This window comes from Anaeromusa sp. (genome assembly GCF_028691475.1).
Classification (GTDB): domain Bacteria; phylum Bacillota; class Negativicutes; order Anaeromusales; family Anaeromusaceae; genus Anaeromusa.
On sequence record NZ_JAQUZF010000009.1, the window covers coordinates 1 to 47,904 of the forward strand.

Genomic DNA, 47,904 nt, shown 5'->3' on the forward strand with positions numbered 1-47,904 from the left:
CTGCGGAGCAATTGGCGCCGCTTTTAATGCATGATAAAAAAGTGGCTGAAGGGACGCTGCACTGGGTGTTGCTGCAGGAAGCTGGAACGGCTTTAGTGACTAAGCAAGTAACTGAGGCGGATGTACTGGCGGCATTATGTTATATTTGCGGTAAATGAAAAACAAAAATACTCTTGGTTGGAGAATTTTCCAAACAAGAGTATTTTTTTATTGCTATTGTGGGAGGAATTTTTCTTTATAAGTGGAATCATTTTAAATGTTCGTAATTATAGTTGTATAAACAACATAGATAAGAAATGGGAGTTGAAGCAAGGGTGACACGGAAGAAAAAGATACTTACAGTCACGGTTCTAGTTGTAGTCGTATTGTCCGCGATCATTGGCTTTCGTATCTACAGCAATATTTCAGCGAATAAAGAGCGCGCGGCCCGCATGGCCCAGGGGAAAATACCCAATGTTACGACTGCTGTAGTTGGACGCCAAAATTTGCAGCCGGTACTGATTTTTTCGGGCAGTTTGGAGCCTGTCTGGAATGCAGACGTATCCGCGAAGGTGGATGGCCGTCTTGATCGCGTGCTCGTAGAAGAAGGCGATCTGGTAGCCGCGGGAACCTTGCTGGCGCAAATGGATACGGCGGAGCTGGAAGCGCAGGTTATTCAGGCGGAAGGAAACCTGTTGTCGAAGAAAGCGGATTTAGAACAGGCGAGGCTGGATTTGCAGCGCATGGAATCTTTGTCGGAACAAGGCGCTGTGTCAGTTTCCTCTTTGGATACGGCTAGGACGAAGCGCGACTTGGCTATCGGCCAGGTACGTTCTTATGAGGGAAGTTTGGCTTTAGCCAAGGCTAAACTGGATCATACTCAGGTCCGGTCTCCTAAGGGCGGTGTAATTACCAAGCGTTTTTTGCAGTCTGGGGGCTATACCAAACTGGGTACAGCTATTGTAACGGTGGCCGATTTAACGTCTCTGCTGGCAAAGGTAACCGTCGGTGAAGCGCAGGTAAGCGATGTTGCAGTGGGGAAGAAAGTGTCTGTGCGGATAGAGGCTTTGGGGAATCAAATCTTTGAGGGAGTTATTGTGCGTGTATCGCCCTCGGCGGCGACGGCTTCCCGGGCCTTTATGGCGGAAATTGAGATTTCGAATCCTACAGGGATCTTGAAGCCGGGCATGTTCGCTAAGGCGGAAGTGACAGGCGCGGCGCACCCCAATGCCTTGGTTGTGCCTGAAAGCGCTTTAGTTATGAGGGAAGACCAAAAAACGGTATATGTGGTTAATGCTGAAAGAAGGGTGCAGCAGCGCTTGTTGAAAACCGGTTATATTGGCGGCGGCTGGGCTGAAATTTTGGAAGGCTTGCAAGAGGGAGAACAAATTGTGGTTTCCGGTCAGAATAAACTGCGTGACGGAGCGAAAATTGACGCAGGCGATAGTGAAGCGGAGGCCGCAAAATGATCGAAACATTTATCAGGCGGCCGGTTTTTACTACCATGCTGGTGTTGTTGCTGGTGGTATTTGGCCTGAGCTCCTATTCCGGCATTGGTTTGGACTTGTACCCGGATGTGGAATTTCCTATTGTTAATGTGACGGTAACCTATACCGGCGCTTCACCGGAGGAAATGGAAACTTTAGTTACCAAGCCAATTGAGGATGCGGTTAGCTCGGTATCCGGCATAAAGACTTTATCTTCTATTTCTAAAACAGGCTCTTCGCAAATCACCTTGGAATTTGAATTTGGCACTGACCCCAAAATGGCGGCCAATGAAGTGCGGGAAAAAGTTGCAGGGGTGCGCAAAAAGCTGCCGGATCAGATTGATGAACCGGTAGTGCAGCGCTTTGACATTAGTGCGCAATCCATTATTTATTTCAGCTTGGCCTCGGATGAACGGCCGCGCCAGGAAATTCGTAAATTGGCGGTAGACATTGTTAAAGACGAGCTGCAGCGGCTGGATGGCGTGGGCGATGTCAATGTATTTGGGTCGACCTTGCGGGAGATTCAACTGCGTATCGATCCGGCCAAAATGGAAGCCTACAATATTACGTATCAGCACCTAGATGAAGCAGTAAATGCGCAAAACATAGACACTCCGGGCGGGCAGGTCAGCGCCAAAAGTTTGGAACTGACCGTGCGTACCCTGGGGAAATACACGTCGGTAGAAGAATTGCGCAATTTGGTGCTGGCTAACCGCGACGGACGTCTCATTCGTGTCGGTGACGTTGTAGAAGTCGTAGACAGCTATGCGGAGGAACGGGGCTTTGCCCATACTAACGGCAAACCTAGCGTCATGGTAGCGGTGCAGAAGCAGTCCGGCTCCAATACGGTTAATGTGGCCGAACGTGCCAAAAAAGCGATGCAAAGCATGCAGGAGCGGGTTCTTCCTAAGGATATTACTGTCACCATTGTACGTGACAGTTCCACCTATATTCGGGACAATGTGGAAGACGTTATGGTCTCGCTTCTTTTTGGCGGCTTTCTGGCGGTTATCATTACCTTTTTGTTTTTGCAGAATGTGCGGGCTACGCTTATTTCGGCCATTGCCATTCCGACGTCCATTATTGCCACCTTCTTTTTGATGAAAGTGATGAATTTTACCCTTAACAATATGTCTTTGATGGGGTTGAGTTTGGCCGTAGGTATTTTGATTGACGATGCCATTGTGGTTATTGAGAACATCTTCCGCCATATGGAAGAAGGTAAGCCTCCCTTGCAGGCGGCCAAAGAAGGAACGCAGGAAATCTCCCTGGCTGTATTGGCGACGACGCTGTCTATTTTAGCTGTGTTCGTGCCTGTGGGCAGCATGGGGGAAGTCGTCGGACAATTTTTTAAGCAGTTTGGTCTGACTGTTGCCTTTGCGGTTACCTTTTCTCTCTTTGTGGCATTTACCCTGACGCCGATGCTCTCCGCGTATTGGCTGAAAGGCCATGGCGGCCGAGAATCGCTGCCTTTTATTCAAAAGGCGCTGGATCTGTGGGAGCAGTCTTTTTTGTGGCTGCGCGACATCTATCGGGAAGTGCTGCGCTGGGCGCTGCAGCGTCCTAAAAAGCTAGTGGCAATCGCCTTTCTATCTTTGTTTATTAACGGTTTGCTGCTGCCTTTTGTAGGCGTTGAGTTTCAACCAAGCTATGATTCGGGCGAGTTTTCCATTAACTTTTCCGCTCCTGCCGGTACGTCTCAGGATCAAATGATTCAGTTGGCGCAGCCCTTGGAGAAAGTGGTGCTGGAGCTGCCAGAATTGCAATCGGCGTTTGTTGTGACTGGGGCTAGGCGCGATCCTATTTATAAGGGTACTATAGGGGTTCGTTTGATACCTGGTTCAGAACGCAACCGTACGATGGATGACATTATGAACGATCTGCGGGTGCAAACCAGAAAAATTAAAGGCCTCAAAGTAGCGGTGGTGACCAATCAGGGGATTGGCCGCGGCGACAGCCGCCCGGTGCAGCTGGGCTTACGCGGACCGGAGCTGGAAGTGCTGAATCAAAAGGCTCAGGAACTGGCCGACATGATCCGGCAACTGCCGGGAACGGCGGATGTTGACATTTCCAGCGAGCAGTACGAACCGCAGATCCATGTAAAACTGGATCCTGCTAAGGCAGGAAGCGTGGGAATTACTGCCGCCACAGCCGGCGATATTATTCAATTGGCTTTTTTGGGAGTTGTAACTAAAAATCAGTATAATGTAGGCGGTAATGATTATGATATCCGTCTGCGGCTGCAGGAAGGACGGCGCGTTAGCTATGATGATGTAGCCAACTTGCGTGTCAGTACAACGGCTAACGGCTCTTTTGTACGCTTGGCGGATATTGCTGACGTAAAAGTCAGCGCAGGACCGACGCAGATTGACCGCGAGTCAAGGCAACGGCAAGTTATTGTGTACGCCAACGCTGTAGGCGTTTCCGCCGGCGAGATTCTCAACCAAGTCAAGGCGTTGATTCCAGATTTGAACCTGCCTTTAGGCTATACCTATAAATTTGTTGGCCAGGCTGACAGTATGAACAGCGCATTTGGACAAATCAGTAAAGCCATTCTCTTAGCTGTTATTTTGATCTACATGGTGCTGGCGGCGGAGTTTGAAAGCTTTGTGCATCCCATGACCATTATGCTGTCCTTGCCGTTTTCGCTGGTAGGCGCCATTTTATCGTTGATGATGACAGGCAAGACGATCAATATGATTTCCTTAATTGGCGCTATCATGCTTATGGGCCTGGTAACGAAGAACGCCATTTTGCTCATTGACTACACGAATCAGCTGCGCCGAGAAGGCTGGGAGATTCGGGAGGCCTTGGTTGAGGCGGGATCGGTGCGTTTGCGCCCGATTCTAATGACCACGATGGCTATGATTTTTGGTATGCTCCCTGTAGCCATGGGAATTGGGGCCGGTGCGGAGATGCGTTCTTCCATGGGGGTTGTTCTTGTTGGCGGTTTGATTACTTCGACGGTGCTGACTTTAGTGGTGGTTCCTTTGGTGTATTTGCTTTTGGAAAGCATGCGTTCCAAGAAACATCAAATGTGATTTCGGAAATTCTTTGTAAAAATTCGACGCCCTTGGCAGGAATGTCTCCAAGGGCGTCGAATTTTTTCTCAACAATGTTATAAGACTATAGCATTTTTAATTTCTCCATACGCCCGAAGAATAATCGTAGAACGTAGGAGATGTGCTTGTGAGAATCAAAGAAATTACGGTTGAATCCTTACAGTCTTCCATGGTGGCGGCTAAGGATGTGTTGGATCCAAACGGGAGGGTGCTTTTAGCGGCTGGTCGTCTGATTACGCCGGATTTGCGTTTGGCGCTGCAGCGATACGGCATTGCCAAAGTGTATGTGCAGCAGCAAGGCCGGGAGAACCAGCGTCTGGCTAGGGTGGAGCCGTTGGTCTCCGGGGCGGCGCGCATACGTCTAATGCGCAAGGTGCGCAGAGTGTTCCGGGCTTTTGCAGCAGAGAGCTCTGAGCTCGATATGAAACAGCTCCAAGAGCTGTCGTATGCCGTGGCGGATGAATTGGTCAGGCGCTCCCACTTATTGTTGGTCTTGGATGATTTGTCTTATGTGACAAATTATCTTTATGCGCATAGTGTGCAAGTAGGCTTGATTTCTATGGCGCTGGGGCTGGCGTTGGGCCTTTCGCGGCAGGAAATGGCTATTTTGGGCATGGGCGGATTTTTGCATGATTTGGGAAAGTTGACGGTTCCAGTCCATGTTTTAAACAAAGAGGGAAAGTTCAACCGGGAAGAATTTCTTCAAATACAGGGGCATGCTGCAGCAGGCTACCGGCTGTTGCGCAAGGAGCAGGAGTTGGATACCCGCGTGATGCTGATCGCGCTGCAGCATCATGAGCGTTATGACGGCAGCGGTTATCCTTGGGCCATTACCGGAGAAAATATGCATCGCTTGTCTGCGATTGTGGCTGTGGCCGATGTCTATGATGCTTTAACGACCGACAGAATTTACCGGAAACGCCTGAGCATTCGTGAGGCTATGGCGATTATTGGCAGCGGCGAAGGCAGACTTTTTGCTCCAGAGGCGGTGCAGGCGCTGAAGAAGCTGGTTATTCCCTACGGATTGGGGGAAACCGTGAACTTGAGTGATGGTCGTCGAGGCGTGGTGGCTATGCTCAACAGCACGAACTGGGCGCTGCCTGTAGTGCGTATAGCTGACGGCTGGCTGGACTTGCTGGAGGAAACGCAGGTGCGTATTGTACATACGGAGCAGGGTAGTTGATAGAAAATCACGCAGAGCTAAAACATAAGCTCTGCGTTTTTTGCTAGGTGTAGACAGGATTTTATCAGTATGTGTACAATATAATACATATTAGCCTTTTTCGGAAGCTGCTGGTTTTCGTGAAAGGCCAACTAGCGGGATATAGGAGAAGGAACATGGAGAAGCAGCAAAATTTGGAAGAAACATTGCAGGCGTTTCGTCAGGGAGACGTGTCCCTGGAAGAAATGTTGACGGTGTGCCGTCAGCTTCCGTATGAGGACTTGGGATTTGCTAAATTGGATCATCATCGCGCGGTTCGTCAAGGATTTCCAGAAGTGGTTTTTTGCGAAGGAAAGACGGTGGCGCAGGTGCGGCGCATCATGGAGCGGCTGGCTGCTAAAAACGCCAATATTCTTGGTACCCGGGCCAATTGGGAGATGTATGAGGCCGTTAGGGAGGTTTTGCCGCAAGCGGCGTATCATGAAGAACCTCGGCTTATTTGCTTGGAACGGGCGGCTCTGCCTAAGGATGAGAAACGGCGTATTGCAGTTCTCAGCGCCGGTACCAGTGATATCCCTGTGGCGGAGGAAGCGGCTTTGACGGCTGAAATTATGGGGAATCGCGTCGAACGGATTTTTGATGTCGGCGTAGCCGGCATTCATCGGCTTTTGGCGCAGCAGCAGATATTGCAGGAGGCCAATGTGTTGGTAGTCGTGGCCGGCATGGAAGGGGCCTTAGCCAGTGTAGTGGGGGGCTTAGTGAACAAACCGGTTGTTGCTGTGCCTACAAGCGTAGGCTATGGCGCCAATTTTGGCGGCTTGTCGGCTTTGTTGTGCATGCTGAACAGCTGCGCCGCCGGCGTGGCTGTTGTCAATATTGATAATGGTTTTGGCGCAGGTCGCCTGGCCAGCATGATCAATCATATGCGATGAATACAATAGGCATACGCAGTGCGGGAGGAATAGGCATGAAAGTTTTATATTTGGATTGTTTTTCCGGAATTAGCGGGAATATGTTTCTCGGGGGATTAGTGGCGTTGGGGTTGCCGGAAACGGAGCTGCGCAGCATGCTGGCTTCGTTGAAGGTAGAGGGATTTTCTTTGGATGTGGAGGCGGTGCAAAAAAAGGGGATTGCGGCTACTCATTTGGATGTGCGCCTGCATCACCATGATCACGAGCACCATCACCACCAGCAAGAGCAGCCCCATGGACATGCAGGCGGACATAGCCAGCATGGTCATGCTGCGGCAGAAGATAAAGCATTGGAGCCGCATCACCATCATCATGAACATCGGCATCTGCCAGAAATTGCGGCATTGCTGCAAGCAGCGCCTTTGCCGCCGGCAGTGCGAGAACGCAGTTTGGCGGTATTTCATCGTTTAGCCGAGGTGGAAGCCAAGGTGCATGGCACAACGCCGGATAAGGTTCATTTTCACGAAGTAGGGGCGGTGGATGCCATTGTCGACATTGTCGGCACGGTATATGGCTTATATTATTTGGGGATCGAAAAGATATACGCGTCAAAGGTTTACACAGGCAGTGGTTTTGTAGAGTGCGCCCATGGACGCATGCCGGTGCCGGCGCCGGCGACGGCGGAATTGCTTTGCGGTATTCCACAGGCGCAAGGAGAAATAGCGCGAGAGTTGACAACCCCTACCGGCGCGGCCTTGCTGGCGGAACTGAGTGCTGGCTTTGGCGCGCAGCCGGAGGGCTTTCTTTGCGAGCGTATAGCCTATGGCGCCGGCGGCTGGGATTTACCGCAGCCGAATGTATTGCGTCTTTGTCTGGGAACGTTGGCGGAGGAAACTGGCAGGGAGGACGTTGTTTTACTGGAAGCCAATCTTGACGATTTAAGCCCCCAAATTACGGCCTACAGTGCGGAGATGCTGCTAAAAAGCGGTGCCTTAGATGTATGGACGACGCCGGTCATTATGAAAAAAGGCCGCAGCGGCGTGGTGCTGTCGGCGCTCTGCTTGCCGGATAAGCAAGCGGAGCTGGAAGCTGTTTTCTTTCAAGAAACTTCTACCTTAGGCGTGCGGGCGACACAGCTGAAACGGCGCATTCAGGCAAGAGTCTTTCGGGAAGTAGAAACTCCTTGGGGGAAGGTGCGTATGAAACTGGGCGAAGACAATGCTATGCCTGAGTATGAAGATTGCAAGAAACTGGCGCAAGAGCAGGGGATTTCCCTGAAAAAAGTGCAAATGGCGGCTTGGCGGGCGTTTGGCTTGCTGGAATGTTGAAAAAAACTTTCTTTTGCAGTCTGCGGAGGCGGAGAAGGTTTTGGGAGAGCAGGATTGTAAGGTAGGTGCAACGAACTTTAGTATATAGTGTAGTGCTAAGGAAGGCATAAGGCGCACAATATGATACGCAGCACTTTGGATGAGTGTTTTGCAGAAGGGGAAGAAAGATGGCTTCGAAAAATAGCCGGTATTATGTGCTGGAAGATTTACGGCCAGGAATGGTTGTTGCCAAAGAGGTGCTGAGTCCGACGGATCAGGTTATTTTATCGGAAGGAACGGAACTGACGGATAAATTAATTGCGGGCCTGCGCTTCTGGGAGATAAAGATGGTGGCGATTCGGATGTCATCTGAATCGCTTTCTCGCGAAAAAACAGCTCAGCCTAAAGGGGCGGCGCAAAAGCAATTTTTTGGCGAATATGAAGCCGTATCAGAAGAAGTAGCGCAGCAATTTGACCAGATTCGGCAGACACAGGAAGTGCCGTTGCCGGAATTGAAGGCGTTTGTACAAAACCATTTGTTGCAGATGGTTAATGCCGTTGGCGTCGTGAATCATCTACATATGTTGCAGCAAGCAGGAGGACCGCTTTTTCAGCATGCTATGAATGTGGCCATGATCTGCGGCGTAATCGGGCGCTGGCTTGACTTAGGGCACAAGGAGCTGCAGGAACTGGTGCTGGCTGGCTTGTTGCATGATATCGGCAAGGTGCAACTGCCGGAAGAATATCAGGACATGGCGGAGCCAAGCGATCCGGCGCAGGCGGCGTTATATCGGCGTCATACTTTTTATGGCTACCAACTGTTAAAAAAATGTCCGGGAATTCCTGAAAATGTAAAATTTGCTGTTTTTCAACATCACGAGAAAATGGATGGGTCCGGCTATCCCTTGGGTTTGTACGGCCCGCAAATTCACCCGGTGGCGCGTATTGTTTCGGTGGCCAATCTTTACGATCGGCGTACGGCTGGACAGGATGAAACAAGCCGTATGTCGCCGTTTGCGGTGGCGGAAATGATGCTGGAGGAGATGTTTGGAACCTTGGATCCGGCAACTTGCTTAGTATTCTTGAATAATGTTAGAGACTATTTTACCGGCAATGTGGTGGAGCTGAGTGATGGCAGGGTGGCGGAAGTGGTTCATCCAGGACGGTTTATGGCTACAAGGCCTATGGTGAGAACCATGGACGGTTTGTTTATTGATCTGGAAAAGGAGCGCGGCTTGCGGATTTTGAATTTCGTACAAGCCTAGGAAGTGATCTTGTCAGCATTTGCCGATGATGGTAAGATTAGATAACATTAATCATTGGAGAGTTAGATTATGCGAACTATGTATCGGCGCGTTGGGCTGCTACTGTTTTTAGTAGCAGCCATATCTGCGTTTGTGCTCTATTGGACTGTAGATGCCAACACGCTGCAGTCTTTGGGGCAGTTCCGTCCAGCTTCGCTTTTGTTGGTAGCGGCTCTTTCTGTCGGTGGACTTTATTTTGATGCAGCTCGGTTGGTGCGGCTGACGGCTATTGCCGGAGGCAGAACCGTGACCATGCGTGAAGCCTATCAAGTCGTTTTTGGGAATTATTTCTTGGCTATGCTGACGCCAGGCGCTGCAGGCGGGGCTTTTGCCCAGGTATTGTTTTTGCGACGCGCCGGCGTGCCTACCGGTAAGGCTACTATTTTGGTTTTAGTGCGGACCTTGCTGTCAATTTTGGTATTGTTTTTATTTGCACCCCTTGTTTTTTTGTTTGACGGCGATGTGCTGCCAGGACTTTCGCAAGGAGTGCTGCTGGCTGGTTCGCTTGCTTTACTGCTAAGCATGCTGGCGATGCCTGTTTTCTTTCGCACGTCCCTGCCAGATATGCTGGTGTTGCTGTTGGTCCGGCGGTTGCGCCGCGCTAGACGCAGGCGTCTGGTGAATTTGTACAAGGATGTGCGCAACGCTGTGCAGCTGCTGGGCGCGGCTCCAGGGCAGATGCTGCTGGTGCTGCTGCAGTCGGCAGCCAGCTTGTTTTTGCTGTACGCTTTGGTTCCTGCTTTGCTTTGGGGGCTGGGCGGAAGCGGCGATTTTTTAACGATTATGGGCCGTATGGTTTTGCTTAATATTTTGCTTTATGTGGCGCCGACTCCGGGAGGGGCCGGCATTGCCGAAGGCGGTTTCGTACTGCTGCTCCAGTCCTTGGCTGCGCCGGGAACGGTGGGGGTGGCGGCTTTGGTTTGGCGCGTGGCGGCTGAATATATACCCTTTGGGTTGGGCGCAATAGCGGTGGTTCAGACGTTTGGACGCGATTTTATGCGAAAGATTCAATCCGCCTGAAAAGGCAGATTGCTTAGCATTACACACCCGGGAGGTTGAAGATGAAACAGATATTAGTGACCGGCGGAGCCGGTTTTATTGGGTCGCATTTGACGCCGCAACTGCTGGCGGCCGGTTGGAAGGTTACCGTGCTGGATGATTTATCCAGCGGCAATCGTGCGTATGTGCCGATGGAAGCTGATTTTATAGAGCAGGATGTGCGCGATCCAGGTGCGCTGGCGCAAGTGTTTGCGTCTAATGATTTTGAGGCGGTAGTTCATTTTGCCGCGCAGACCATGGTGCCTGTTTCCTTGGCAAAGCCTGTGTATGATTGTGAATTGAATGTGGTGGCAACGGTGGAATTATTGGAGCAGTGCCGTGTTCATGGTGTGCGTAAAGTAGTATTTGCCTCTTCGGCGGCAGTGTACGGAGATAATCAAAATCTGCCTCTTCGCGAAACAGAACAGACGGCGCCCATGTCTTTTTATGGACTTAGCAAGCATACGGTGGAACGCTATTTGGAATTGTACCATCAACTGCACGGCCTGGAATATGCGGCGCTGCGTTTTGCCAACGTTTATGGCGAACGCCAGGGAGACGGCGGCGAAGGCGGCGTTGTCAGCATTTTTACCCGTTTACTGCGCCAAGGATGTTCGTTGCAGCTATTCGGCGATGGCAAGCAGACGAGAGATTTTGTTTACGCCGGAGATGTGGCGGCTGCAGTGGCTGCTTCTTTGGCCTCGCAAGTACCTTCCGGCACGTATAATGTCAGTACTGGAAAACAAACGTCCCTGTTGGAATTGATTGAAACGATGAGTCGTATTTCCGGCGCAAAGCCCCAAGTGGTACTGGATCAACCTAGAGCCGGGGATATATTGCATTCAGCACTGGATTCCAGTCGTTTGCAACAGTATTCTGGCTGGCGGCCGCAGATGCCGCTGGAAGAAGGTTTGAGACGAACCTATGGAGCCGTTGGCTGAAGAAAGATTGCAGTAGGAGGATGAAATAGTTGCAACAGCGTTGGATAATAGTTACGTTGCTGTGTTTGATTTTATTCTTTTTCCAGCTAGGCTCGCTGCCTTTGATGGATCCAGATGAACCGGTATACGCGCAAACAGCGAAGGAAATGCTGGCGGCGGGAGATTGGCTTTCCCCCCGCATTTTTGGCGAAGTCTGGTTTGATAAGCCGCCTATGTACTATTGGTTGGTGGCGGGAGTCACGATGCTATTGGGACCTACGGAATGGGCGGCGCGCTTGCCTGCGGCGGCTATGGCGCTGGGGACGGTTTGGCTTGTGTACGCCTTTATGAAGAATCGCTTCGGAAGCGCTAGCGCGGCAGCTTCCGCGGTGGTGCTGGCGACGAGCTTGGAATTCTTTTATTTGGCTAAAGGCGCTGTAACCGATAGTACGCTGACGTTTTTTCTGACGGCATGCTTATTGGCTTATTGGGAAAAACGAATCATGCTGGCCTATGTGCTGGCGGCGCTGGCTACCTTAACCAAGGGGCCAGTGGGTCTGTTGTTTCCTGGTGCAATTTTGCTGTTGGAGCTACTAAGCCGAGGCGATTGGCGAGGCTTTATCAAGTTGCAGCTGCCTAAAGGTTTGCTGGTATATGCGGCAGTCGCTTTGCCTTGGTATATAGCCATGTATGCAGTTCATGGACAAGTGTTTGTTGATACTTTTTTGGGCATGCATAATGTGACGCGCTTTACTTCTGCGGAACATGATGTGTCTAACGTGTGGACGTATTTTGTGCCTGTTTTGATTCTGGGCTTTTTTCCTTGGGTTACCCTGCTGCCGCAGACGGTATGGCTTGCGTGGAAAGAGGCGCAGTATGAGCGCCGGACGTTAAGGTTTTTGCTCCTTTGGGCGGCTTTTATCTTCATCTTTTTTACAATTGCCAAAACGAAATTGGTATCCTATATTTTGCCCATGTTCCCGCCTTTAGCCATGCTGGTGGGGTGGCGCTTAAGCCGTCTGTGGGTGCGGCCAGTGAAGCAGCGGGCCTGGGCGATTGCTTGCGGCGCTTTGCATGGCTTGTTGGGGGCAGGACTGATCTATGGTCAGACGTTGATGCCGGCATTGGCTTGGGGAGCGTTCCTTGCAGCCGGAATTTTACTTGTTACCGGGGCTGGAGCTTCTTGGCAGATTTGGCGAGGCGGATACCAAAGAGCTTGGGTGACCTTGGCTGCTGGCGCCAGCGCCTTTTTGCTGACTTTGGTGTTGGTGCTGCTGCCTTTGGCGGCGCCGCAGTTTACCGCCAAGGAAATCGCCGAAGATTTTAAGGCGAACTATGATGGTGCGTCTTCTGTTTATGTTATTAAATTTTTGCGTCCAGGTTTTGTGTATTATACCGATGCTTCTACCGAGGAGGTCGGCACTACTTTGTTCCACAACAAGGTGGATACGCGGGCGGTTTTGCAGCAAATGGTGTCTCGCCAGGAGCGAGCTTATTTTGTGCTGCGCCTTTCCGACTATCGGTTGTTATCGGAAGCGGAGCAAAAAAAATTGACTGTATTATCGACTCGTTATGAGGTGCTGCTGCTTTTGAAAGAGGGAGCGTTATGATGAACCGGAACTGGCTGGCTGTCCTTACGGCAGTGTTGGCGCTGGTCTTCTTTTTGCTATACAACCAGGTGCTGCCTGTAACCGACCCGGTAGAGGCCAATTATGCGCTGACCGCAAGAGAGATGCTGGAAAGCGGGGATTGGCTTTCGCCGCGTATTTATGGCGCATATTGGTTTGATAAGCCGGTTATGACGTATTGGCTTCTGGCTTCTTCTTTTGCTGCTTTTGGGTTGAATGAATGGGCGGCCCGGCTGCCTGGCGCTGTTTTTGCGGCGCTGGGGGTCGGTTATGCCTGCTGGCTTTCTTTAGAGACTGGCGCGAATAAGAAACGGGCGCTTTTGACAGCCTTGGTGCTGGCAACTTCACTGGAATATTGGGTTTTGGCGCGATTGGTCTTGACAGATGCTGTTCTTTTTTTCTTTTCCGCCGTTACCATGGGCCAGGCGTATTTGGGTCTAAGCCGTGATCAAAGCCACTATTGGCTGACGGCGTATGCCGCGTCGGCGCTGGCAGTTTTGACTAAAGGTCCTGTCGGCTTAGTGCTGCCCGGCTTATTGCTTCTTGCCTATGTGCTGGCGTGCCGGGATTGGCGCCTCTTGAAGCGTTTTCGCTGGGGCTGGGGCCTGGTTGCTTTTTTGCTGCTTGTCGGTCCTTGGTATGTCTGGATGCTGATGCAGCATGGAGAACAGTTTGTTACTACTTTTCTGGGCTTGCACAACGTGACGCGGGCAACGGTGTCCGAGCATCCTGATGACAATGTGTTTTATTACTATTTGGTTTTATATCCTGTGAGCTTGCTTCCTTGGAGCGGCTTGCTGCTTGCTTCTTTGCTGAAGAGGAGAGCTGCGGTACTACAAGGAGGATTGTCTCGGTACTTATGGGTTTGGCTGGGCGGAACGTTGCTGTTTTACACCCTGATGGCGACAAAGTATCCGACCTATGTTTTTCCCGCATTATTTCCAGGAGCTATGCTGGCGGCCGGGCAATTGGAGCAAATGCTGCAAGGGCGCTGTTCCTTATGGTGGCTGACGGCGCCGGCCGCTCTTTTGTGGCTGCTTTTGGGAGAAACGCTGCGCAACATTCCTGCGGCCGCGCCAACAGAGGTTGTTTGGCCGCCAGTGGCGGTGTTGCTCTTAGTACTGGCGCTGTTACAGTGGAAAAGGCGTCGGCAATGGCTTGTAGCCTGGGTGGTAGCCGGCATTTTTGCAGGGGCTTGCGGTTTCTTGTCCCAGGGGGCGGCGCTAATTTCCGAGAGGCGTTCTTTTGTTGCGTTGGCGGATGCTATTCCACAGGCGCCAGCTCTTGTAGGGGCTTACGGGGATTATCCGACTTCGGCTGTTTTTTACAGCGGCCGCATCGCCTATCGTTTGGAAGAGGGGGAAGCAGGGCAGGAGCCATGGCAGGGAAAATATACTATGCCCCGCTTGAAGACGGAAGAGTTTCTGCGTATAGGTGAAAAGGAAGCTATTTACCTTCTTGTAAAACAGAAACATCAGGAAGAAATGGCAAAAGATGGACGATTCAAGGAGTTTCAACTGCTTAAATCAGCTCCAGCTGGAGCTGTATACATGAAGAACCCAGAAAAAGCTCCCCGGTAATGTTGATTTTTTGTTATAATAAAGAAGATGTGCCTGTGAGGATTTTTGCTGTACAAAATTGTAAAGTAAGAAACCTAATGGGGCAGGCTGCATCCAAAGAGACTGTTTGGAGGGAAAATTCATGGCGTTACAGATCAACAAACGATACTGCAAAGGCTGTGGTATCTGCGTGGCGTTCTGTCCCAAGCAAGTGCTGGAACTGGACGAAGTGGGCAAAGTGTATGCAAAGCAGCCGGAGGCTTGTATTAGCTGCGGCCAGTGCGAACTGCGCTGCCCGGATTATGCGATATTTGTGGTGAAAGAGGAGGCGGGAAAATAAGATGGCCAAAGCAAGACTGATTCAAGGCAACCAGGCCTGCGCTGAAGGCGCTCTCGCCGCCGGCGTCACTTTTTTTGCGGGATATCCCATTACGCCCAGTACGGAAGTAATGGAAATTCTCGCCGAAGAACTGCCCAAACGAGGCGGTAAATTTCTGCAGATGGAAGACGAAATCGCCAGCATGGGCGCTGTTTGCGGCGCATCCTTGACCGGCGTCAAAGCCATCACCGCTACCAGCGGCCCCGGTTTTTCCTTAAAGCAAGAACTTATCGGCTACGCCGCCATGGCGGAACTGCCAGTGGTGATCGTTAACGTGCAGCGCTCCGGTCCTAGTACCGGGCTTCCCACCTCGCCGGCTCAAGGCGATGTCATGCAGTCCCGCTGGGGCACCCATGGGGACCATGGCATTCTCGTACTTTCTCCGGCGTCGGTCAAAGAATCTTATGAAGTGATGATTAAAGCCGTCAACTTTGCCGAGAAATTCCGCACCCCGGTTATCTTCCTGCTCGACGAAGTCATCGGCCATATGCGCGAACGCGTCGAATTGCCCGAAGAAGGCAGCTGCGAAATCATTGACCGCAAAGTGCCTACCGGCGCTCCTGCGGACTACCTGGCGTATAAACCGGAAGCCGACGGCGTACCGCCTATGGCTCCCTTTGGCAGCGGCTACCGCTACCATGTAACCGGCCTGATGCATGGCTACAACGGCCTGCCTAACAGCACCGCCGCTATGACTACCGAAGTCATCGATCGCATGCACACCAAGCTGGAACAGGCGAAAGAAGAAATCACCCTTTATACGGAATACGAAATGGCGGACGCCGAACACGTCGTCATCGCTTACGGCGGCACTGCCCGCTCGGCCATTGCCGCTGTGAAAGCCGCTCGCGCCAAAGGCATCAAGGCCGGCCTCTTAAAACTCATCACCATCTGGCCCTTCCCGGGCGACGTCGTGCAAAAAGCCGCCGCCAAGGCCAAGACCGTAATCGTACCGGAAATGAACTACGGTCAGCTCATCGGTGAAGTCGAACGCTACGTTGGTCGGGATAAAGTCCGCGGCGTCAACCGTTTCGACGGCACCATCCTGACACCGGACGAAATTTTAGCCGCTCTTGTAGAGGCAACTGGAGGTGCGAACTAATGGCAGACATTCAAAAATACCTGCGCCAAACCGCGCTGCCGCACATCTGGTGCCCCGGCTGCGGCCACGGCATTCTTCTGGCAGCCATCCTGCGGGCCATTGACGCTCAGGGGCTGGACCAGGATAAAACCGTCATCGTTTCCGGCATCGGCTGCTCCTCTCGGGCCTCCGGCTACATGGACTTTAACACCGTCCATACCGCTCATGGTCGGGCGCTGCCTTTTGCCACCGGTATCAAAATGGCTAACCCTGAGCTCAACGTCATCGTCATTACCGGCGACGGCGATGCTACCGCCATCGGCGGCAACCACTTCATTCACGCCGCGCGGCGCAATATTGATCTCACCACCATTATTTTCGACAACAACATTTACGGCATGACCGGCGGCCAATCTTCGCCGCTCACGCCCCAGAACAGCCGCTCCACCACGGCGCCCTTCGGACACATTGAGCGCTCCTTTGATATCGCCAAACTGTCCGTCGCCGCTGGCGCCACTTATGTGGCCAGGGGTACCTCGTTCCATGCGAAGATGCTCACCGACCTTATTGCCAAAGGCATTGCCAATAAAGGCTTCTCCGTGATTGACGCCATTTCCGGCTGTCCCACTAGCTTCGGACGTAAAAACAAAATGGCGCAGCCTTCGAAAATGCTCGAATGGCAGCGCGATCACGCCGTTACCGTCCAAGCGGCGGCCAAACTTTCGGCGGAACAACTGGCCGATAAATTCCTCATCGGCGAACTGCATCAGGAAGTAGCGCCGGAATTTACCGACGAATACGCCAAAGTTGTGGAACGCCTGAAAGGAGGCCGTGCATAATGTGGCAGATTAGCTTAAGCGGCACCGGCGGCCAAGGCCTCATCCTCGCCGGCATCATTCTGGCGGAAGCCGCCATCATCGACGGCAAAGAAGCCGTGCAGACCCAGTCCTACGGACCGGAAGCCCGCGGCGGCTCCAGCAAGGCGGAAGTCATCATTGCTGACGCCCCGATCGACTATCCTAAAGTCACCAAGGCGGACCTGATGCTCTCCATGAGCCAGGCTGCTTGCGACAAATACATCTCCGTCCTCAAAGACGGCGGCATGCTTATGCTGGATAGCACCTTTGTGCAAGACGTGCCAAAAGTAGACGCCAAGATTCTTTCGCTGCCCATTACCAAGACAGCCAAAGAAGAGCTGGGTCACGCCATGTTCGCCAACATCATCGCCTTAGGGGCGCTGGTAGGCGCGACTAACATGGTTACCGAAGCCGCCTTGACCGAAGCCGTCTTGGACCGCATTCCCAAAGGTACCGAAGAGAAGAACCAGAAGGCTCTTTCTCTGGGCTTGGCCTTGGGTAAAGCGCATCATCAATAAGCTGAACTAAAGAAGGAGCTGCTAGGAACAGGCTGAGGCCAGTTTCTAGCAGCTCCTTTTAAATTTCGCACTTTGGCGGTTGCGCAATAACGGGGACATTGTGAACGAACCGCGAAACGCACGAAAGACGCGAAAGGAGATTTCAAGCCTAGGAATTTCTTCCTAAACGGCGGTATAACTGTATTTGAGACAAGCTTTTCGCGCGCCTCGCCAAAGCGGGAAACGACGGCAGTTCCGTGAACTCGCTGCGCTCAGACATACGGAACTTTACTCCGTCGTCTCCTATTTTTGCGTCCTGCGGACCGTCTTGCTCCAATAAAAGTCTCAAATACAGTCACAGCCGCCGCAACCTCGGTTATTCCCTCAATTTAATCCTCTAGCTTTTCTCTGCGTTCTTCTTTTCATAAGAAAAAATCCAGGGAGCCCTAGGTGGGCTTCCTGGATTTTTTAGAGAGTTTACTTGCGGTCGATTTCGTCGGCAAGGATCTCCGCTACGTGCTTGACGCGAATGTTCGGAGCCTGCTTGTCGAGGCCGCCTTGAATCTGCATCATGCAGGCGGGGCAGCCGACAGCGACAATTTCAGCGCCGCTGTTCTTGATGTTATCCACTTTGTTTTTGAGGATAGGCATGGAAATTTCCGTGTACTTGACACCGAAAGCGCCGGCCATGCCGCAGCACTTGTCGCAGTCTTTCATTTCGACAAATTCATAATCCTTAGCGGCGTCCAGAAGCTGGCGCTGCTCTTTGTAGATGCCCAGACCACGGCGCATGTGGCAAGAATCGTGGTAAGTAACCTTGGTAGCGCCGTTTTTCTTGTTGAGGCGGCCTTGGGCGGCGTAAAGGGGAGCAACGAACTGAGCGAATTCCTGAACCTTGTGGGCAAGTTTTTCCGCCCGAGCCAGCCAAGCCGGATCGTCGGCGAAAATGCTGAGATAGGTTTCATGCCAGGTTTCGGCGCAAGTGGGGCAGCCGAAGATCAAGACATCGGCATCCACTTTTTCAAAGGCTTCAATATTGCGCTTGGCAATGTTTTTGCCTGTGTCGCGGTCTCCCATGCCGAGGACCGGTTTGCCGCAGCAGCTTTGGTCCATGGGGAAGACGACTTCCATATTCAGATCTTGAAGTACTTTGACAATGGCTTCGCCAGTTTCGGGGAAGACAAAGTCGATGTTGCAGCCAGCAAAGAAGGCTATTTTCTTGACCGGCTTGTCGATTTTTTTGGTAATTTTCGCTACGCGGTCGCGGAACGGTGCATCAGCGATAGCCGGCAGGCTGCGATCCTTGGCCATACCCGAAAGGAAGAGCGGCAAATGGCGGATGACGCGGCCGCTTTGGAACGGCTTTTGGCCGATGGAGGCCATACGCAGCATCGTGTGGAACACCTTGCGGTTGGAAAGGACGTTTTCAAAGACGACCTTGGCGGCAAAGGGGAGGCCGTGTTCTTTGACCGCCCGCGCCCGCAGTTCGTCAATCAGGCCAGGAATGTTGATTTTGCCGGGGCAGACTTCCACGCATTTACGGCAGCCGATACACATTTCATTAATGTGCTCGAAATCTTTCATGCCATGGAGGAAGGCTGTCAAAATGGCGCCGATGCCGCCGGCGTAAATGTGGCCGAACACGTGGCCGCCTACGACGGTGTAAACCGGGCAGACATTGAGGCAGGAGGCGCAGCGCAGACAGTTGAAGCTTTCTTTGAGTACCGGATCTTTGGCAGCTTTCAGGCGGCCGTTATCCAGCAGAATGTAGTGTACTTCGCGTTCTTCTTCCACCCATTTGCCGTCAGGACCTTTGACCATCAGAGGGGTCACGCCGTCTACCAAGGTCATATAGCTGGTCATCAGCTGACCGGTGGCGTTACGGGGGAGCATGCGCATGATGTAGGACGCATCTTGAATAGTGGGAATCAGCTTTTCGTAGCCGATAACAACCACATGGATTTTAGGCAGAGTCGTAACAATGCGGGCGTTGCCTTCGTTAGTTACGAGGCCGATTGCGCCGTTTTCGGCAATGCCGAAGTTAGCGCCGGAAATACCCATGTCTGCCTGGACAAATTCCTGGCGCAGGTTCAGACGGGCTTCCTGTACCATGTAAGGGATATCTACAGGGATTTCTTTGTGCAGCTCTTGGCTGAAATACTCAGCGCATTGCTGGCGGCTCAAGTGAATCGCAGGCATAACCATGTGGGAAGGGCGATGTCCGGCAATGCCGATGATCCATTCGCCAAGGTCGGTTTCCTTTACATGGAGGCCAGCCTCTTCCAGGGCATGGTTCAAATGAATTTCTTCGGTAGCCATGGATTTGGACTTGGCAATGCGTTTGATGCCTTTTTTCTGACACAGGTCAATCAGATATTTTTTTAGGTCGTCGCCGTCTTTGGCCCGGTAGACTTTTACGCCGCGCTTCGTGGCTTCGGCTTCAAACTTATCGGTAATGGCTTCCAGATTGGCAACGGTGTTGATTTTCATTTGACGGAAGCTTTCACGCAGAGAGTCTAAATCCTCTACGTTTTCATATGCTTTGGCGCGAGCTGTAGGATAGGCTTCGGCAAAACGGCCCAAGGCGCCGCGCAGCACTTCGTCATTGAGCTTTTCTTCAATCTCTTTGCGCAGGTTACGATCTTGTGTTGATTCCATTAGTTTGCACCTCCGGGCATTTCATCTACTGCGATGACGACAAAGCGGCTGGGGCCGTGAACGCCGATGGTCAAGACGCGTTCAATATCAGACGTACGGCTGGGGCCGGTGATGAAACCGGTGAAGCCGTGATGAAATACTTTAGAAAGAATTTCAAAAGCTTCAGAAATACCAGGCACTACATGACTGGCAGGTAAAAATACTACATGCAAAGGAGGGAGCATGGTGACGACACGGCTTTCGTAAGCATAGCCGTCGTAACAGACGCTACCACTTTCGGCAATGGCGAATTCTACCGTGGAAATGCCAAGATCAGCGGTTTCCACATGTTCGGCAATGTCGGCAGCTTCTGTATATACAGTAACATTCTGCTGCTGCAATTTTTCTAGGGCGCCGGAAGCGTCTACATAGGCGCTGTGGATGGCGACGACTTTTTTTGCATTTACGTCGGCAGCCAATTTGGCGATAATTTCCTGCGCCTCGGCGGCTGTTTTGACATGAAACATTTCGGTACCTACATTTTTAGCGCGGGTTTCAAATTCGGCAAAATGTTCTTGGCCCACTTTGCCTGCTGGAAAATGCTCTTTCCAGTTCTCGCATACTCGTTTCATTGTGTCACTCCCTCATAAAATAAATAAAATAAATAAACCACTATGACATGTTTCGCAATAAATACGAAAAATCCTGCTGGTCATGTAAGAAAAATCTTACAAGATAAAAAAAAAAGTCTGACGTGTTAGGAATAAGAGCTCTTTATAAAGGTAGTTTGGGTGGCTGCTTGCTGTAAGAGAGCAAAAAAATCCTGTGTATTATAAAGAAAGAGGCAGGAGTTTTTTGCAGGACAGGGAATTAAATATAAATGTATTTTTGAACAGTAAAAGAACATACGGATTTGGGAATAGGTGCGCTTATGCTTAATAGGGAAGTTTGGTGCAATGCCAACGCGGTCCCGCCACTGTAACGGGGAGTTTCTTTTCTGAGCGTGTATACGCTGCCACTGGGCAACCGGGAAGGCGAAGAGAATCGAAGAACCGGAGTCAGGAGACCTGCCTGTTCTAACACACGCCGTTATGACCTACGGAAGATAGGCAGGTGGGTGAGCTCATTATTTTTGGTTTTGGGAAAATCAATTAGGATGCTGCAAAACCCCCTGCGTAAGGGGGTTTTCTTATTGCGAAAACGCATGCGAAGCGGCAGGACTACAGGCACATGCGCTGCTGCGGCCTTGAAGGCGGCGCTTTTGGCATGGCGAGGAGAAATGACGGCGCAGGTGGCTGTGCAGACGCCGCAAGGAAGCTGGCTGCAGGTTCCGGTGGAAGAAGCGTCGGCCAGGGAGCAGGGCGGACGCGCCGTTGTGCGCAAGGATGCGGGAGACGATCCTGACATTACCCATGGCGCGCTTCTTGTGGCGGAGGTAGTCTTGCAGCCGGGAGCGGGCTGGACGCTAATTGCTGGACCAGGCATAGGTACTGTAACCAAGCCGGGGCTGGCCATAGCGCCGGGAGAACCGGCCATTAACCCTGGACCGCGGCGCATGTTGGCGCTGGTATTGGAGGAACTGCTGCCGGAGGGGATGCGGGCGGCAGTAACGCTGTCCATTCCCGGCGGCGAAGAGCTGGCCAAACGAACCTTGAATCCTTCGCTGGGAATTTGCGGCGGTCTTTCCATTATTGGCACTACCGGCATTGTCGAGCCGATGTCGGAAGAGGCTTTTAAAAACTCCCTGGCGCCGCAGCTACGCGTGGCTCAAGCGCAGGGATTTGAGAGCGTAGTGCTGGTACCGGGAAGGATTGGGCAGGATGCGGCGATCTTAAAATATGGGCTGCCTGAAGAGAGCGTAGTGCAAATGAGTAATTTTGTAGGATTCATGCTGACAAAAGCGGCGGAATTCGGGCTGAAGAAAGTGTTGCTTTTCGGTCACCTGGGGAAATTGGCCAAAGTAGCTGCCGGTATTTTTCATACCCATAACCGTATGGCGGATGCCCGTATGGAGACGCTGGCGGCCTATGCGGCATTGCTGGGAGCTTCTCAGGAGACGGTGAAGAATATTTTAGAGGCTGCGACAACTGAGGGAGCTATGCCTCATATTGCTGCTGCCGGGTTGGGAGAAAAGCTGTATCCGCTGCTGGCGGCTAAAGCCAGCGAACGGGCGCGGCGTCATGTGTTCGGCGATCTGGAAGTGGGTACGGTGATTGTGACGCTGCAAGGAGAGCTTTTGGGCATGGATCAAGACGCAAAGAAGATAGGAGACGCGATGGGATGGAACATCAGATCCTTGTAGTGGGCATTGGTCCGGGCAGCCGCGAGTACATGCTGCCAGCCGCCTGGGAGGCTATTGCTACGGCCAAGACACTTGTCGGCGGCAGGCGGGCCTTGGAAACGCTGGCGCCGCCGGAAGCGAAGCGGCGGGTGGTTGATGCGGATATTGAGGGGCTTTTGAATTATATTGAAGAAGAAAGCCGGCAGGGACAAGTAGTGGTCATGGTATCCGGAGACCCTGGCTTTTACAGCCTGCTGCCGGCGTTAAGGCGTCGTTTTCCCAGAGAGCGCTTGCAGGTCATTCCGGGCATCAGTTCAGTGCAGCTGGCTTTCGCCAGAGTGGCGGAACCCTGGCAGGATGCGAGCCTGCTTAGCTTTCACGGCAGGGAAATCGCGGATGAAGTGTTGCTGTATCGTTCAGGTCGGATGCTTTCTTTTCTTACGGATCGTTTGCATCGGCCCAAGGAAATTGCCGAGCGGCTTTTACAGTTGGGCTGGCCGGAGACGACATTATGCTGGCAATGCGAGTCCTTGTCGTATTCGGCAGAACGCGTGGAGCGGTCGACGCTGGCGAAAGCAGCGCAGCAAGAAGGCTTTGCACACGCCATTTTTATTGTTAAGGCGGCCACGGGCGGCGAGGAGGAGTTTGCATGAAACGACATCATTACGGCTTGCCCGATGAAGCCTTTGTGCGCGGCGATATTCCTATGACCAAGAAGGAAGTGCGAATGCTGGCGCTCCTGCAGGCGCACATTGAAGAAGACAGCTGTGTGGTAGATATCGGCGCGGGTACCGGCTCCTTTGCGGTGGAGGCGGCGCTGGCGGCGCCGAAGGGACAGGTTTTTGCTATTGAACGTGTGCCCGAAGGAGTGGCTCTCATTAAAGCCAACCGACAGCGCCAGGGACTGCGTAATTTGCAAGTGCTTCAAGGGGAAGCGCCGGGAGCGCTGCAAGAGGTGCCTCCTTGCGACGTAGTCTTTATCGGCGGCTCCGGCGGACACTTGGCAGAGATTTTAAATGGCTGCGATCGACTGCTGAAGCCTGGCGGCAGGCTGGTGCTGACGGCGGTTACGGCGGAAACCCTGCAGGAAGCCTTGTCTTTGTGTGAAGGGCGTCCAGGCTACGGCGCATTGGAAGCTTTTGGCGTACAAGCAACGAGATTGCGTAAGGCAGGGCGCAGCCATTTGTTTCAAGCCTTGAACCAAGTGTTTATCATCGCTTGCCAGAAGAAGGAGGAGTAAACTTGCAATCATCCTTAGTAGGAACTTTCTACGGCATCGGCGTCGGTCCAGGCGATCCGGAGCTGTTAACATTGAAGGCGGCGCGGCTGCTGCGGGAAGCGGATATTATTTGTTTGCCCAAATCCAAAGAAGGTGCGGACAGCGTAGCTAAACAGGTGGCGGGGCCGCATTTAAGCGCTAAAGCCCGTCTAGTTGAGATTTCCATGCCCATGGTTCGCGATGCCGCCCTGTTGGAAGAACAGTGGCAAAAAGGAGCCGCAGAGATTGCCGGCTTTTTGCGCCAGGGCTTGTCGGTGGCCTTTATTACCATCGGCGATTCCATGCTGTACAGCACCTATACGTATTTGATGGCCCGCGTAAGGCGTCTGCTGCCGGACGCTCCCATTGAATGCGTGCCTGGAGTTACTTCTTTTTCAGCAGCGGCGGCCTATTTGCAAGAAGCGCTGGCGGAAGGCGCGGAAAAGCTGGCCATTGTGCCTGCTATTGAGGATCCAGAGGAAATTCGCGAGGTATTGGGGCGTTTTCCTAATGCAGTTTTGATGAAGGTAGCCGGAAAATATGACGCCATCGTAACTGTTTTGGAAGAATTGCAGCTTTTGGACAAGGCAGTTTTGATTAGCCGCCTTGGGTATCCGGAACAGAGAATTTGTCATGATTTAGCTTCCTTGCGAGGACAGAAGCTGGATTATTTATCTTTGATATTGGTAAAACAGGAGGGTTTTCAAACATGGCCAGTGTGATTCAATTTGTCGGAGCCGGACCGGGAGATCCGGAGTTAATTACGGTGAAGGGAAAACGCCTTTTGGAAGCGGCGGACGTCATTGTTTATGCCGGTTCTTTGGTTAATCCGGCGCTTCTTGGCTATGCTAAGGAAGGCGCGGAAATTTTCAACAGCGCTTCCATGACGCTGCAGGAAGTGTTGGATGTCATGGTGCCTGCGGCGCAAGCCGGGCGAGAAGTAGTGCGTCTGCATACGGGAGATCCCAGCATTTACGGAGCCATTCAAGAGCAAATGGACGCTTTGGACGGCGTAGGCGTATCTTATGAAGTGGTACCTGGGGTCAGCTCCTTTTTGGCAACCGCGGCGGCGCTAAAACAGGAATATACGCTGCCGGATGTGTCCCAGACTGTCATTGTTACGCGCATGGAAGGACGCACCCCTGTCCCGCAGAAAGAAAAGCTGGCTAGTTTGGCCAGTCACCAGGCGACTATGTGCATTTTCCTCAGTGTCCATATGATACAAGATGTGGTGGATGAACTCATTGCCGGCGGTTATGCGCCGGAAACGCCGATTGCTGTGGTACAGCGGGCTTCTTGGCCGGATCAGCGCATCCTGCGGGGCCGGCTGAATGACATTGCCGCCAAAGCGGCGGAAGAAGGCGTGGATCGTACCGCCATGATCGTCGTAGGGCATTGCCTGGATAAGGAGTATGAATTGTCCCGGCTGTATGCGCCGGAATTTGGACATATGTTCCGCGAGGCGAAAAAATGAAACTGGCCTTTTTGGCCGTAACTGCCAAGGGGGCGCGGTTGGCGGTAAAACTGGCGCAAGCGCTGCCTGCGGCGCAGGTGGAAGTTTACGCTAAACATGCTGAGCCGGAGGAGCGGGAGCTTTGCCTTCCCTTAGATTCTTTGGCGGAGACGGTGAAACTTCGTTTTGCCGACTGCGACGGTTTGGTGTTCTTTATGGCTTTGGGCATTGTGGTGCGCATGGTAGGGCCGCTGCTTGCCGACAAGCGGCGCGATCCGGCTGTGGTGGCCGTAGATGACGGAAGCCATTTTGCGATCAGCGTTCTTTCCGGGCATATTGGCGGCGCTAATGAGTTGACGCAGCAGGTAGCGGAGGCTCTTGAGGCTGTGCCGGTCATTACAACGGCTACCGATGTGGCCGGCGCAGTCGCGGCGGATGTGCTGGCGGTCAAGCTGGGACTGAAGCTGGAACCGTTTGGGGAAATGAAATATATCAATGCCGCTTTAGCGGCGGGAAAGCCTGTATCGTTTTTATTGGATGAGACGCTGCCTCAGGCCGCAACATGGCGGGAGCGGGCGGCAGAGTTGGGCGTGGATTTCCAGCCTTTGAGCGCCTGGCAAGACGGCGGCGAATGTTTGGTGATTCTCAGCGATTGCTGGCAGCCGGACTTAACGGCGCATACGGCGCATGTGCTTTATTTACGCCCGCCCAGCCTTTTGGTAGGCATGGGCTGCCGTAAAGGCGCCTCGCCAGAGTTAATTGAGCAGGCGGCGCAAGAAGCGCTGGCGGCAAAGGGGTATTCTGTGGCCAGCGTGGCCTCCTTGGGCAGCGCCTGGCTTAAGGCGGAGGAACCAGGCTTGCGGGCTTTAGCTGCAGCTTGGAAGATTCCCTTTATTTGCTATGAAAAAGAGTCCTTAGCCCAAGCGGTCAAGGAGTATCAATTAGAGCAATCAAATTTTGTATCTCAACAGATTGGAGTTGGAAATGTATGCGAAGCAGCCGCATGGCTACAGAATCAGTACAAACAGGGGGAACTAGTCATCCCCAAAACCAAACGAGGACCGGTAACGGTGGCGGTGGTGCGGGGCGGGTTATCGTCGTAGGTATTGGCCCCGGCAGCCTGGAGGATATGACGCCTCGGGCGCGGACCGCTATTGAAACGGCCCAAGTGGTGGCAGGCTATGACACGTATATTGAGTTAATTGAACCGCTATTGGCGGGGAAACCGGTGATTGGCACCGGCATGATGCAGGAAGTGGAACGCTGCCAGGCGGCAGTGGATGAAGCGAAAGCAGGCAAAGTGGTGGCGGTGGTATCCAGCGGTGATCCCGGCGTGTACGGCATGGCGGGTTTGGTGCTGGAACTGGCCCAAAAGCTGCCGCCGGAGCAGCGGCCAGAGGTGGAGATCATTCCCGGCATCAGTGCTGTGAGCGCGTCCGCAGCTGTGCTGGGCGCGCCGTTGATGCACGATTTTGCGGTCATCAGTCTTAGTGATTTGTTGACCCCTTGGGAATTGATTGTGCGGCGCGTTAAAGCCGCGGTGGAAGCCGATTTCGTGATTGCTCTTTACAATCCCAAAAGCAGCCGCCGTACTATGCAGATTGAAGAAGTACGCCGTTTGGCCCTGGAAGTTCGGCCGAGCGCAACTCCTGTAGGTATTGTGCGTCATGCTACGCGCAGCAAGGAAGAATACACTTTGTCGGACTTAGAGAATTTTACGAATGAATTTATCGATATGTTCTCGTTGGTCATCATCGGTAACAGCCAGTCCTATGTGCAGGACGGGCGTATGATTACGCCGCGGGGGTATAAACTGTGATTTTCTGCATTGCCGGCACCGGAGACGGCCGCGCGCTGGCGCTTCGTCTGCGCGAGGAAAACTGGCCGGTGCTGGTGAGCGTTGTCAGCGAGTATGGCGAGCGTTTGGTGCAAGAGGCGGATCTTTCTGTGGTGCAGACGGCTCTTGATCAAGCGGGCATGGAAGTTTTTTTACAAGAACAGGGTATTCGCCTTGTGGTGGATGCAAGCCATCCCTATGCGGTCAATGTGTCGCGCAATGCCATGGCGGCCTGCGAGAAGGTAAAAGTGCCTTATGTGCGTTATGAGCGTCCTGCCAGCGACTTGCCGGAGTATAAGAACCTGCATGTGGCTGCAGACTATGAGGAAGCGGCTAGGCTGGCTGCTGGTTTGGGAGAGACCATTTTTTTGACCACAGGGAGTCGCCAGCTTGGCGTCTTTCGGGCGGAGCCGCTGCTGCAAGGCAAGCGTCTTGTAGCCAGGGTGCTGCCGGAGGCGTCGGTTTTGGAACAGTGCCGGAATCTTGGCTTTTTACCCAAAGATATTGTGGCGATGCAGGGGCCTTTTTCGTTGGAACTCAATCAAGCTCTGTATAGGGCTTTTCAAGCGGAGGTCGTTGTCTTGAAGAACAGCGGCAATCCCGGTGGCTGCGCAGAAAAAATTGCCGCAGCCGTAGCGTTGGGACTGCAAGTAGTGCTGGTTGACAGGCCGCGCTTATCCTATCCAGTTTGCTGCGCAACGGAGCAGCAGGTACTGGAGCAGGTTGCTAAATTGGTAATAGGAGGAAAGTAATTATGGAATTTATGACCGATCCTCAGGGGATTGAGCGCAAGAGCATGGAAATTATCGCTCCTCACGTAGCAGGCTTGTCTTTGACGCCAGAAGCGGTAAAAGTATATTCCCGCATGATTCATGCTTCAGGAGATCCGCAGTATGCAGAAGTGATTGAGGTGCATGCCGACGCCGTAGCGGCTGGGCAGAAAGCCATTCGCGAAGGCAAGAACGTTTATTGTGATGTGGAAATGGTGCGTACCGGCATTAACAAAAAACGTCTGGCGCAGTTCGGCTGCCAGGTGGAATGTTTGATCGCTGATGAAACGGTGGCGGCTCAGGCTAAAGCGGCAGGGATTACGCGTTCCATGGCTGCCATGCGGACTTTTGGGGCTAAACTGGACGGCGCTATTGTGGCTATTGGCAATGCACCGACCGCTCTTTTTGAAGTGATCCGTCTGATGCAGGAGGAAGGCGTTCGTCCGGCGCTGATTATCGGTGTGCCAGTGGGTTTTGTGGGTGCTGCCGAGTCCAAGGATTTCTTGGCCGAAGTATCGCCGGTTCCCTATATTACCGTACGCGGCAATAAAGGCGGCAGTCCGATTGCGGCTTCGGCGTTGAACGCAATTTTGTACCAAATCGAGGCATAGAACGGCGCTGTCGGGAGGAGGAATTTGCCGATGGAAGAAAAGGAAAAGCTTGTGCATCGTCCACGGCTGGTTATTGCAGGCACCCAAAGTGGTGTAGGCAAAACAACCCTTGTGACAGGATTGTTGGCGGCGCTACGCACCCAAGGCAAGACGGTGCAGTCTTTTAAAATCGGTCCGGATTACATTGATCCCGGGTTTCACGCGCTGGCCAGCGGCCGGGCGGCGCATAACCTGGACAGCTGGCTGGTGCCCCAGGAAAAATTGCCGCCCTTATTCGTTAAGGCGGCGGCAGAAGCAGATATTTCCATTATTGAAGGCGTCATGGGGCTGTATGACGGCGGCCGCCAGGGGATCAGCAGTACGGCGTCGCTGGCCAAATTGCTTCAGGCGCCGGTAGTATTGGTATTGGACGCCAAATCCATGGGGGAGAGCGCTGCGGCGACTGCTCTGGGGTTTCGTCAATACGACCCGGAGGTGTGGTTTGCCGGGGTGATCTTAAACCGCGTCGGTTCGGCGTCCCATGAGCGTATGGTGCGTGAAGCGTTAGAGCGGCAAAATATTCCGGTGCTAGGTTGCTTGCATCGGCAAGAAGACTTGCGTCTGCCAGAGCGTCACTTGGGGTTGACGCCAGTGACGGAGCAGGCTTTGGATGTGGTTGTGGCGGCGATGGGGAGGTCGGTTGGTCAGGCTCTGGACTTAGAGGCTTTATGCGCTTTGGCTCAACAAGCGCCGGACTTACCGGTTCCCGCGGCGATGGGCGCTTTACCTGTACGGCGGGCGCGCTTGGGCGTGGCCCGAGATGAAGCTTTTTCTTTTTATTATCCCGAAAGCATGGGCGTTTTAACGCGCTTTGGCGCGGAATTAATTCCCTTTAGTCCGCTGGAGGATGCATCCTTGCCTGAGGTGGACGGCTTGTTTTTCGGCGGCGGTTTTCCGGAAATGTTTGCGCCGCAATTAGCGGCTAATGCTTCCATGCGTGAGGCTGTAAGACGAGCAGCGGCAAGCGGCATGCCCCTTTACGCGGAATGCGGCGGCTTGATGTATCTGACGGAAAGCTTGGAGGATTTTTCCGGGAAGCGTTATGCTATGGCGCAAGTAGTGCCGGCGCGATGCCGGATGGAAAAAAAACTGCAGACTGTGGGCTATGTGACGGCGACGCTGCAGGCGGACAGCCTGCTGGGAAAAAGCGGCGCTCGTTTTCAAGGCCATGAGTTCCATTTTTCCAGTATGGAGCCGTTAGCAGAACCGTTTCCCTGGGCCTTTTCTTTTGAAAAGATGCGTACTGGCGCTGTCTATCCAGGGGGGTATGCTTCGCCAAACGTGCTGGCGTCCTATCTGCACCTGCATTTTGCAGGCAATGAAGAGGCTGCGGAAGCGCTGGTAACGGCCTGCGCAGCATATGCGGCAAGGAGGCAGGGCCGTGGCTGAGATTATGTTGGTAACCGGCGGCGCTCGCAGCGGTAAAAGCGCTTTTGCCGAGCGGCGCGTAGCGGCTATGGCGGAGCAAGTGGGCTATATTGCGACAGCGCAAGCCTGGGACGAAGAAATGCGCCTGCGTATTGAGATACATCAGCAGCGGCGTCCTGCAGGCTGGCAGACTTTTGAAGCGCCGCGGCACGCGGCGGCGGTACTGGCGAAGGCGGCAGCTGAAACCAAGGCGATTCTGTTTGACTGTTTGACCATGTTTGTTACGAATTGTATGTGCCAAGAGGATTTTCCCGCAGACCCTGAGGCTGGGCAGCGGTATATCGCTAAAGAGACGGAAGCTTTATTGCGCGCAGCGCGTCAAGCTTCTTGTCCGGTGGTGTTTGTTACCAATGAAGTGGGTTTGGGGATTGTGCCGGATAATGCGATGTCTCGCGCTTTTCGGGACTATGCGGGCTGGGTGAATCAGCAGGTAGCCGCCCAGGCGCAGCAAGTTTTTTTGGTTGTCAGCGGTTTGGCTGTGGATGTGCGCCGTTTGGCGGAAGCGGAATAAAAGAGAAGCGATAGCGAACAGAGGAGGCGTTGGGCATGGCTAAGACCATCATGCTCCAAGGAACCAGTTCTCATGTAGGCAAGAGCATTTTAACAACCGCGCTTTGCCGCATTTTTTTGCAGGACGGCTTGCGTGTCGTTCCTTTTAAAGCGCAGAATATGGCGCTGAATTCCTATGTAACCAAATTTGGGGAGGAAATGGGGCGGGCCCAAGTGGCTCAGGCGGAAGCCGCCGGGTTGGAGCCTATGGTGGAGATGAACCCGGTGCTCTTAAAGCCTACAGGAGATTCCCGCTCCCAGGTAGTGCTGATGGGACGTCCCATCGGCAACATGACGGCCAAAGAATACCATCAGGGTTATAGCCTGCAGGCGCTTGATACGGTGAAAGCGTGCCTGCAAAAGCTGCATGATAAATTTGACCGTATTGTTATCGAAGGCGCCGGTAGTCCGGCGGAAGTCAATCTCAAAGCCAATGACATCGTTAATATGCGCGTCGCCAAATTGGCGCCGGCTCCGGTGCTGCTGGTGGCGGATATTGACCGCGGCGGCGCTCTGGCATCAGTGGTAGGAACGCTGGAATTGCTGGAACCGGACGAAAGGGAACTGGTGAAAGGCATCATTATCAATAAGTTTCGCGGCGATATCCGTCTTTTGCAGCCTGCTCTTGAATTTTTGGAAACAAAAACAGGCAAGCCGGTACTGGGGGTTATTCCGCATCTGGTCGATTTGGGCATTGACGACGAGGATTCTGTTTCCTTGGAAGATAAGCAAACGGTTCAAACCAAAGAAATTGACGTGGCGGTGCTGCGGACGCCGAAGATCAGCAATTTTACGGATTTTGACACCCTCGGGGCCGAGCCGGATGTGGCTGTGCGCTATGTGCGCCAAGGCGAAGCATTAGGCAAGCCGGATCTTATTATTTTGCCAGGCAGTAAAAATACAGTAGAGGATTTGCTGTATCTGCGGGAACATGGTTATGAAAAAGCCATTAAGGAGCTCCATGCCCAAGGCATACCTGTCATCGGCATTTGCGGCGGCTATCAGATGCTGGGTCAGACGGTTTTTGATCCGGAACATACCGAGTCCGACCATGATGAAACGCCGGGACTGGGTCTTTTGGATACAACAACGACCTTTGTGGCGGAAAAAATGACCCAGCAAGTGAGCGCTCGTGGTTTGTCCGACCGCTTTTTGGGCATCAAAGCCAGCGGTCTGGAGCTGAAGGGCTATGAAATTCATATGGGGCGTACGGAATTTGCTGCAGGGACAGAAGCTGCATTTCAGATTGAAGAACGTTCCTGTCAAAAGGCAGCCAGCCCGGATGGAGCGGTGGCTTCCTCCGGTTTGGTTCTTGGCACCTATCTGCACGGTATCTTTGACAATGACTCCTATCGGGGACTTCTTGCCAACGCGTTGCGGCAGCGCAAAGGCTTAGCGCCTCTGGATCGTTCAGGAGATACGCAGGCGCGCAAGGAAGCGGCGTATAATCGGTTGGCTGCGGTTGTGCGGGAAAACTTGGATATGACCCGGCTGTATGCCATCGTGGAGGGAAAATAGATGCTGCCAAGCGCATGGCCCGGTGAATTATGGATGCTGCTGGGAGCGGTGCTTTTGGACCAGCTATTGGGAGATCCAAACAGTCGCTGGCATCCGGTAGTGCTCATTGGCCGGGTCATTTCTTGGGGAGAGGCATGCTTGCTGCGTCTAACACAGAGCTCTTGGCAGCAGCAGACGTCAGGCGCCGTGCTTGTGGCGGTAGTACTGGCTGCTGCTTATAGCAGCGCCTGGTGCTGGATGCAGCTGTTGGCCCTCGGGGGGGACGCAGTGCAATGGCTTGGGGGCGCGTTGCTGCTGAGCTTTACTGTTTCGCCGCGCAGCTTGGCAGCCGCCGGCAGTGAAATTCGCGATTTTCTGGCTGCTGGAAATATGGCGGAAGCACGACGCAAGGTAGGCTGGATTGTCGGCCGGGATACAGCAGACCTCGATGAAGGGGAAGTCACACGGGCTACAGTGGAAACGGTAGCGGAAAACATAGTTGACGGCATTATTTCGCCGCTTTGTTATTTTCTGCTTGGCGGCGTGCCGCTGGCCTTTTTGTATCGCGCCGTCAATACGTTGGATTCCATGGTGGGCTATCATAATGAGCGCTATGAACATTTCGGCAAGGCGGCTGCCAGGGTTGATGACATTTTCAATTGGCTGCCCGCAAGGATAACAGCGGTGCTGCTTTTAGGGGCTGCTTGGGTTTTGCGTATGGACTGGCGCAACGCTTGGCGGATGATGCGGCGTGATGCAGCGGCGCATCCCAGTCCGAACAGCGGTTATGCGGAGGCAACGGTGGCTGGCGCTTTGGGTGTGCAATTGGGCGGTCTAAACTATTACGGCGGCGTGGCTTCGCTGCGAGCGAAAATGGGAGAACCCAAAGAAGCGCTGCAAGGGCGGCATATTACGAAAACAATCCGCCTAATGCAAGTTGCGGTGGCTCTGTTTCTTTTGCTTGCCAGCCTGCTGTTGGGATGGTAGTCTAAAGAAGAATGGAGATGCCGGAGGGGAACTATGTTCAATGATTTTTTGCTGGGATTGCAGTTTTTGACGCGTCTGCGTTTGTCGGGAGAGTTGTTTTGGGATGAAGAGGGCTGCGGCCGCAGCGTGCGCTATTTCCCGCTGGTTGGAGCCGTACTGGGCTTGTGCTTTGTAGCTGCTTGGCAGGTGCTGTATGTATGGCTTCCTACTTGGGTTAGTACGTACCCGCCGACAGTCGTTGTTACCATTCTGACGGCTCTGTCCATTCTCTTGACAGGCGGCTTGCACTGCGACGGCTTTATGGATACCATGGACGGTCTTTTTTCCGGCCGTCATCGGCCACGGATGCTGGAAATCATGAAGGACAGCCGCGTGGGCGCCCATGGGGTGACCACTTTTTTAATGCTCTTTGCTTTGAAATGGTCTCTGATTGCCGATTTGGCGTCGCTGACTTTGCCGGCGGCGCTTTTTGCCATGCCTGTATTAGGGCGTTTAGCGATGGTAGTAGGAATTACCTGCTTTCCTTACGCTCGGGAAAACGGCATGGGACGCGCTTTTTCCGCTTATGCCGGTGAGGGAGCCTTATGGATAGCTCTAGTGCTTTCGTTTTTGCTTGTGCTGCCCTTGGGCGGCCAAGGGTTGATCGCTTTGGTAGCGGCGCTGGTGTGCGCTTTTGGCTGCGGCTTTTTGATCAGCCGCAAGTTGGGCGGACTTACAGGCGATGTATATGGAGCTCTGACGGAAATTACGGAAGTTGTCGTCTTGCTGGCTTTTTTGTATTAGAACAGGATGGAGGAATCAAGACGCATGGACGAAAAAACGTCCCCGCAGTATAAAAATATACCCGAACAGTTGGCAGCCGGGCAAACTTTGGAGGTGCGTGTTCCTGGGTCTTGCGGTGAATTGACGCAGGGCTTGGTGGATGAAGCTTACTTTCTGATCACCTGTCCGATCGGCAGTTATTCCCGGGCTATTTTGCGGCCAACTAAAGCGCCGACTGTTTTGGGCGGACCTAAAACGCAACAAGCAGTGGCTAAGACGCTGCTTTTCTTGGGAGAAAAGCAGCTTCCAGGAGAACTGGAGATTTGTTCGCAATTGCCAGTAGGCAAGGGCATGTCGTCTAGCAGCGCCGATATCGGTGCTGCCTGTCAAGCAGTGGCTCTTGCTTTCGGAAGAGTTCTTGCACCGCAAGAGATTTTGACGCTGGCGACTGGGGTGGAGCCTACGGATGGCGTCTTTTGTCCTGGTGTTGCGCAAATCGACCATGTGACGGGCGCTGCGTTTTGCAGCTTGGGGGAACCGCCGGCGATCATGGTCTCTGTCTGGGACCAAGGCGGCCAGGTGGATACGCAGCGTTTTAATGAGCGTCAGGAATTGCACTGCTTTAACCGAGCCAAGGAACGAGTGGTTCGTCAAGCAGTGCAATGCATAAAACGGGGTATGAAAGAACAGGAAGCGTTTTGGTTGGGCCATGGCGCTATGCTTAGCGCGCGGGCTAATCAGATTTTGCTGCCCAAGCTAGAGCTGGAGCTGCTCTGGTCGCTGGCCTTGCAACAAGGAGCGATCGGCGTCAATGTGGCTCATAGCGGTACGGTACTGGGGGTTTTGTGGAAAGGCGATGTAGCTTCAGAAACGATAGAAACCTTGCAGAAGCGGGTAGAACAGGAACTGCCGCAGCTTTCTTTTTTGGGAAGCTGGCCGCTGGTGTCCGGCGGCAGTTGGTATCGTTGTGGCAAGGAGGGGGAAGAGCATGACTGGGTTCGCTGCTTTTGAGCATGGCGGCAATATTTACGCTGCTGCCGGTGAATTGGGGTTGTCGCCGGAAGCGGTACTGGATTTCAGCGCCAATATCAACCCCTTGGGCTTGCCGCCTGGTTTGAAGGAGCAGTTGGCTTCCCTTTTGGGCGGGGTTGTGCATTATCCGGAACCGGAGGCGGCGGAGCTGCGACAGGCTTTGGCTGCAAGCCATGGCTGTGCTTCGGAAAGTGTGATTGTAGGGAATGGCGCAGCGGAACTGCTGTACTTGCTTTGCCATACGCGCAAACCAAGGCGTGTGCTGGTGACGGCGCCAACCTTTAGCGAATATGAAAAGGCGGCTCGCGCCGCTGGGGCGGAAGTTGCTTACTTGCCATTGGCTGGTGCAGACGGATTTGCACTGCCTTGGGAGCAAATGCAAGCCGCCTTGGCGGCAGCGGATATGTTTTTTCTTTGTAATCCCAATAATCCCACAGGGACGCTGCTCAAGCGCGAAGCGGTGCTGCGTTTGGCGGCAGAAGCGGCCAGGCAGCAGTGCTTTTTCCTTGTGGATGAATCCTTTCAGGATTTTTTGCCGGAACAGAAAAAATACAGCATTTTGCCGGATTTGCCGAGAATGGGAGATCAGGCGGCGGTTTTGCGTTCTTTGACTAAATTTTACGCCATCCCGGGACTGCGTTTGGGTTTTATGGCAGGCGATGCGGTGCTGATCCAAGAATTGACGGCGAAAAAGGACACGTGGAATGTGAACTTTTTGGCGCAGCAGGCAGGCTTGTGGGCCCTTCGCTGCAGCGACTATCAGCAGGAAAGCCGCGCCTATGTAGCTCAGGCGAAGCAGGCGTTGTACGCAGCGTTAGCGGCGCTGCCGGGAGTGCATGCCTATGAACCGGCGGTAAATTATATTCTTTTAGATATGAAACAAACAGGTCTGACTTCCAGCCAATGGCGGGAGCGTTTGAAACGGCGAGGAATTTTGGTGCGGGACTGCGCCAATTACGTAGGCCTTGGCGACAGTCATATCCGAGTTGCTGTGCGTAGGCAAGACGAAAATGAGCGCCTAGTGGCGGCCTTGACGGCTGAATTGACAAAGTAAGATAAGAAGTGCGGCTTTTCGAGAAAGGAAATGGAGTATGAGTAAATTAATTTTGGTGCGTCATGGTGAAACGACTTGGAACATAGAGATGCGATATCAAGGGCAAACAGACATTTCTTTGACTGCGAACGGCATTGAACAGGCAGGAAAAGTGGCGCTGCGGCTGGCGGATGAAAAGATAGCCGCCGTCTACAGCAGCGATTTGAGCAGGGCTTTTGTGACGGCAGCCCAGATTGCCGCCGTACATGGTTTGGATGTATTAACTCGCCGGGATTTGCGGGAAATTTCCTTTGGCGACTGGGAAGGCATGACCTATGATTCCCTTGATTTAGATGGCGGCGGTACGGGAAATCGGTTATTTTCGCATCCGGCGGAAATTGAAATTCCCGGCGGCGAGACCTTTTTTGAGGTGCAGCAGCGGATGATGGAGGCTTTGCGCGAGCTAGCCCAGCGGCATGAAGGACAGACCGTGGTTATTGTGTCTCATGGCGCTGCGATTCGCACGGTGCTTTGTGATGTGTTAGGCATGGATTTGAACCGTCTTTGGGCTATACGTCAGAGCAATACGGCGGTAAATATTTTGGAAGTGCTGCCGCAAAAAGTCCTGGTTTCTCTTGTGAATGATGTGCACCATCTTCGCTGACATTACAGGGAATCTCTGCTATGATGGAAGAAACAGAGACAGGAAGTGAGTGAACCATATGTCTTGGAACTTAAAAGAAGCCTTGCGGCAGCGCCGCGAGCAGGAGGAAAATACCTGTGCGCCGCCGCAGGCAGGCGGCAGGGGTTTTGCCTTGGTCTATCCCAATAATTATCAAGTGGGCATGTCTAATTTAGGCTTGCATATTTTATATCGCCTGCTCAATGAACGGGGAGACCTGTGCTGCGAGCGGGCTTTTTTGCCGGAAAAAAAAGCCTGGGACGAGCATATTCGCACGCAGACGCCGCTGATGACCGTGGAGAGTCAGCGACCGTTAAGTGCGTTCGCGCTGGTAGGGTTTGCGCTTTCTTTTGAAATGGATTATTTTCATTTTTTGGATATGCTGCAACTGGGGCGAATTCCACAATTGGCTGTGGAACGGGGCGAGCAGGATCCCTTTGTGTTGATTGGCGGCCCTTGCGCTACGTTCAATCCGGAACCGTTGGCGCCGTTTGTTGATGCGGCCATTATCGGCGAAGGCGAAGAAGTCTTGCAGGAGCTGGTGGACGTGTACCAGGACTGCCGTACCAAAGGTAAAACGCGCCAGGAGGTGTTGCTGGCGTGGGCGCACATTCCCGGTGTTTATGTGCCTGCCTTTTACGAAGCGAATTACGAGGCGGACGGACGAGTGACAGCGTGGCGGAAGATGGGGGAGGTTCCAGAGACCATTTCGCGGCGCAGAGTAGAACGCTTAGACGACTACCCGGGAGAAACGGCTGTTTTTGCGGAAGACGCGGAGTTCGGCAAGCTGTTTTTACTGGAAGTGGCCCGCGGCTGCGGACGGCACTGCCGTTTCTGCATGGCCGGGTACTGCTTTCGTCAGCCGCGGCCGCGGTCGCTGCCGGTGCTGCGTCAAGCGCTTTTGCGGGCGCAGCAGCAGGGTATGAAAGTGGGCCTGATGGGGGCGGCTGTTTCCGATTATCCGGAGATTCAAGCCTTGTGCCATGAGTTCGAAGCCAAGGGGATGCGCTTTTCCGTAGCCTCCTTGCGAGCGGATTCATTGGATGCGGTATTGGTGTCCGGTCTGGCCGCCAGCGGACACCGGACGCTGACCTTAGCGCCGGAAGCCGGCAGTCAGCGCTTGCGAGACGTCATCAACAAGGGGATTCGAGAAGAGCATCTTTTAGAAGGCGTGCGCCTGGCGGCGCAGGCAGGCATTCCCAATCTGCGTTTGTATATTATGATTGGCTTGCCGACGGAAGTCGATGAAGATATTGACGCTATTGCCGAGATGGCCTTGCGGGTGCTGGCGTGTATGGAAGAAGCGGGCTCCAAGGGCAAGCTGACTCTTAGTGTCAATCCCTTTATACCTAAGCCGTTTACTCCCTTTCAGTGGCTGCCTATGGCGGATAAAAAGGTAGTTCAGCAGCGGCTGCGCCGCTTGGAAAGCTTGCTTAAATCGCAACGACGTATAGAAATTCTCAGCGAGCCGCCGCGGGAAGCCTATGTGCAGGCTGTGTTGGCGCGGGGGGATCGCCGGTTGGCGCCGGTTTTGGCGGCTGCCGCAGCGAAGGGCGGCTGGCGGCGCTTTACCGCTTGCTTAAAAGACGCCGGCTTGGATGAGGAGAGTTATTTATATCGACAGCGATCCATAGACGAACGTCTTCCTTGGGCGCACTTGGATATGGGCTTTAACAAGGATTATTTATGGCAGGAATGGCAGCGCGCCGTCAAGGAAGCGCCCACAAAAGGATGCTTTCCAGGCTGCAGGCGTTGCGGTATCTGCCGGGAAGGCAGGGAAGCATGGTGAAAGAAAAAGAGTCTTTTTATCTGGAAAAGGCAGGAGCTTTGACAGTAGGACGCTTTTCTTTGCTCCAAGAGGCTGGCTTGCAGCATGCCATGTCCACTCGTCTTGGCGGCGTTAGCAAGGCTCCTTGGCTGTCTTTGAATTTGGGATATCATGTCGGTGATTGTGCGGAAGATGTTACTGCCAACCGTAAGCTCTTTTGCAAAGCCGTTGGCGCTGAGGCGTCCAAGGTAGTGGCGCTGCAGCAGGTTCACGGAAATGTAGTAGCCGTAGTGGACGAAGGTCAATGCGGCCAAGGCGCTTTTGCTTGGGACGGTGCGTTGGTTGGAACTGATGCAGTGGTGACCGCGGCCAAGGGTATTCCGTTGCTCCTTTTAGTAGCAGATTGCGTGCCTGTGCTGCTTTTTGATCCCGTGCACCGCGTGCTGGCGTTGGCTCATGCCGGCTGGAAAGGTACGGTAGCCGGTATTGCTGCGGCCTCTTTGCAGGTTATGAAGGAGCGCTTTGGCACAAAAGGGGAAGAATGTTTGGCTGCGTTGGGACCGTCTATTGGGCAGTGCTGCTATCCTGTGGGCGAGAATGTGCTGCAGAAGCTGCCGGCTAATCTTCCCGCAGGACTGCTGCGCAGCGAAAAGGGCGAACATAGGCTTGATTTGCGAGGCTTTAACGCCTGGCTTCTTGCTGAAGCCGGCATACCGCTGCAACGGATCGCTGACTCCGGCGTATGCACGTGCTGTCAGAAAGAGTTGTTTTTTTCTCATCGCGGCGACAATGGACATAGCGGCCGTTTAGGCCTGTTGGCTTGGTTGTAGAGGAACTGGTTTTTCCAAGGGGAGGCGGAAATCATGGAGACGCAGGGAACCAATAAAATCAACTGCAATAAATGCAAGTATTTCTATATCACTTGGGAAAAAGAATTTCCCTATGGCTGCAAGGCTATGGGGTTTAAGAGCAAGAATATGCCTAACAGGGTGACTAGGGAAGTTTCCCAGCGGCAATGCCTGTCCTTTGAGCCGAAAGACGAGCCGCGCTAAGGCCCGGGAAAAATCGAACAGGAGAATCGGAGAACCGGAGGGTACGTCTGAGGGTTACGGGGGCAATGATTGTATTTGAGATTCACCGTGAAAATTGACAAAGTCTGCTATAGATATAAAAAAGCTGACCCTGTCTGCGCGACAAGGTCAGCTTGCTTTTTAAATATATTAGAATTTATGATCGAACCGCGAAATATACGAAAGACGCGAAAGGGGTTTCAAGAGAAAAATCACGCACAACGGAGCACGCCCCCGGCTCTGCCGCTTCCCCACCAGAACGGCAGAGCACTCATGCTCCGTTGCTCCTGTTTATACTAACATAAATCAGTAGACAATTCCAGAGCAAGGTGATGATTTATTCTCGTCCTGGTTACGTCGCTGCATTTGCGGTATAATATACCTGTTTTCATAAAAGCAATAAGACCGAAAAATACGGTTTTTTAGAGGAGGAAAGCAGATGTCCTTACAGGAAGAAAAAGAGCGGTTTATTTCATTGGCCAAGACGATTGATCGTCCAGGCCTGATTCAACTACTGGATTATTTGGAAACGGAAACAGATTTTTATACAGCTCCTGCGAGCACTGCCTTTCACGGAGCGGAGGAAGGAGGCCTTTTGGTGCATTCTCTGGCTGTATACGACAGCCTGATGACCTTGAGGCAGGCTTTTTCTCAGGAGTTGGAACAGGAATCTGCCTGTCTCTGCGCCTTATTTCATGATTTATGCAAGGCGAATTTTTATCGAAAAGGCTTTCGGAATCGGAAGAACGAAACAACCGGCCAATGGGAAAAGGTCGAAGTGTACGAAATCGATGATCAACTGCCCTTAGGTCATGGGGAAAAGTCGGTTATGCTGCTGCAGAAGTTTATTCCTTTGACGGAGGAGGAAATGCTCGCTATTCGTTGGCATATGGGCGGTTTTGACGATACGGCGCGTTCCTATGCTGGCGGGCAGAGCCTGTCCGGCGCCATGAAACGTTACGCGTTAGTTCCGGCTTTACATATGGCTGATATGGCTACCTGCTATTTTGCCGGAAAATGATAAAGTCCTATAGCGTAATTGGAATGCCTTACAGGAGGGTGTCATGGATACTGCGACGATAGTTTTGTTGGCGGCGGCCATTGTGCAATTGGTATTAATACTATGGCTTCTCCAAAAAATCAGCCGTTTAGGCAATGCCAAAGAAGAGTCGGAAACAGACAAAGAAAAGCTGCGCCAGGAACTGCAGGAAAGCCGTCGAGAACTGCGGGAAACACTGCAGGATTTTAATGATTCCGTGCTGCGTCGTCTGGCGGAGCATATGGGTATGCAGCTGCAGCAGACGGAAAGTATGTCCAGCCACTTGCAGAACCTGACGCAGGCGCAGGAACGACGCCAAGAGCATCTGCGGCAAAGCTTGGAAGCGCAAATGGAGTCTTTGCGTCTGGAAAGCGGACGACGCCTGGAAGAAATCCGCGCTATGGTGGACGAACGGCTGCAACAGACGCTGGAAAGAAAGCTGGGAGAAAGCTTCCAATGGGTAAGCGAGCGGCTGGAAATGGTGCATAAGGGCTTGGGCGAGATGCAAAACCTTGCCGCCAGTGTGGGTGATTTGAAAAAAGTGCTGACAAATGTTAAGACCCGAGGAACCTGGGGAGAGATCCAATTAGCCGCCCTTTTATCAGATGTATTGGCTCCTGAGCAGTATGCCGCGAATGTGGCGGTAGTTCCAGGACGCAACGAGCGGGTGGAGTTTGCCTTGCGCCTGCCTGGACAAGGAGAAAAGGGATGTATTTGGCTGCCTGTGGATGCGAAGTTTCCGCAGGAAGACTTTTTGCGTCTTCAAGAGGCGCGAGAAGCCGGCGATGCCGAGGGACAGGAAAATGCGGCCAAAAAGCTGGAGCAGCGACTGCGTTTAGAAGCTAAGAGCATCGCAGAAAAATATGTTTCTCCGCCGCATACGACCGATTTTGCCTTGTTGTTCTTGCCTACGGAAGGTTTATATGCCGAGGTTCTGCAGCGTCCTGGTTTGGCTGAGGAACTGCTGCACCGCCATCGGGTCGTAGTGACGGGCCCGATGACACTGGCAGCGCTCTTGAATAGTTTGCAGCTAGGCTTTCGAACGCTGGCCATTGAGCAGCGCAGCGCGGAAGTATGGGAGTTGTTGGGGGCGGTGCGAGGGGAATTTGCCCGCTTCGGTCTGTTGTTGGAAAAAACGCAGAAAAAGCTGCAAGAAGCCTCTTTTTCCATCGAAAGCGCAGCCAAGACATCTCGGAGTATGGAGCAGCGCTTATCTTCGCTGCAGCAATGGCGCAGTGAAGGAGTTCTTGACGAGCCGGACAATTTGTGATATTTTCATACATGTTGCGGCGAGCTTGAAAGATGGCCGCGGCCGTTTTAGGACGGTCGAGGAAAGTCCGGGCTCCACAGGGCAGGGTGCTGGATAACGTCCAGCGGAGGAAACTCTAGGGACAGTGCCACAGAAATGTGTACCGCCGGCTTTATGCCGGTAAGGGTGGAACGGTGCGGTAAGAGCGCACCAGCGGTCAGGTGACTGGCCGGCTAGGTAAACCCCACTCGGAGCAAGACCAAATAGGGAAGGGATGAAGCGGCCCGCTGAGCCTTCCGGGTTGGTTGCTAGAGCCATTCGGCAACGGATGGCCCAGATAGATGGTCATCACCGCGCAAGCGGAACAGAACCCGGCTTATTGATTGCTTGCCGCACACTTTCTTGACAAAAGAACAATTTTTCGTTACTCTATACCCAGAATCCAAAGGGGAGTAGCTTCACGGTGCAAAGTCAACAGTCTGATAGTGTATACTATCTGGCTTTGCCGTTAACGAACAAAATGCGTTGACAAGCGAGACCTTTGGGCAGGAAATCCTGCCCAAAGGTCTCGCTTTTTTTAATATATAAATAAGTAAAGAAGACGTTCACACAGAGTAACAGAGGTATCAGAGTTTAGCAGAGAGTACAGGGGAGAATTTAAAAAAATACTAAGGAGCTACTGCCTTTTGCGTAAGAGGCGCGCAAATCAGTGACTTCGCAATCAGGAGGCTAGATCAATGACAGCTTTTTTGGCGGCTATGATTTTTGTGGTATTGGCGGAAATGGGCGACAAGACCCAGCTTTTAGCCTTGGCGTTGGCAGGCAGGTATTCCTGGAAAACCGTGATGAGCGGCATTCTCGTGGCGACGCTGCTCAATCATTTGCTGGCGGTGCTGGCTGGGCATTATTTGCAGTATGTGATGCCTATGATGTACGTACAAATTGCCGCCGCAGTATCCTTTATCTTTTTCGGTATTTGGACCATTCGCGGGGATGAGCTTGGGGATGCGGACAAGGCTACCTGTTATACGCCGTTTTGCACCGTAGTGGTGGCGTTCTTTTTGGCGGAAATGGGAGATAAGACGCAGCTGGCTACAGTAGCCTTGGCTGCTCAGTATCAAGAAATTATACCGGTTTGGATGGGGACGACTACGGGGATGATGATTGCCGACGGCATGGCGATTGTTGTAGGCGGCATGCTGCTTAAGCGCCTGCCGGAGCAGGCGGTCAAATGGACAGCGGCTGTTATCTTTGTGCTTTTTGGTATCTATGGGCTGTATGAATCGTTGCCGGCTCCATGGAATGCGCCTGCGTTTTTGGGTGTAGTGGCCGTGGTGAGCGCTATTTTGATGGGACTTGTGCATCGCTGGCAATGCAGAGCATCGCAAGAAAGCAATAGCAATAGTTGACTTCAAGAAATAAAAACTTTACAATAAAAATAGAATATTCTCGGTGAAAGCGTTGATTTCATAGAGGAAAAACAGGGAGGCATGGATATGGCTTTGCATACCATTGCAACAGAAGAAGAATTTCAAACCCTGGTGATTGAAGCGGGCAAGCCGGTTTTGGTTGATTTTTGGGCTCCTTGGTGCGGGCCTTGCAAAATGATTGCTCCTGAATTGGAGTCGCTGGCGCCTGAATACGCGGATAAAGCGGCTATTATTAAAGTGAATGTCGACGACTTTCCTGCGGTGGCGCAGCGGTACAAGGTCATGGGCATTCCTACGCTGCTTATCTTCAAGGAGGGCAAAGAAGTCTCCCGTTTGGTGGGGTTTCGGCCTAAAAAGGAATTAGTAGCGGCCTTGGATGCGGTGCTGTAAAGTAAATGGAGTTGAAGAAAGCTGGTGAAGGCATTCTGCGTTGAGTAGAATGCCTTTTATTCCTATATAGGAAAGTTTAAAGTTACTCTGTGTGCCGTCTTTCTTTTTTAAAAACAGTCCCCCAGGAGGTTCAAAGATGGAAAAAACAAAGATTTTAATTGCAGATGACGATAAGCAGATACGTCAGCTCTTGGCGCTTTATTTTGAAAAAGAAGGCTTTGACGTAGTGGAAGCCGCTGACGGAACAGAGGCTCTGCGTTTTTACGAAGAGCACAAGCCGCAGCTGCTTCTTCTAGATGTTATGATGCCGGGACAGGATGGACTGGAGGTATGCCGCCGTGTGCGGCGGGTATCTGAGGTGCCTGTTATTTTGCTGACGGCTAAAGGAGAGGATGAGGATCGCATCAATGGATTGGATTTAGGAGCCGATGATTATATAACGAAACCTTTCAATCCGCGGGAAGTCGTGGCCCGGGTCAAAGCGGTCCTGCGGCGTTCTCAGCATACTTGGCGCGAAGAAGAGTCCTTGCAATATGATGAGTTGGATGTCAATTTAGCAGAGCGCAGCGTACGTGTGGCTGGCGTAGAGGTGGAATTGACCGCTAAAGAGATGGAATTGCTGTGGTATTTGGCTAAGCATCCTGGACGCGTTTTTTCCCGTGAACAATTGCTGGAAGCCATTTGGGGCTATGAATATTTCGGAGATACCCGCACGGTTGATACGCATATCAAGCGTCTGCGCCAAAAAATAACCGCAGGCCGAACCAACGGAGACTGGGATATTCGCACGGTATGGGGTGTGGGCTATAAGTTTGAAGTAGGGGTGTAATTGTGGCCAGACCATTGCGTTATCAAATTTGGTCCCGCCATATTGGCATTATTATTTTGGCCTTGCTTTTGGCGTTTGCCGGTTCGTATATGCTGATTCGTCAGTACGTATTGGAACAGCGCACGGCGGATTTAGTGCGGAAGGGGACAGGGCTGAGTCTTTTAGTGGCGGCTTCGCGTCAGCAAGAAGACGGCTACCGGGAGCTGCGGCAGCTGGTAGAGGTATTGGATCCGTTTTTGGACGCCCGTATTTGGGTGGTGGATCGTCAGGGCGGAATTCTGGCTTTGTCTGGCGATATGATGCCTCCGGCGGCAGGGGGCATGCATTTTAATCATGGCGATGCTATGCCCCATGGTCGTGGTATGATGCAGGGCCAGGGGCCAGGGCGCGGCATGATGCGGCAAGGAGGAGCTCGGTTGGCGGGGCCGTTGCAGGAGGTGCTGCAGGGGCAAATTGTCAAGCGTACTTTTTTTCATGACTTCTATCAAGAGCAAATGCTGGTGGTTGCGGTGCCGGTGCCTGGAGCTGAAGCAGGAAGTATAGACGGCGCTGTTGTTTTGCATGTACCTCTGCAGGGCGTAGAGGAGTGGCTGCAGCGGGTGCGGTGGCATTTGGGAGTTGTCGCGGTTATTTGTCTGCTGGCGTCGCTGCTAGTCGGCCAGCGCTTAAGCCGGCAGATTGCACGCCCGTTGGAAAACTTGCGCCAAGCGACGCAGCATATTGCTGGTGGCGAGTATCATCGCCGGGTACCTGTAGAAGGGCCGGCGGAATTGGCGGATGTGGCGCAAAGTTTTAATGCCATGGCGGCCAGCCTAGAGAAATCGGCGTTGGAAATGGAGAAGCAAGAAGGGCTGCGGCGGGATTTTGTGGCCAATGTATCTCATGAGCTGCGCACGCCATTAACCATTATCCGCGGCTACAATGAGGCGCTGGCAGACGGTACGGCGCCAGAGCAGCAACGGCAGCAATATCATGCCTTGATTCGTGACGAGGCGCTGCGCCTGGAACGTTTGATTGCCGACTTGCTTGATATAAGCCGCTTGCGGGCCGGCGTCGTGGAAATGGAACGGGAATGTATTTTACTGCAAAGCCTGGTAGCTGGCGTGGTGCAGTTAGTGGAGAAATTGGCGCAGGAAAAAGGCTTGCGGTTGGAAACAAAACTTTCTGAAGGACTCTTTGTGTACGGCGATGGGGATCGGTTAACGCAACTGTTGTTGATTCTTTTGGATAATGCCTTGCGTCATACAGAACAGGGGGGCGTTCGCATTGAATCTGGCCGCGGCGCAGATGGGCGGGCTTTTTTGCGTATCAACGATACCGGCCATGGTATTCCGGCAGAAGCGCTGCCTTATATTTGGGAACGCTTTTATAAGGTTGACAAGGCGCACAGCCGCGATGGCGGCGGCACGGGTCTGGGGCTGGCGGTAGCCAAAGAGATTATGAATTTGCATGGAATTGAGGTGGAAGCAGCCAGTATTGTAGGAGCGGGAACCTCCTTTACGCTGCGCTTTCCGCCGGATTCGACTTGAATGTTGTATACTCAACGAAAAAATTTGTTGTTTCTATACAGCGAATTTGCGATAATAGAAGCTGGAAGGGGAGGTATGGCCAATGTTCAACATCGGGTTGCCGGAGCTTTTCGTTGTGCTGGTAATCGTACTGATTACTTTTGGACCTGCTAAGCTGCCGGATATTTCTCGAGCCTTGGGGAAAAGCGTTCGGGATTTTAAAGCCGCCTCGGATCAGGTGAAAGAGGAAGTGCGTCACACTGCTTCCCTAACAACGCCAATAGAAAAAGAAAAACTGTAAAATGGCAGGTAGAGGCCTACTCTCCAAAGTTTCTTTGAGAGTTGGCCTTTTTTGCGTATAGCAGTTCAAGGAGGTTTCATTTTAGAATGATTGGATGTACAAAATTATTATGTGGTACGGCAACGGTGTCGGATATTGTTAAATACGGTCGCAAAACAGAGCAGCTGCCGCCGCAGATGCTGCAGTTTTCTTCGGACGCTACGCCGATTGTTGTTTGGAACAGCACAAACCGTTGCAATTTATCTTGTCAGCATTGCTATATTAATGCAGAAGACAAAGAATATGCTGGCGAATTTTCAACCGAGGAAGCCAAAGCCTTTATTGATGATCTGGCTTCCATGAAGGTGCCTGTGCTGCTTTTCTCCGGCGGCGAACCGCTGGTGCGCCAGGATTTGTTTGAATTGGGACCCTATGCCGCCTCCAAAGGCATTCGTCCTGTTATTTCAACGAATGGCACACTGATCACGCCGGACATGGCTCGGCGCATCCATGAATCTGGTTTTCAATATGTAGGCATCAGCGTGGATGGCAATGAAGAAGTTCATGATAATTTCCGCGGCAAAAAAGGCGCTTTCCAGGAGACGATCCAGGGCATTCGCAACTCGCTGGCTGCGGGCAATAAGACCGGTATTCGTTTTACCGTGAATCGCTTGAATTTCCACACCCTGCCGGATGTTCTGGATATTGTGGAACGCGAAGGAGTGCCGCGCTTTTGCATGTACCACTTGGTGTATGCAGGCCGAGGCAAGGAAATGGCGGAACTCGATACCACGCCTGAACAGAAACGGCAAACCATTGAACTCTTGATGGAACGGACGTTGGATTTCCATAAACGCGGTATTGAAGTGGAAATTTTGACGACCGATAATCATGCCGACGGTATTTATTTACTGCAGTACTTAGAAAAGCACCAGCCGGAGCGAGTAGAAGAAGTATTGCAACTGCTGGAAATGCATGGAGGCTGTTCAGCTGGACAGAAAACTTCCAATGTGGACCCTCAGGGCAATGTGCATGCTTGTCAATTCTGGGGTCATAAGTCTCTGGGCAATGTACGGGAGAAGAAATTCAGCGAAATCTGGCGGGACAGCCAGGACAAGTTCTTGTGCTCTATGCGCGAGAAGCACCTGCACTTGGAAGGCCGCTGCGGCGAGTGCCGTTATAAAATGTTTTGCGGCGGCTGCCGCATTCGGGCGGAAGCCGTAACAGGCGGCAATATTTGGGCGGAGGATCCGGCCTGTTATCTGACGGACTGGAAGGAGTGATCCCATGATCATTTCTTGGAATACGACCCAGGAATGCAATATCCGTTGTGTCCATTGCTACCGGGACGCAGGCTCTAAGCATGCGGAAGAATTGGATACGGCGGAAGGGAAAAAGCTTATTGAGCAAATTGCCAAGGCTGGCTTTAAAATTTTGATTCTCAGCGGCGGCGAACCTTTGATGCGCGCCGACATTTATGAGCTTATTCGTCATGCCAAAGAGCAGGGCCTGCGCCCGGTGTTGGGGACGAACGGTATTTTAATTACGCCGGAAGTGGCGGTGAAGCTCAAAGAGGCTGGTCTGGCCCGGGCGGGGATTAGCTTGGATAGTGTTGACGCTGAACGGCATGACGAATTCCGCAAATGGCCCGGCGCCTGGCAGGGCGCGGTTGACGGCATGGCCGCCTGCCGCGCGGCAGGCTTGCCGTTCCAAATTCATACTACCGCTATGAATTGGAATGAACCGGAAATTACGGAACTTACCGATTTTGCAGTAAGCGCTGGTGCTGCGGGACATCATATTTTCTTCCTCGTGCCTGTGGGTCGGGGCAAAGATATTGAAGATACATCTTTGCATACGGAACAATATGAGTCGCTTTTGGGACGCATTTTGGATAAACAGCAGCAGGTGGAGATTGAGCTAAAGCCGACTTGCGCTCCTCAGTTCATGCGCATTGCGAAAGAACGGGGCATGAAGATGCGCTTTACCAAGGGATGCTTGGCTGGTACGGCCTATTGCGTCATTATTCCTAACGGCGATGTTCATCCGTGTCCGTACTTGCCGATGAAAGTGGGCAATGTGCGTCAGACGCCGTTTGATGAAATGTGGGCTAAAAGTGAAATCTTCCAGGATTTGCGCCATCAGCCGCTAAAAGGGGCTTGCGGGCGCTGCGGTTATGACGATATTTGCGGCGGCTGCCGTGCTAGAGCCTATTACTATTCCGACGGTGACTATCTGGCGGAAGAACCTTGGTGCGCCTGCGGGAGATAAAACAGCAAGTGGATGATGAGAGGGGGATGTGCCATGACACCCA

At 52.8% G+C, this 47,904-nt stretch carries 45 protein-coding genes, 1 other RNA gene and 1 riboswitch; of the genes, 44 read left to right on the forward strand and 2 right to left on the reverse strand.

Annotated elements, in window-relative coordinates; translation table 11 throughout:
- Window positions 1-314 precede the first annotated feature (314 nt).
- The 14 genes from PHF27_RS02620 to PHF27_RS02685 all read left to right on the forward strand — a co-directional run bounded on the left by PHF27_RS02620 (window position 315) and on the right by PHF27_RS02685 (window position 17,192).
- The gene (locus tag PHF27_RS02620; RefSeq protein ID WP_300065628.1) at window positions 315-1,448 is read left to right on the forward strand and encodes an efflux RND transporter periplasmic adaptor subunit; all 1,134 of its coding nucleotides are present in this window, start codon (window positions 315-317) and stop codon (window positions 1,446-1,448) included.
- Complete coding sequence (locus tag PHF27_RS02625; protein WP_300065630.1) at window positions 1,445-4,507, forward strand: efflux RND transporter permease subunit; 3,063 nt, start codon at window positions 1,445-1,447, stop codon at window positions 4,505-4,507. Before PHF27_RS02620 ends, PHF27_RS02625 begins: the two co-directional genes overlap by 4 nt.
- Before the next feature lie 148 nt (window positions 4,508-4,655).
- Entirely contained in the window at window positions 4,656-5,711 is a 1,056-nt protein-coding gene (locus tag PHF27_RS02630; RefSeq protein WP_300065632.1) for an HD-GYP domain-containing protein, read from the forward strand.
- A 155-nt stretch (window positions 5,712-5,866) separates the two neighbouring features.
- Entirely contained in the window at window positions 5,867-6,622 is a 756-nt protein-coding gene (gene larB, locus PHF27_RS02635; protein ID WP_300065634.1) for a nickel pincer cofactor biosynthesis protein LarB, read from the forward strand.
- A 35-nt stretch (window positions 6,623-6,657) separates the two neighbouring features.
- Window positions 6,658-7,929, forward strand: a complete 1,272-nt coding sequence (larC, locus tag PHF27_RS02640; RefSeq protein ID WP_300065636.1) for a nickel pincer cofactor biosynthesis protein LarC — start codon at window positions 6,658-6,660, stop codon at window positions 7,927-7,929.
- A gap of 167 nt (window positions 7,930-8,096) precedes the next feature.
- Window positions 8,097-9,173, forward strand: a complete 1,077-nt coding sequence (locus PHF27_RS02645; protein ID WP_300065638.1) for an HD domain-containing phosphohydrolase — start codon at window positions 8,097-8,099, stop codon at window positions 9,171-9,173.
- Window positions 9,174-9,242: 69 nt separating this feature from the next.
- On the forward strand, window positions 9,243-10,232 hold the full coding sequence (locus PHF27_RS02650) for a lysylphosphatidylglycerol synthase transmembrane domain-containing protein (protein WP_300065640.1): 990 nt from the start codon (window positions 9,243-9,245) through the stop codon (window positions 10,230-10,232).
- A gap of 41 nt (window positions 10,233-10,273) precedes the next feature.
- Complete coding sequence (locus tag PHF27_RS02655; RefSeq protein ID WP_300065642.1) at window positions 10,274-11,191, forward strand: NAD-dependent epimerase/dehydratase family protein; 918 nt, start codon at window positions 10,274-10,276, stop codon at window positions 11,189-11,191.
- Between the two features lie 29 nt (window positions 11,192-11,220).
- On the forward strand, window positions 11,221-12,780 hold the full coding sequence (locus PHF27_RS02660) for a glycosyltransferase family 39 protein (RefSeq protein WP_300065644.1): 1,560 nt from the start codon (window positions 11,221-11,223) through the stop codon (window positions 12,778-12,780).
- Window positions 12,777-14,378, forward strand: a complete 1,602-nt coding sequence (locus PHF27_RS02665; RefSeq protein ID WP_300065646.1) for a glycosyltransferase family 39 protein — start codon at window positions 12,777-12,779, stop codon at window positions 14,376-14,378. The genes PHF27_RS02660 and PHF27_RS02665 overlap by 4 nt, the downstream gene beginning before the upstream one ends.
- A gap of 121 nt (window positions 14,379-14,499) precedes the next feature.
- Entirely contained in the window at window positions 14,500-14,697 is a 198-nt protein-coding gene (locus PHF27_RS02670) for a 4Fe-4S binding protein (RefSeq protein ID WP_300065648.1), read from the forward strand.
- Window position 14,698: 1 nt separating this feature from the next.
- Window positions 14,699-15,838 carry a 2-oxoacid:acceptor oxidoreductase subunit alpha gene (locus tag PHF27_RS02675; RefSeq protein WP_300065650.1) on the forward strand — a complete coding sequence of 380 codons (1,140 nt, stop codon included), beginning with the start codon at window positions 14,699-14,701 and terminating at the stop codon, window positions 15,836-15,838.
- Window positions 15,838-16,656: a 2-oxoacid:ferredoxin oxidoreductase subunit beta gene (locus PHF27_RS02680; RefSeq protein WP_300065652.1), complete on the forward strand. Its 819-nt coding sequence runs from the start codon at window positions 15,838-15,840 to the stop codon at window positions 16,654-16,656. Before PHF27_RS02675 ends, PHF27_RS02680 begins: the two co-directional genes overlap by 1 nt.
- Window positions 16,656-17,192 (forward strand): 2-oxoacid:acceptor oxidoreductase family protein, encoded by a 537-nt coding sequence (locus tag PHF27_RS02685; protein WP_018703446.1) that lies wholly within the window; start codon window positions 16,656-16,658, stop codon window positions 17,190-17,192. Before PHF27_RS02680 ends, PHF27_RS02685 begins: the two co-directional genes overlap by 1 nt.
- A gap of 456 nt (window positions 17,193-17,648) precedes the next feature.
- Here PHF27_RS02685 and ldhH read toward each other — a convergent pair whose 3' ends face one another.
- Together ldhH and PHF27_RS02695 are read right to left on the reverse strand one after the other, a co-directional pair.
- Entirely contained in the window at window positions 17,649-19,829 is a 2,181-nt protein-coding gene (gene ldhH / locus PHF27_RS02690) for an L-lactate dehydrogenase (quinone) large subunit LdhH (RefSeq protein WP_300065655.1), read from the reverse strand.
- The gene (locus PHF27_RS02695) at window positions 19,829-20,440 is read right to left on the reverse strand and encodes an LUD domain-containing protein (RefSeq protein ID WP_300065657.1); all 612 of its coding nucleotides are present in this window, start codon (window positions 20,438-20,440) and stop codon (window positions 19,829-19,831) included. Before PHF27_RS02695 ends, ldhH begins: the two co-directional genes overlap by 1 nt.
- A 272-nt stretch (window positions 20,441-20,712) precedes the next feature.
- A riboswitch (cobalamin riboswitch) is annotated at window positions 20,713-20,898 on the forward strand.
- A gap of 102 nt (window positions 20,899-21,000) precedes the next feature.
- Here PHF27_RS02695 and cbiD point away from each other — a divergent pair.
- From cbiD to nirJ2, 30 genes are all read left to right on the forward strand, one after another.
- On the forward strand, window positions 21,001-22,110 hold the full coding sequence (cbiD, locus tag PHF27_RS02700) for a cobalt-precorrin-5B (C(1))-methyltransferase CbiD (protein WP_300065659.1): 1,110 nt from the start codon (window positions 21,001-21,003) through the stop codon (window positions 22,108-22,110).
- Entirely contained in the window at window positions 22,089-22,742 is a 654-nt protein-coding gene (gene cbiE / locus PHF27_RS02705; protein ID WP_300065661.1) for a precorrin-6y C5,15-methyltransferase (decarboxylating) subunit CbiE, read from the forward strand. The genes cbiD and cbiE overlap by 22 nt, the downstream gene beginning before the upstream one ends.
- Window positions 22,739-23,329, forward strand: coding sequence for a precorrin-6Y C5,15-methyltransferase (decarboxylating) subunit CbiT (cbiT, locus tag PHF27_RS02710; RefSeq protein WP_300065663.1), 591 nt, complete (start codon window positions 22,739-22,741; stop codon window positions 23,327-23,329). Before cbiE ends, cbiT begins: the two co-directional genes overlap by 4 nt.
- A gap of 2 nt (window positions 23,330-23,331) precedes the next feature.
- Window positions 23,332-24,069 (forward strand): precorrin-2 C(20)-methyltransferase, encoded by a 738-nt coding sequence (gene cobI / locus PHF27_RS02715; RefSeq protein ID WP_300065665.1) that lies wholly within the window; start codon window positions 23,332-23,334, stop codon window positions 24,067-24,069.
- Complete coding sequence (cobM, locus tag PHF27_RS02720) at window positions 24,057-24,821, forward strand: precorrin-4 C(11)-methyltransferase (RefSeq protein WP_300065667.1); 765 nt, start codon at window positions 24,057-24,059, stop codon at window positions 24,819-24,821. Before cobI ends, cobM begins: the two co-directional genes overlap by 13 nt.
- Window positions 24,818-25,903, forward strand: coding sequence for a cobalamin biosynthesis protein (locus PHF27_RS02725; RefSeq protein WP_300065669.1), 1,086 nt, complete (start codon window positions 24,818-24,820; stop codon window positions 25,901-25,903). The genes cobM and PHF27_RS02725 overlap by 4 nt, the downstream gene beginning before the upstream one ends.
- A 26-nt stretch (window positions 25,904-25,929) precedes the next feature.
- Window positions 25,930-26,619, forward strand: coding sequence for a precorrin-3B C(17)-methyltransferase (cobJ, locus tag PHF27_RS02730; RefSeq protein WP_300065755.1), 690 nt, complete (start codon window positions 25,930-25,932; stop codon window positions 26,617-26,619).
- Window positions 26,616-27,389: a precorrin-6A reductase gene (gene cobK / locus PHF27_RS02735; protein ID WP_300065671.1), complete on the forward strand. Its 774-nt coding sequence runs from the start codon at window positions 26,616-26,618 to the stop codon at window positions 27,387-27,389. Before cobJ ends, cobK begins: the two co-directional genes overlap by 4 nt.
- A gap of 2 nt (window positions 27,390-27,391) precedes the next feature.
- Window positions 27,392-28,018, forward strand: a complete 627-nt coding sequence (locus PHF27_RS02740) for a precorrin-8X methylmutase (protein WP_300065673.1) — start codon at window positions 27,392-27,394, stop codon at window positions 28,016-28,018.
- 30 nt (window positions 28,019-28,048) lie between these two features.
- The gene (locus PHF27_RS02745; RefSeq protein WP_300065675.1) at window positions 28,049-29,446 is read left to right on the forward strand and encodes a cobyrinate a,c-diamide synthase; all 1,398 of its coding nucleotides are present in this window, start codon (window positions 28,049-28,051) and stop codon (window positions 29,444-29,446) included.
- Window positions 29,439-29,996 carry a bifunctional adenosylcobinamide kinase/adenosylcobinamide-phosphate guanylyltransferase gene (gene cobU / locus PHF27_RS02750; RefSeq protein WP_300065717.1) on the forward strand — a complete coding sequence of 186 codons (558 nt, stop codon included), beginning with the start codon at window positions 29,439-29,441 and terminating at the stop codon, window positions 29,994-29,996. Before PHF27_RS02745 ends, cobU begins: the two co-directional genes overlap by 8 nt.
- Before the next feature lie 35 nt (window positions 29,997-30,031).
- Entirely contained in the window at window positions 30,032-31,552 is a 1,521-nt protein-coding gene (locus tag PHF27_RS02755; RefSeq protein WP_300065719.1) for a cobyric acid synthase, read from the forward strand.
- Entirely contained in the window at window positions 31,553-32,518 is a 966-nt protein-coding gene (gene cbiB / locus PHF27_RS02760) for an adenosylcobinamide-phosphate synthase CbiB (protein WP_300065721.1), read from the forward strand.
- 33 nt (window positions 32,519-32,551) lie between these two features.
- Window positions 32,552-33,301, forward strand: a complete 750-nt coding sequence (cobS, locus tag PHF27_RS02765) for an adenosylcobinamide-GDP ribazoletransferase (protein WP_300065723.1) — start codon at window positions 32,552-32,554, stop codon at window positions 33,299-33,301.
- Between the two features lie 24 nt (window positions 33,302-33,325).
- Window positions 33,326-34,291, forward strand: coding sequence for a GHMP kinase (locus tag PHF27_RS02770; protein WP_300065725.1), 966 nt, complete (start codon window positions 33,326-33,328; stop codon window positions 34,289-34,291).
- Window positions 34,269-35,366 (forward strand): threonine-phosphate decarboxylase CobD, encoded by a 1,098-nt coding sequence (cobD, locus tag PHF27_RS02775; RefSeq protein ID WP_300065727.1) that lies wholly within the window; start codon window positions 34,269-34,271, stop codon window positions 35,364-35,366. Before PHF27_RS02770 ends, cobD begins: the two co-directional genes overlap by 23 nt.
- Before the next feature lie 37 nt (window positions 35,367-35,403).
- On the forward strand, window positions 35,404-36,009 hold the full coding sequence (locus tag PHF27_RS02780) for a histidine phosphatase family protein (protein WP_300065729.1): 606 nt from the start codon (window positions 35,404-35,406) through the stop codon (window positions 36,007-36,009).
- Window positions 36,010-36,067: 58 nt separating this feature from the next.
- Window positions 36,068-37,816, forward strand: a complete 1,749-nt coding sequence (locus PHF27_RS02785) for a TIGR03960 family B12-binding radical SAM protein (protein ID WP_300065731.1) — start codon at window positions 36,068-36,070, stop codon at window positions 37,814-37,816.
- Entirely contained in the window at window positions 37,810-38,625 is an 816-nt protein-coding gene (pgeF, locus tag PHF27_RS02790; RefSeq protein ID WP_300065733.1) for a peptidoglycan editing factor PgeF, read from the forward strand. The genes PHF27_RS02785 and pgeF overlap by 7 nt, the downstream gene beginning before the upstream one ends.
- A 33-nt stretch (window positions 38,626-38,658) precedes the next feature.
- Complete coding sequence (locus tag PHF27_RS02795; RefSeq protein WP_018703468.1) at window positions 38,659-38,847, forward strand: hypothetical protein; 189 nt, start codon at window positions 38,659-38,661, stop codon at window positions 38,845-38,847.
- A 457-nt stretch (window positions 38,848-39,304) separates the two neighbouring features.
- Window positions 39,305-39,886 (forward strand): hydrolase, encoded by a 582-nt coding sequence (locus tag PHF27_RS02800; protein WP_300065736.1) that lies wholly within the window; start codon window positions 39,305-39,307, stop codon window positions 39,884-39,886.
- Window positions 39,887-39,929: 43 nt separating this feature from the next.
- The gene (rmuC, locus tag PHF27_RS02805; RefSeq protein ID WP_300065738.1) at window positions 39,930-41,174 is read left to right on the forward strand and encodes a DNA recombination protein RmuC; all 1,245 of its coding nucleotides are present in this window, start codon (window positions 39,930-39,932) and stop codon (window positions 41,172-41,174) included.
- Between the two features lie 20 nt (window positions 41,175-41,194).
- Window positions 41,195-41,547, forward strand: an RNA gene (rnpB, locus tag PHF27_RS02810) — RNase P RNA component class A.
- A 343-nt stretch (window positions 41,548-41,890) separates the two neighbouring features.
- On the forward strand, window positions 41,891-42,562 hold the full coding sequence (locus PHF27_RS02815; protein WP_300065740.1) for a TMEM165/GDT1 family protein: 672 nt from the start codon (window positions 41,891-41,893) through the stop codon (window positions 42,560-42,562).
- Between the two features lie 87 nt (window positions 42,563-42,649).
- Window positions 42,650-42,973 (forward strand): thioredoxin, encoded by a 324-nt coding sequence (gene trxA / locus PHF27_RS02820; RefSeq protein ID WP_300065742.1) that lies wholly within the window; start codon window positions 42,650-42,652, stop codon window positions 42,971-42,973.
- A gap of 136 nt (window positions 42,974-43,109) precedes the next feature.
- Window positions 43,110-43,802 carry a response regulator transcription factor gene (locus tag PHF27_RS02825; protein WP_300065744.1) on the forward strand — a complete coding sequence of 231 codons (693 nt, stop codon included), beginning with the start codon at window positions 43,110-43,112 and terminating at the stop codon, window positions 43,800-43,802.
- A 2-nt stretch (window positions 43,803-43,804) separates the two neighbouring features.
- Entirely contained in the window at window positions 43,805-45,331 is a 1,527-nt protein-coding gene (locus PHF27_RS02830; protein WP_300065746.1) for an ATP-binding protein, read from the forward strand.
- A gap of 82 nt (window positions 45,332-45,413) precedes the next feature.
- Window positions 45,414-45,611, forward strand: a complete 198-nt coding sequence (locus PHF27_RS02835; protein ID WP_300065748.1) for a twin-arginine translocase TatA/TatE family subunit — start codon at window positions 45,414-45,416, stop codon at window positions 45,609-45,611.
- A gap of 86 nt (window positions 45,612-45,697) precedes the next feature.
- Window positions 45,698-46,873 (forward strand): radical SAM protein, encoded by a 1,176-nt coding sequence (locus PHF27_RS02840; RefSeq protein ID WP_300065750.1) that lies wholly within the window; start codon window positions 45,698-45,700, stop codon window positions 46,871-46,873.
- Window positions 46,874-46,877: 4 nt separating this feature from the next.
- Window positions 46,878-47,861, forward strand: coding sequence for a putative heme d1 biosynthesis radical SAM protein NirJ2 (nirJ2, locus tag PHF27_RS02845; RefSeq protein WP_300065753.1), 984 nt, complete (start codon window positions 46,878-46,880; stop codon window positions 47,859-47,861).
- The last annotated feature ends 43 nt before the right edge of the window (window positions 47,862-47,904 follow it).

Excerpts from the sequence above, each read along its gene's own strand:
- PHF27_RS02625 (WP_300065630.1), top strand. The coding sequence starts at position 1,445 with ATGATCGAAACATTTATCAGGCGGCCGGTTTTTACTACCATGCTGGTG.
- larB (WP_300065634.1), top strand. The coding sequence starts at position 5,867 with ATGGAGAAGCAGCAAAATTTGGAAGAAACATTGCAGGCGTTTCGTCAG.
- larC (WP_300065636.1), top strand. The coding sequence starts at position 6,658 with ATGAAAGTTTTATATTTGGATTGTTTTTCCGGAATTAGCGGGAATATG.
- PHF27_RS02645 (WP_300065638.1), top strand. The coding sequence starts at position 8,097 with ATGGCTTCGAAAAATAGCCGGTATTATGTGCTGGAAGATTTACGGCCA.
- PHF27_RS02650 (WP_300065640.1), top strand. The coding sequence starts at position 9,243 with ATGCGAACTATGTATCGGCGCGTTGGGCTGCTACTGTTTTTAGTAGCA.
- PHF27_RS02655 (WP_300065642.1), top strand. The coding sequence starts at position 10,274 with ATGAAACAGATATTAGTGACCGGCGGAGCCGGTTTTATTGGGTCGCAT.
- PHF27_RS02665 (WP_300065646.1), top strand. The coding sequence starts at position 12,777 with ATGATGAACCGGAACTGGCTGGCTGTCCTTACGGCAGTGTTGGCGCTG.
- PHF27_RS02670 (WP_300065648.1), top strand. The coding sequence starts at position 14,500 with ATGGCGTTACAGATCAACAAACGATACTGCAAAGGCTGTGGTATCTGC.
- PHF27_RS02675 (WP_300065650.1), top strand. The coding sequence starts at position 14,699 with ATGGCCAAAGCAAGACTGATTCAAGGCAACCAGGCCTGCGCTGAAGGC.
- PHF27_RS02680 (WP_300065652.1), top strand. The coding sequence starts at position 15,838 with ATGGCAGACATTCAAAAATACCTGCGCCAAACCGCGCTGCCGCACATC.
- PHF27_RS02685 (WP_018703446.1), top strand. The coding sequence starts at position 16,656 with ATGTGGCAGATTAGCTTAAGCGGCACCGGCGGCCAAGGCCTCATCCTC.
- ldhH (WP_300065655.1), bottom strand. The coding sequence starts at position 19,829 with ATGGAATCAACACAAGATCGTAACCTGCGCAAAGAGATTGAAGAAAAG.
- PHF27_RS02695 (WP_300065657.1), bottom strand. The coding sequence starts at position 20,440 with ATGAAACGAGTATGCGAGAACTGGAAAGAGCATTTTCCAGCAGGCAAA.
- cbiE (WP_300065661.1), top strand. The coding sequence starts at position 22,089 with ATGGAACATCAGATCCTTGTAGTGGGCATTGGTCCGGGCAGCCGCGAG.
- cbiT (WP_300065663.1), top strand. The coding sequence starts at position 22,739 with ATGAAACGACATCATTACGGCTTGCCCGATGAAGCCTTTGTGCGCGGC.
- cobM (WP_300065667.1), top strand. The coding sequence starts at position 24,057 with ATGGCCAGTGTGATTCAATTTGTCGGAGCCGGACCGGGAGATCCGGAG.
- PHF27_RS02725 (WP_300065669.1), top strand. The coding sequence starts at position 24,818 with ATGAAACTGGCCTTTTTGGCCGTAACTGCCAAGGGGGCGCGGTTGGCG.
- cobJ (WP_300065755.1), top strand. The coding sequence starts at position 25,930 with ATGACGCCTCGGGCGCGGACCGCTATTGAAACGGCCCAAGTGGTGGCA.
- PHF27_RS02740 (WP_300065673.1), top strand. The coding sequence starts at position 27,392 with ATGGAATTTATGACCGATCCTCAGGGGATTGAGCGCAAGAGCATGGAA.
- PHF27_RS02745 (WP_300065675.1), top strand. The coding sequence starts at position 28,049 with ATGGAAGAAAAGGAAAAGCTTGTGCATCGTCCACGGCTGGTTATTGCA.
- PHF27_RS02755 (WP_300065719.1), top strand. The coding sequence starts at position 30,032 with ATGGCTAAGACCATCATGCTCCAAGGAACCAGTTCTCATGTAGGCAAG.
- cbiB (WP_300065721.1), top strand. The coding sequence starts at position 31,553 with ATGCTGCCAAGCGCATGGCCCGGTGAATTATGGATGCTGCTGGGAGCG.
- cobS (WP_300065723.1), top strand. The coding sequence starts at position 32,552 with ATGTTCAATGATTTTTTGCTGGGATTGCAGTTTTTGACGCGTCTGCGT.
- PHF27_RS02770 (WP_300065725.1), top strand. The coding sequence starts at position 33,326 with ATGGACGAAAAAACGTCCCCGCAGTATAAAAATATACCCGAACAGTTG.
- cobD (WP_300065727.1), top strand. The coding sequence starts at position 34,269 with ATGACTGGGTTCGCTGCTTTTGAGCATGGCGGCAATATTTACGCTGCT.
- PHF27_RS02780 (WP_300065729.1), top strand. The coding sequence starts at position 35,404 with ATGAGTAAATTAATTTTGGTGCGTCATGGTGAAACGACTTGGAACATA.
- PHF27_RS02785 (WP_300065731.1), top strand. The coding sequence starts at position 36,068 with ATGTCTTGGAACTTAAAAGAAGCCTTGCGGCAGCGCCGCGAGCAGGAG.
- pgeF (WP_300065733.1), top strand. The coding sequence starts at position 37,810 with ATGGTGAAAGAAAAAGAGTCTTTTTATCTGGAAAAGGCAGGAGCTTTG.
- PHF27_RS02795 (WP_018703468.1), top strand. The coding sequence starts at position 38,659 with ATGGAGACGCAGGGAACCAATAAAATCAACTGCAATAAATGCAAGTAT.
- PHF27_RS02800 (WP_300065736.1), top strand. The coding sequence starts at position 39,305 with ATGTCCTTACAGGAAGAAAAAGAGCGGTTTATTTCATTGGCCAAGACG.
- rmuC (WP_300065738.1), top strand. The coding sequence starts at position 39,930 with ATGGATACTGCGACGATAGTTTTGTTGGCGGCGGCCATTGTGCAATTG.
- PHF27_RS02815 (WP_300065740.1), top strand. The coding sequence starts at position 41,891 with ATGACAGCTTTTTTGGCGGCTATGATTTTTGTGGTATTGGCGGAAATG.
- trxA (WP_300065742.1), top strand. The coding sequence starts at position 42,650 with ATGGCTTTGCATACCATTGCAACAGAAGAAGAATTTCAAACCCTGGTG.
- PHF27_RS02825 (WP_300065744.1), top strand. The coding sequence starts at position 43,110 with ATGGAAAAAACAAAGATTTTAATTGCAGATGACGATAAGCAGATACGT.
- PHF27_RS02835 (WP_300065748.1), top strand. The coding sequence starts at position 45,414 with ATGTTCAACATCGGGTTGCCGGAGCTTTTCGTTGTGCTGGTAATCGTA.
- PHF27_RS02840 (WP_300065750.1), top strand. The coding sequence starts at position 45,698 with ATGATTGGATGTACAAAATTATTATGTGGTACGGCAACGGTGTCGGAT.
- nirJ2 (WP_300065753.1), top strand. The coding sequence starts at position 46,878 with ATGATCATTTCTTGGAATACGACCCAGGAATGCAATATCCGTTGTGTC.